The sequence below is a fragment of the Rhizobium sp. GR12 genome (assembly GCF_036596185.1).
Taxonomy (GTDB): Bacteria; Pseudomonadota; Alphaproteobacteria; order Rhizobiales; family Rhizobiaceae; genus Agrobacterium; species Agrobacterium nepotum.
The window spans coordinates 1-44,698 of record NZ_JASXTH010000024.1 but is presented as its reverse complement, the minus strand read 5'-3'; the positions used below and the strand labels follow the sequence as shown (position 1 = coordinate 44,698).

44 protein-coding genes are annotated in these 44,698 nt (G+C 59.7%); 19 read left to right on the top strand and 25 right to left on the bottom strand.

What is annotated here, in order from left to right:
• The first annotated feature begins 246 nt into the window (after positions 1 to 246).
• Positions 247 to 2,115, top strand: coding sequence for an ABC transporter ATP-binding protein (locus tag QSK43_RS26345; RefSeq protein WP_442967890.1), 1,869 nt, complete (start codon positions 247 to 249; stop codon positions 2,113 to 2,115).
• Positions 2,116 to 2,124: 9 nt separating this feature from the next.
• On the opposite strand, the gene QSK43_RS26340 is transcribed toward QSK43_RS26345, so the two are convergent.
• On the bottom strand, positions 2,125 to 3,057 hold the full coding sequence (locus QSK43_RS26340) for an endonuclease/exonuclease/phosphatase family protein (protein ID WP_045019037.1): 933 nt from the start codon (positions 3,055 to 3,057) through the stop codon (positions 2,125 to 2,127).
• 310 nt (positions 3,058 to 3,367) lie between these two features.
• Here QSK43_RS26340 and petA point away from each other — a divergent pair, with 310 nt between their 5' ends.
• The 4 genes from petA (at position 3,368) to QSK43_RS26320 (ending at position 6,910) form a co-directional block, all read left to right on the top strand.
• The gene (petA, locus tag QSK43_RS26335; RefSeq protein WP_045019034.1) at positions 3,368 to 3,946 is read left to right on the top strand and encodes a ubiquinol-cytochrome c reductase iron-sulfur subunit; all 579 of its coding nucleotides are present in this window, start codon (positions 3,368 to 3,370) and stop codon (positions 3,944 to 3,946) included.
• Between the two features lie 14 nt (positions 3,947 to 3,960).
• Entirely contained in the window at positions 3,961 to 5,244 is a 1,284-nt protein-coding gene (locus tag QSK43_RS26330; RefSeq protein WP_045019032.1) for a cytochrome b, read from the top strand.
• 22 nt (positions 5,245 to 5,266) lie between these two features.
• Positions 5,267 to 6,151, top strand: a complete 885-nt coding sequence (locus QSK43_RS26325) for a cytochrome c1 (RefSeq protein ID WP_332305924.1) — start codon at positions 5,267 to 5,269, stop codon at positions 6,149 to 6,151.
• A gap of 216 nt (positions 6,152 to 6,367) precedes the next feature.
• On the top strand, positions 6,368 to 6,910 hold the full coding sequence (locus QSK43_RS26320) for an adenine phosphoribosyltransferase (RefSeq protein ID WP_045019026.1): 543 nt from the start codon (positions 6,368 to 6,370) through the stop codon (positions 6,908 to 6,910).
• Between the two features lie 48 nt (positions 6,911 to 6,958).
• On the opposite strand, the gene QSK43_RS26315 is transcribed toward QSK43_RS26320, so the two are convergent.
• The 4 genes from QSK43_RS26315 to QSK43_RS26300 form a co-directional block, all read right to left on the bottom strand.
• Positions 6,959 to 7,426: a MaoC family dehydratase gene (locus tag QSK43_RS26315; protein ID WP_045019024.1), complete on the bottom strand. Its 468-nt coding sequence runs from the start codon at positions 7,424 to 7,426 to the stop codon at positions 6,959 to 6,961.
• Positions 7,423 to 7,896, bottom strand: coding sequence for a MaoC family dehydratase (locus QSK43_RS26310; protein WP_332305923.1), 474 nt, complete (start codon positions 7,894 to 7,896; stop codon positions 7,423 to 7,425). The genes QSK43_RS26315 and QSK43_RS26310 overlap by 4 nt, the downstream gene beginning before the upstream one ends.
• Before the next feature lie 325 nt (positions 7,897 to 8,221).
• Positions 8,222 to 9,325, bottom strand: coding sequence for a redox-regulated ATPase YchF (gene ychF, locus QSK43_RS26305; protein ID WP_332305922.1), 1,104 nt, complete (start codon positions 9,323 to 9,325; stop codon positions 8,222 to 8,224).
• 65 nt (positions 9,326 to 9,390) lie between these two features.
• On the bottom strand, positions 9,391 to 9,525 hold the full coding sequence (locus tag QSK43_RS26300; RefSeq protein ID WP_332305921.1) for a hypothetical protein: 135 nt from the start codon (positions 9,523 to 9,525) through the stop codon (positions 9,391 to 9,393).
• Positions 9,526 to 9,540: 15 nt separating this feature from the next.
• Between QSK43_RS26300 and clpS the strand changes: the two genes are divergently transcribed.
• On the top strand, positions 9,541 to 9,852 hold the full coding sequence (gene clpS / locus QSK43_RS26295) for an ATP-dependent Clp protease adapter ClpS (RefSeq protein ID WP_332305920.1): 312 nt from the start codon (positions 9,541 to 9,543) through the stop codon (positions 9,850 to 9,852).
• A 5-nt stretch (positions 9,853 to 9,857) separates the two neighbouring features.
• Here clpS and QSK43_RS26290 read toward each other — a convergent pair whose 3' ends face one another.
• The 5 genes from QSK43_RS26290 to QSK43_RS26270 all read right to left on the bottom strand — a co-directional run bounded on the left by QSK43_RS26290 (position 9,858) and on the right by QSK43_RS26270 (position 15,180).
• Positions 9,858 to 10,316: a GNAT family N-acetyltransferase gene (locus QSK43_RS26290; RefSeq protein ID WP_332305919.1), complete on the bottom strand. Its 459-nt coding sequence runs from the start codon at positions 10,314 to 10,316 to the stop codon at positions 9,858 to 9,860.
• Between the two features lie 6 nt (positions 10,317 to 10,322).
• A complete protein-coding gene (gene pth, locus QSK43_RS26285) occupies positions 10,323 to 11,039 on the bottom strand; it encodes an aminoacyl-tRNA hydrolase (protein ID WP_332305918.1) in 717 nt (238 codons plus the stop codon).
• 118 nt (positions 11,040 to 11,157) lie between these two features.
• Entirely contained in the window at positions 11,158 to 11,871 is a 714-nt protein-coding gene (locus tag QSK43_RS26280) for a substrate-binding periplasmic protein (RefSeq protein WP_332305917.1), read from the bottom strand.
• Positions 11,872 to 11,885: 14 nt separating this feature from the next.
• Positions 11,886 to 14,273 (bottom strand): EAL domain-containing protein, encoded by a 2,388-nt coding sequence (locus QSK43_RS26275; protein WP_332305916.1) that lies wholly within the window; start codon positions 14,271 to 14,273, stop codon positions 11,886 to 11,888.
• 301 nt (positions 14,274 to 14,574) lie between these two features.
• Complete coding sequence (locus QSK43_RS26270; RefSeq protein ID WP_045019000.1) at positions 14,575 to 15,180, bottom strand: 50S ribosomal protein L25/general stress protein Ctc; 606 nt, start codon at positions 15,178 to 15,180, stop codon at positions 14,575 to 14,577.
• Between the two features lie 306 nt (positions 15,181 to 15,486).
• On the opposite strand from QSK43_RS26270, the gene QSK43_RS26265 reads away from it, so the two are divergent.
• The 3 genes from QSK43_RS26265 (at position 15,487) to exaC (ending at position 20,327) form a co-directional block, all read left to right on the top strand.
• Positions 15,487 to 17,568 (top strand): putative bifunctional diguanylate cyclase/phosphodiesterase, encoded by a 2,082-nt coding sequence (locus tag QSK43_RS26265; protein WP_045019196.1) that lies wholly within the window; start codon positions 15,487 to 15,489, stop codon positions 17,566 to 17,568.
• Positions 17,569 to 17,676: 108 nt separating this feature from the next.
• Positions 17,677 to 18,636: a helix-turn-helix domain-containing protein gene (locus tag QSK43_RS26260; RefSeq protein ID WP_045019194.1), complete on the top strand. Its 960-nt coding sequence runs from the start codon at positions 17,677 to 17,679 to the stop codon at positions 18,634 to 18,636.
• A gap of 173 nt (positions 18,637 to 18,809) precedes the next feature.
• Positions 18,810 to 20,327, top strand: a complete 1,518-nt coding sequence (exaC, locus tag QSK43_RS26255) for an acetaldehyde dehydrogenase ExaC (protein ID WP_045018999.1) — start codon at positions 18,810 to 18,812, stop codon at positions 20,325 to 20,327.
• 145 nt (positions 20,328 to 20,472) lie between these two features.
• Here exaC and QSK43_RS26250 read toward each other — a convergent pair whose 3' ends face one another.
• Positions 20,473 to 22,734 (bottom strand): methyl-accepting chemotaxis protein, encoded by a 2,262-nt coding sequence (locus QSK43_RS26250; protein ID WP_332305915.1) that lies wholly within the window; start codon positions 22,732 to 22,734, stop codon positions 20,473 to 20,475.
• A 191-nt stretch (positions 22,735 to 22,925) separates the two neighbouring features.
• On the opposite strand from QSK43_RS26250, the gene QSK43_RS26245 reads away from it, so the two are divergent.
• From QSK43_RS26245 to QSK43_RS26230, 4 genes are read left to right on the top strand one after another with little or no spacing between them, the layout of a single operon-like run.
• The gene (locus QSK43_RS26245; RefSeq protein WP_332305929.1) at positions 22,926 to 23,765 is read left to right on the top strand and encodes a glycosyltransferase family 2 protein; all 840 of its coding nucleotides are present in this window, start codon (positions 22,926 to 22,928) and stop codon (positions 23,763 to 23,765) included.
• 20 nt (positions 23,766 to 23,785) lie between these two features.
• The gene (locus tag QSK43_RS26240; protein ID WP_332305928.1) at positions 23,786 to 24,073 is read left to right on the top strand and encodes a lipid-A-disaccharide synthase N-terminal domain-containing protein; all 288 of its coding nucleotides are present in this window, start codon (positions 23,786 to 23,788) and stop codon (positions 24,071 to 24,073) included.
• Positions 24,048 to 25,556, top strand: a complete 1,509-nt coding sequence (locus tag QSK43_RS26235; RefSeq protein WP_332305914.1) for an ArnT family glycosyltransferase — start codon at positions 24,048 to 24,050, stop codon at positions 25,554 to 25,556. Before QSK43_RS26240 ends, QSK43_RS26235 begins: the two co-directional genes overlap by 26 nt.
• Complete coding sequence (locus tag QSK43_RS26230; protein ID WP_045018994.1) at positions 25,546 to 26,394, top strand: phosphatase PAP2 family protein; 849 nt, start codon at positions 25,546 to 25,548, stop codon at positions 26,392 to 26,394. Before QSK43_RS26235 ends, QSK43_RS26230 begins: the two co-directional genes overlap by 11 nt.
• Before the next feature lie 309 nt (positions 26,395 to 26,703).
• On the opposite strand, the gene QSK43_RS26225 is transcribed toward QSK43_RS26230, so the two are convergent.
• The 6 genes from QSK43_RS26225 to lgt form a co-directional block, all read right to left on the bottom strand.
• Positions 26,704 to 27,636 carry a ribose-phosphate pyrophosphokinase gene (locus QSK43_RS26225; RefSeq protein WP_045018991.1) on the bottom strand — a complete coding sequence of 311 codons (933 nt, stop codon included), beginning with the start codon at positions 27,634 to 27,636 and terminating at the stop codon, positions 26,704 to 26,706.
• Between the two features lie 220 nt (positions 27,637 to 27,856).
• Complete coding sequence (locus QSK43_RS26220; protein WP_332305913.1) at positions 27,857 to 28,603, bottom strand: hypothetical protein; 747 nt, start codon at positions 28,601 to 28,603, stop codon at positions 27,857 to 27,859.
• Positions 28,604 to 28,693: 90 nt separating this feature from the next.
• Positions 28,694 to 29,845 (bottom strand): M24 family metallopeptidase, encoded by a 1,152-nt coding sequence (locus tag QSK43_RS26215; RefSeq protein WP_332305912.1) that lies wholly within the window; start codon positions 29,843 to 29,845, stop codon positions 28,694 to 28,696.
• A 1-nt stretch (position 29,846) separates the two neighbouring features.
• Positions 29,847 to 30,641 (bottom strand): peptidoglycan editing factor PgeF, encoded by a 795-nt coding sequence (pgeF, locus tag QSK43_RS26210; RefSeq protein WP_045018986.1) that lies wholly within the window; start codon positions 30,639 to 30,641, stop codon positions 29,847 to 29,849.
• A 150-nt stretch (positions 30,642 to 30,791) separates the two neighbouring features.
• Positions 30,792 to 31,892 carry a class I SAM-dependent methyltransferase gene (locus tag QSK43_RS26205; RefSeq protein ID WP_332305911.1) on the bottom strand — a complete coding sequence of 367 codons (1,101 nt, stop codon included), beginning with the start codon at positions 31,890 to 31,892 and terminating at the stop codon, positions 30,792 to 30,794.
• A gap of 15 nt (positions 31,893 to 31,907) precedes the next feature.
• Complete coding sequence (gene lgt / locus QSK43_RS26200) at positions 31,908 to 32,720, bottom strand: prolipoprotein diacylglyceryl transferase (protein WP_332305927.1); 813 nt, start codon at positions 32,718 to 32,720, stop codon at positions 31,908 to 31,910.
• A gap of 310 nt (positions 32,721 to 33,030) precedes the next feature.
• Here lgt and QSK43_RS26195 point away from each other — a divergent pair, with 310 nt between their 5' ends.
• The 4 genes from QSK43_RS26195 (at position 33,031) to QSK43_RS26180 (ending at position 35,411) form a co-directional block, all read left to right on the top strand.
• The gene (locus tag QSK43_RS26195; RefSeq protein ID WP_045018979.1) at positions 33,031 to 33,294 is read left to right on the top strand and encodes an accessory factor UbiK family protein; all 264 of its coding nucleotides are present in this window, start codon (positions 33,031 to 33,033) and stop codon (positions 33,292 to 33,294) included.
• 431 nt (positions 33,295 to 33,725) lie between these two features.
• The gene (locus tag QSK43_RS26190) at positions 33,726 to 34,226 is read left to right on the top strand and encodes a YbjN domain-containing protein (protein WP_006311131.1); all 501 of its coding nucleotides are present in this window, start codon (positions 33,726 to 33,728) and stop codon (positions 34,224 to 34,226) included.
• Positions 34,227 to 34,228: 2 nt separating this feature from the next.
• A complete protein-coding gene (proC, locus tag QSK43_RS26185; RefSeq protein WP_332305910.1) occupies positions 34,229 to 35,047 on the top strand; it encodes a pyrroline-5-carboxylate reductase in 819 nt (272 codons plus the stop codon).
• A gap of 22 nt (positions 35,048 to 35,069) precedes the next feature.
• On the top strand, positions 35,070 to 35,411 hold the full coding sequence (locus QSK43_RS26180; RefSeq protein WP_332305909.1) for a tRNA-binding protein: 342 nt from the start codon (positions 35,070 to 35,072) through the stop codon (positions 35,409 to 35,411).
• Between the two features lie 80 nt (positions 35,412 to 35,491).
• Here the strand turns inward: QSK43_RS26180 and QSK43_RS26175 are convergent, their stop codons facing one another.
• The 4 genes from QSK43_RS26175 to QSK43_RS26160 all read right to left on the bottom strand — a co-directional run bounded on the left by QSK43_RS26175 (position 35,492) and on the right by QSK43_RS26160 (position 38,988).
• Positions 35,492 to 36,871 (bottom strand): ATP-binding protein, encoded by a 1,380-nt coding sequence (locus tag QSK43_RS26175; protein ID WP_332305908.1) that lies wholly within the window; start codon positions 36,869 to 36,871, stop codon positions 35,492 to 35,494.
• A 31-nt stretch (positions 36,872 to 36,902) separates the two neighbouring features.
• Positions 36,903 to 37,616 carry a response regulator transcription factor gene (locus tag QSK43_RS26170; RefSeq protein WP_332305926.1) on the bottom strand — a complete coding sequence of 238 codons (714 nt, stop codon included), beginning with the start codon at positions 37,614 to 37,616 and terminating at the stop codon, positions 36,903 to 36,905.
• A gap of 2 nt (positions 37,617 to 37,618) precedes the next feature.
• A complete protein-coding gene (locus tag QSK43_RS26165) occupies positions 37,619 to 38,161 on the bottom strand; it encodes a MarR family winged helix-turn-helix transcriptional regulator (protein ID WP_045019191.1) in 543 nt (180 codons plus the stop codon).
• Between the two features lie 221 nt (positions 38,162 to 38,382).
• On the bottom strand, positions 38,383 to 38,988 hold the full coding sequence (locus QSK43_RS26160) for a DUF1236 domain-containing protein (RefSeq protein WP_332305907.1): 606 nt from the start codon (positions 38,986 to 38,988) through the stop codon (positions 38,383 to 38,385).
• A gap of 232 nt (positions 38,989 to 39,220) precedes the next feature.
• On the opposite strand from QSK43_RS26160, the gene QSK43_RS26155 reads away from it, so the two are divergent.
• A complete protein-coding gene (locus QSK43_RS26155) occupies positions 39,221 to 39,865 on the top strand; it encodes an MBL fold metallo-hydrolase (protein ID WP_332305925.1) in 645 nt (214 codons plus the stop codon).
• 101 nt (positions 39,866 to 39,966) lie between these two features.
• On the opposite strand, the gene QSK43_RS26150 is transcribed toward QSK43_RS26155, so the two are convergent.
• The 4 genes from QSK43_RS26150 to QSK43_RS26135 all read right to left on the bottom strand — a co-directional run bounded on the left by QSK43_RS26150 (position 39,967) and on the right by QSK43_RS26135 (position 43,070).
• The gene (locus QSK43_RS26150) at positions 39,967 to 40,182 is read right to left on the bottom strand and encodes a cold-shock protein (protein ID WP_003494703.1); all 216 of its coding nucleotides are present in this window, start codon (positions 40,180 to 40,182) and stop codon (positions 39,967 to 39,969) included.
• 443 nt (positions 40,183 to 40,625) lie between these two features.
• Positions 40,626 to 41,528 (bottom strand): DMT family transporter, encoded by a 903-nt coding sequence (locus QSK43_RS26145; protein WP_332305906.1) that lies wholly within the window; start codon positions 41,526 to 41,528, stop codon positions 40,626 to 40,628.
• Between the two features lie 154 nt (positions 41,529 to 41,682).
• Positions 41,683 to 41,994, bottom strand: a complete 312-nt coding sequence (locus QSK43_RS26140) for a hypothetical protein (RefSeq protein WP_332305905.1) — start codon at positions 41,992 to 41,994, stop codon at positions 41,683 to 41,685.
• Positions 41,995 to 42,140: 146 nt separating this feature from the next.
• On the bottom strand, positions 42,141 to 43,070 hold the full coding sequence (locus QSK43_RS26135) for an EAL domain-containing protein (RefSeq protein WP_332305904.1): 930 nt from the start codon (positions 43,068 to 43,070) through the stop codon (positions 42,141 to 42,143).
• A 209-nt stretch (positions 43,071 to 43,279) separates the two neighbouring features.
• Here QSK43_RS26135 and QSK43_RS26130 point away from each other — a divergent pair, with 209 nt between their 5' ends.
• Positions 43,280 to 44,482: a pyridoxal phosphate-dependent aminotransferase gene (locus tag QSK43_RS26130; RefSeq protein ID WP_045019190.1), complete on the top strand. Its 1,203-nt coding sequence runs from the start codon at positions 43,280 to 43,282 to the stop codon at positions 44,480 to 44,482.
• Positions 44,483 to 44,698: the final 216 nt, after the last annotated feature.

Sequence of the window (44,698 nt, the reverse complement as noted above, 5' to 3'; positions counted from 1 at the left end):
ATCGTCGCCAAACGCTCGAACACAAGTAGAATCAACACCGTGCGCCTTGTCTACAAAATTTAAACCGGACAGTAGTGCCTCAAGGGTGAGGATGACGGCGGAGGGGGTAGCACGTTGTTTGCGATCCGGAGGCGGGGGGAGGAACATTCCCCGCCCTTTTTCATTTCCCGAATGTTACCGAAATATAATCTCTTCCCGAAAGCCTAGCGGCTGTTCCCGCTCCGGGAATCCGCCTATATCCGGATCATGGTCATTACCCGCATCTTCGAGTATTTCGAGAACTGGATAAAGCCCTTCGCCCGCAAGGACGATTTGCGGCCGCCTGAAAGTACGTTCGCCTTCATCTGGTTCTATATCGCGCAGGCCAGGGCGCCGTTCTTCGCCATGCTGGTGCTGGGTGGGCTGACGGCGGCCATCGAGGCGGCGCTGTTCTGGTTCGTCGGGCGGCTGGTGGATATTCTCTCGACCGTGAAGCCGGAAGAGGGCTGGGCGGGGTTGCTGGCCGCCCATGGCGGCGAACTGGTCGGCATGCTGGTATTGATCGGCATCGTGCGTTTCATCGTCACGATGATCACGGCGCTGGTGGACCAGCAGATCATTACGCCCGGTTTCTACAATCTGGTGCGCTGGCAATCCTACATGCATGTGGCGCGGCAATCGCTGAACTTCTTCCAGAACGATTTTTCCGGCCGCATCGTCACCAAGGTCTGGTCGGGCGGGCAGGCGGCGGGCGATCTCGTCACCTCGCTGATGGAAAGCGTCTGGTTCGTCGGCATCTATTCCGTGTCGATGCTGTTTCTGATCGGCGGGCTGGACTGGCGGCTGGCCGTCGTCGTGCTCGTCTGGGTGGCGATCTTTTCGCTGCTGGCGCGTTATTTCGTGCCGCGCATCCGTTCCCATTCGAAAGAGACGGCGGAGGCTGCCTCCATGCTCTCCGGCCGCATGGTGGACGCCTACAGCAATATCCAGACGCTGAGACTGTTCGGGCGCGACGATGCCAATGACCGCTACATGCGGCAGGGTTTCGATATTTTCCAAAACGCGACCATGACGTTCACGCGGTTCATCACCGGCGTGCGTGCCTCCATGGCGCTGCTTTCGGGCGTGATGATCACCTCCATGGCGGCGCTGTGCATCGATTTGTGGCTGTCCGGCAAGATCAGCGCCGGTGCGGTCGCCTTCACGCTGGCGCTGGTTCTGCGCCTCAACTTTCTGCTCGGACGGCTGATGACGCAGTTCAACGGCATCATGCGCAATTTCGGCACGGTGCAGAATGCCGCCGAATTGATTTCGCAGCCGATCGGTCTCGTCGATGCGCCGGATGCGACGGCGCTGGAAGTGAAGAGGCCGAGCATCCGCTTCGAAAATGTCAGTTTCCATTACGGGCGGACGAACGGTGTCATCGATCATCTCAATCTCGACATCAAGGCGGGAGAGAAGGTCGGCATTGTCGGGCGCTCCGGTGCGGGCAAATCCACGCTCGTCAACCTGCTGCTGCGTTTTTACGATGTCGAGCAAGGCCGCATCCTGATCGACGGGCAGGATATCGCCAGGGTGACACAGGAATCGCTGCGCGCCCATATCGGCATGGTGACGCAGGATACGTCGCTGCTGCATCGTTCTATCAGAGACAACATCATGTTCGGGCGAACCGATGCCACCGAAGCGCAATTGCTGGAGGCGACGCGCCGGGCCAAGGCGGATGATTTCATCGCAAGGCTGGAGGACCAGCGCGGCCGCACCGGTTTGGATGCGCATGTCGGCGAACGCGGCGTGAAACTCTCCGGCGGCCAGCGCCAGCGTATCGCCATCGCCCGCGTGATGCTGAAGGATGCGCCGATTCTCGTGCTCGACGAGGCGACCTCTGCGCTAGATTCGGAGGTGGAGGCGGCAATCCAGAGCAATCTGGACGAGTTGATGCAGGGCAAGACGGTGCTGGCCATCGCCCACCGGCTGTCGACCATCGCCGCTCTCGACCGGCTGATCGTGATGGATCAGGGCCGTATCGTCGAACAGGGCGACCATTCCGATCTCGTCTCGCAGGGCGGTCTTTATTCGGAGCTATGGGCGCGTCAGTCGGGCGGCTTCCTCGCCGCCGATGAGGCGGCTCAATAGGGCGGGCGACTATTTCCCGATCATGAAATCCGCCATCAGGCCGTAATGATTGGAGCCGAGGCTGTCGGGCAGGCGGGTAGTCTTCATCAGGCTTGCCGGTTCGCGGGCGAAGATATGGTCGATGGCGATGCCGAAGCGGCCCGCCTTCGTCGGCCATGTGGCGGGCTCCCAAGGCGCTTTTTTAAGGTCGTTGGCGGCGAGGAAGTCGCGCATGTCGGGGGCGATGCTTGCCGAGTTGAAATCGCCCGCCAGAATGAGCGGCCCGGTGACGCGAAAGAGAATTTCGCTGACTTCGTCCAGTTCGTTCCGGTGATAGTCGTCGAAATAGGGTTTGGTGATGTGGCCTGCGGCGAGCGTCAGTTCCGTGCCGTCGAAATCGATGCTGGCGATCGCGAAACGGTCGCGGCGCAGATCGCTGAGGCTGTGGAAACGGCCCTCCAGCAACGGCCGTTTCGAGAGGATCAACAGGTCGCAGGTCGGCGTTCCGGTAAAGCAGCCGAGCCTGTGAGGGTAAGTTTGCTCAAGGCGCGGCAGAGCCGATTGCAGCGCACCCGCCTCGAACAGATAGACCGCATCCGCGCCCGATTCGAGAATGGTATCGGCAATCGCATCCGCATTGGCGGCATTATCCATCAGCACGTTGAAGGACAATAGCCGGAAAGGTCTGGCGCCGGGTGTCGCGGTGGCGGATGTGGAGAATTCCATGAGCATGGCGACGGCATGGATGGCAAGCGCAAGCGACCAGACCACCAGAAAGACGGAAACCGCGTCGCGCGTCAGCCAAAACACCAAGCATGACAGCAGGATGCAGGTGAGGGCAATGTGAAGCTGGAAGCTGGTGACGAAGGCTAAAAGCCAGAAATCCGCCACATAACGCAGGCTGGCAATGAAAAGAACGGCAGCCACCACGGTGGAGACCATGCAAGAGAGCTTCGCCGTCATCCGAATCCCTGCTTTCCAAGCTCTCCCTTTGCGTCTCCTAACATGGCGCAAGGGTGCGCACAATGTTGCTTACCTGCCAAGGCCGGCGAAAAAATCACAAACAAATCCGGCCCTTCCAGCAGAATTACGGCAGCTTTGTGTGCTTTGCTCTTGCCAAGTCAGTCAATATTTTGCGATCAAACAGAATGACGCGGTTTCTCAAACGCCGCGAGGATGACCGAGACGATGGGACGGAGCTTGTCTTGGATCAAATCACAGCGGGAGGACTCATGCGATTTATGGCAAAAACAGCGCAGAGGATGGTGTAGCGGTGAGCGAGCACGTAACCAATCACGACGCCTCGGGTGAACCGACCCGTCGCGATTTTCTATATCTAGTAACCGGAATGACGGGTGCCGTCGGTGCCGCCGCAGTCGCGTGGCCCTTTATCGACCAGATGCGCCCGGACGCATCGACGCTGGCGCTTGCCTCCATCGAGGTGGATGTGGCGGCGGTCGAGCCGGGCATGTCGCTGACGGTGAAGTGGCGCGGCAAGCCGATTTTCATCCGCAACCGCACGGAAAAGGAAATCGGGGAAGCCAATGCGGTCGCTCTCGGCGATCTCAAGGACCCGGTGGCACGCAACGCCAACATTGCCCCCGACGCGCAGGCGACGGACATCGACCGTTCCGCCGGTCAGGGCAAGGAGAACTGGATCGTCATGGTCGGTTCCTGCACCCATCTCGGTTGCGTTCCGCTCGGCCAGGCCGGCGATTTCGGCGGGTGGTTCTGTCCCTGCCATGGCTCGCACTACGATACGGCGGGCCGCATACGTAAGGGTCCGGCGCCGCAGAACCTCGCCATCCCGACATTCGCATTCACATCCGATACCGTGATCAAGATCGGATAAGGGGACAGATATTCATGAGTGGTCATTCCAGTTATCAGCCGTCCACCGGCATCGAGAGGTGGATCGATTCGCGGCTTCCCTTGCCGCGTATGATCTATGACAGCTTCGTCGCTTACCCTGTCCCGCGTAATCTGAACTACGCCTACACCTTCGGCGCGATGCTGGCAGTCATGCTGATCGTGCAGATCCTCACCGGCGTCGTGCTTGCCATGCACTATGCCGCTGAAACGACGGTCGCGTTCAATTCCGTCGAAAAGATCATGCGTGACGTCAACCACGGCTGGCTGCTGCGCTACATGCATGCCAACGGTGCGTCCTTCTTCTTCATCGCGGTTTACCTGCACATCGCCCGTGGCCTTTATTACGGCTCCTACAAGGCGCCGCGCGAAATCCTCTGGATTCTCGGCTGTGTGATCTATCTCCTGATGATGGCGACGGGCTTCATGGGTTACGTGCTTCCCTGGGGCCAGATGTCCTTCTGGGGTGCGACCGTTATCACCGGCTTCTTCTCGGCTTTCCCGGGCATAGGTGAGTGGATTCAGCAGTTCCTGCTCGGCGGTTTTGCGGTGGATAATCCGACGCTCAACCGCTTCTTCGCGCTCCATTACCTGCTGCCCTTCATGATCGCGGGTGTCGTCATCCTGCACATCTGGGCGTTGCATGTGACCGGTCAGACCAACCCGACCGGCGTGGAAGTGAAGAGCAAGACCGATACGGTTCCCTTCACGCCCTATGCGACGCTGAAGGACGCGCTCGGCGTTTCGGTGTTCCTCATCGCTTATGCGTGGTTCATCTTCTACATGCCGAACTTCCTCGGCCACCCCGACAACTACATCATGGCGGACCCGCTGAAGACGCCGGCGCATATCGTGCCGGAGTGGTATTACCTGCCGTTCTACGCCATGCTGCGCGCCATCACCTTCAATGTCGGGCCGATCGATTCCAAGCTCGGTGGCGTTCTCGTCATGTTCGGCGCGATCATCGTGCTGTTCTTCCTGCCCTGGCTCGATACGTCGAAGGTTCGCTCCGCCGTCTATCGCCCCTGGTACAAGATGTTCTTCTGGCTGTTCGTGGTCAACGCCATCCTGCTCGGCTGGCTGGGATCGCGTCCTGCGGAAGGCCTCTATGTCGTCATGTCGCAGATCGGCACGCTTTATTACTTCGGTTTCTTCCTCGTCATCATGCCGGTACTCGGTCTGGTGGAAACGCCGCGGCGTATTCCGAATTCGATTACCGAGGCCGTTCTCGAAAAGAACGCCGCCAAGAAGACTGCCGCGCCAGCGGCCGCCGAAGTCTGAGCGCGAAGGAAGGATGACGACAATGAAGAAGCTTGTAACAAGCATCGCGCTTATCGCCGCCATTAGCTGTTCCGCCGCCGCTTTCGCGGCGGAGGAGAGCCATGATCTCGCCACCAAGGCGGAGCATGCGATCGCCGGCGGTCACTTCCCGGTCATTAAGCCCGAGGAGCAGAGCTGGTCCTTTGCCGGACCTTTCGGCAAATACGACAAGGGCCAGCTGCAGCGCGGCCTGAAGGTCTACAAGGAAGTCTGCTCCGCCTGCCATTCGATGAGCCTCGTTTCCTTCCGCACGCTCGGCGATCTCGGTTATTCCGACGAGCAGGTGAAGGCTTTCGCTGCGGAATACGAAGTGCAGGACGGACCGAATGCCGAAGGCGAAATGTATAATCGCAAGGCCGTGCTTTCCGATCATTTCCCCTCGCCGTTTCCGAACCATGAAGCGGCAGCCGCCGCCAATGGCGGGGCAGCTCCGCCCGACATGTCGCTGCTTGCCAAGGCGCGCGGCGTGGAGCGCGGGTTTCCGCAATTCATCATCGACATGATCCCGATCATCGGCGGTTATCAGGAAGGCGGCCCGGACTACATCCACGCGCTGCTGACCGGATATCAGGATGCGCCGGCTGGCGTTGAAGTGTCGGAAGGCACGCATTTCAACCCGTATTTCGTCAGCGCCGTCTCGCTGAAGATGGCGCCGCCGATCAGCGCCGATCAGGTGACCTATGACGACGGTGCGCCGCAGACGGTGGATCAATATTCCAAGGACGTGTCCGCTTTCCTGATGTGGGCCGCAGAGCCGCATCTGGAAGCACGCAAGCGCACCGGCTTCATGGTCATGGTGTTCCTGTTCATCTTCACGGCACTGATCTATCTCACCAAGAAATCGGTCTACGCCAAAAAGGAACATTAAGCCGGTTTTAAATAGCTGCAATCATTGGCCCCCATGGTCTTCTGTGGGGGCCTTTTCATGTTTCGATGGAGGATGCCGCTGGCCTTGGGCAGGTTCGACGACAGGAATGACGATGCGTTGGAATGAGCGCTGGTCCTTTTTAGTTGGTCCGCAGCCGTCAAGTTGATAGGATAGCCCGAACCTTCTGATCCATTTCCCAATCTAACCGGAAATACCATGACCGTTATCGCTTCGGAGCTTTCCGCTGCCATCCGCTCCATTCCCGACTATCCGAAGCCGGGCATCATCTTCCGGGACATCACGACGCTGCTCGGCAATCCGCGCGCTTTCCGCCGCGCGGTGGATGAGCTTGTGCAGCCTTATGCGGGAACGAAGATCGACAAGATCGCCGGCATGGAAGCGCGCGGCTTCATTCTGGGCGGGGCAGTGGCGCATCAGCTTTCCGCCGGTTTCGTGCCGATCCGCAAGAAGGGCAAGCTGCCGCACACCACCGTGCGCGTTGCCTACAGCCTGGAATACGGCGTGGACGAAATGGAAATGCATGTGGACGCCGTGCAGCCGGGCGAAAAAGTCATTCTGGTCGATGACCTGATCGCCACCGGCGGCACCGCCGAAGGTGCGGTCAAGTTGTTGCGGCAGATGGGCGCGGACATCGTCTCCGCCTGCTTCGTCATCGATCTGCCCGATCTCGGCGGCCGCAAGAAGCTGGAAGACCTTGGCGTCGAAGTACGGACGCTGGTGGAGTTTTCGGGCCATTGAGGCGGTGTCCGAGGCAATCTGCAAAAGTCATTTTGCCCCGGCCAGCAGCTATTCGAACTCCAAAACCCCGCTCCGGAAGGTCAGAACGGTTTCTCCGGACTGGTTCACGCCCTCGTTGAAGGTAGTGTTCAGCCAGACTCCGGCCCTTGATTCCAGCGGGCGGGTGTCGAGCAGGGTGACGAAATAGGTTACGTCGTCTCCGGCGAAGACCGGTTTCTTCCATATGAGTTCGCGAAAGCCGGGAGAGGGTCCCAATCTCGGCGGCTCGAGGCCCTGCTGTTTCAGCCTCTTCACTTCTTTCGCCCAATGGGAGAGGAAGCATTTCATCCAGCCCGCGCCGGTGTGCCAGCCGGAAGCGCAGAGCGCGCCGAAGACGCTGTTCCTGGCGGCTTCGGCATCGAGATGAAAGGGCTGCGGATCGAAATCGCGGGCGAAACGGACGATGTCTTCGGCGGAAAAATGCAGCGTGTCGAGGGTGACGCGTTCGCCGATGGGAGAAAGTTCTGCCAGTCTCATGCTGCAACGCCTCCATCCGCACGCATCAGGAACATCACGGTGTTTTCCCCGTGCGATACCAGAACGCCGCGCTGGTTATAAAGTTCGTGGCGGAATTTCACGAGGCCGATGCCGGGGCGCGAGCCGGAGGTGCGCTGTTCCAGCACGATGGATTTTCCCGAAAGCGTGTCGCCTGCCAGAACGGGTTTTTTCCAGTCGACATAGTCGATGCCGGGGCTGCCCTGCGAGGTTGAATTGCTGATGTAGCTCTCCGCCATCATCCGCATCAGCAGGGCGCAGGTGTGCCAGCCGGAAGCCGCCAGCCCGCCGAGAATGCTCTGGCGGCCAGCCTCTTCGGACAGATGCATGGGCTGGGGGTCGAATTCGCTGGCGAATTCGATGATTTGTTCTGCGGAAATCGATTGCGGTCCGAGGGGGAATTCTCGCCCAACGGAAAAATCCTCATAGGCATATGTCGCGACCGGCGCCATGGTTTCCTCCCTTCGCACAGTCAATATCGCCGGCATCTAAAATGATTTTTCCCTTTACGTAAAGGTCAAATCGGGGGATGCGGGTACGGCGTAGGGAGATGTTATGGAGCGAGCTAGTGCGGCATGTCGCCTTCTCCTGGCGGGGGAGAAGGTCGCGACAGCGGATGAGAGGGCAAGCTCTCAGTCTACGGCTAACCTCGCCCCTCATCCGACCCTTCGGGTCACCTTCTCCCCGGCGGGGAGAAGAAACAAGCCGCAATGTCTGGGGCACTTCGATCAGCGCTTCAAAAGAAGCGGTCGAAGCACCAACCGGCTTCAGTCCCGATCAGGTATTAAAGCGGAAGTGGATGACGTCGCCGTCCTGGACGACATATTCCTTGCCTTCGTCGCGCCCCTTGCCGGCTTCCTTGGCGCCGACTTCGCCCTTGTAGGCGACGTAGTCGTCAAAGCCGATGGTGAAGGCGCGGATGAAGCCGCGTTCGAAATCGGTATGGATGACGCCGGCGGCGGCGGGCGCTTTGGTGCCGCGCACGATCGTCCAGGCGCGCGTTTCCTTCGGGCCGACGGTGAAATAGGTAATGAGGTCGAGCAGGTGATAGCCAGCGCGGATCAGCCGGTCGAGACCGGCTTCGGTAAGCCCCAGCGCCGCGAGGAATTCCTCGGCTTCATCGCCCGGAAGCTGCGCCACTTCGGCCTCGATCGCTGCCGAGATGATCACGCATTCGGCACCCTGTTGCTTTGCCATCTCTGCGACGGCTTCGGTGTGCTCGTTGCCGGACGATGCGTCGGCTTCCGAGACGTTGCAGACATAAAGCACCGGGTGCGACGTCAGGAGATTGAGGCCCTTGAGGATTTCGATTTCCTCGTCGGCCAGCGTCTTCAAAAGCAGACGTGCTGGTTTTCCGTCGTTGAGCAGCGCGATTACGGCTTCCATCACGGGCAGTTGGGCCAAGGACTCCTTGTCCTTGCTGGTGGCGCGCTTGCGCGTCTGCTCGACGCGGCGCTCCAGGCTTTCGAGGTCGGCGAGCATCAGCTCCGTCTCGATCGTGTCGGCATCGCCAACCGGATTGATGCGGCCTTCCACATGGGTGATGTCGTCGTCTTCAAAGCAGCGCAGCACATGCACGACGGCATCGACTTCGCGGATATTGGCCAGGAATTTGTTGCCGAGGCCTTCACCCTTCGATGCGCCGCGCACCAGGCCGGCGATGTCCACGAAGGAAATGCGGGTCGGAATGATTTCCTTCGATCCGGCGATGGCCGCGAGCTGCTGCATGCGCGGGTCCGGCACGGCAACCTCGCCGGTATTCGGCTCGATGGTGCAGAAGGGATAGTTGGCGGCCTGTGCGGCCGCTGTTTTCGTCAGCGCGTTGAAGAGGGTGGACTTGCCGACATTCGGCAGCCCGACGATACCGCATTTGAAGCCCATGGCTTGAAACCTGTCCGTTTGAAAGAATTCGTTGAGGAGCCTTTTGCGGAAAGGGCAGTGCAAGGTCAAGCCCGCAGGCCGATTTGGGCGGGCAAAGCCCCGCGAATGGCGCGGAATTTCACGCGAGTGCCGCGCCCGGGGTTGTCGATAGTGCGGTTGCGGCGCAATATATGCGGGTCAAGCGACCGATCTTTCGTCATCGTGGGGATTTTCCGATGAGTGACAGTCCTGTCGACCTCAAGCCCAAACCGAAAGTCAAACCGAAGCTGGAGCGGCCGAAGCTCTATAAGGTCATCCTGCTGAATGACGATTACACGCCGCGCGACTTCGTGACCCTAGTGCTGAAGTCGGTCTTCCACATGGGCGAGGATACCGGCCGCCGGGTGATGATGACCGCGCACCGCTTCGGCAGCGCTGTCGTGGTTATCTGCGAGCGCGATATTGCCGAGACCAAGGCCAAGGAGGCGACCGATCTCGGAAAGGAGGCGGGATTTCCGCTGATGTTCACCACTGAGCCGGAGGAGTGATGGTTTTATGCCGAACCTAGACGGATCTGGAAACCGGTCTTGTTCTGCACGAAACCGCAGCTTTCGTAAAAGGCATGGACCTCCGGGCGCTGGCACCCGGTCAGCAGCATCACCTTGTAGCAATTCGCAGTAAAGGCGGCCTCGACGGCATGGCGCACCACCGCACGGCCATATCCTCGGCCACGATGGGTTTCCAGCGTCACCACGTTTTCAATGAGTGCATAGGGGCTGGCGGCGCGCGTCAGGTTCGGAACGACCAGAAGCGTGGCAGTCGCGACGGGTTTTCCGCCATCCGTTGCGAGAAACACGGTCAGGCCGGGCTGGTCGAGCATGGCGGTGAAAGCCGAGTTCGCCTCTTCCACCGTCAATTGCGGGTCGGATGGATTGAGCACCCGATAAAGTTCAAGCAGGCTGGGCAGATCGCCGGGACCGGCTTCACGCAGGGCGATGGTCGCTGAAGACATAGCGATCTAATCCTTCTTGCCGAACATCCGCTTCAGCATTTCGGCCATCGGTCCGGTTTCCGGCAGCTTTTTCGGCTGAGCGCTGTTGCGCGCCTGATGGATGTGGGACTGCGCGGCGGGTTTGGCCGCCTTGGCCGGTTTTTCGGCATCCGGTTTGCTGCCCGTGGCAAGCGCCAGCTTGTTCATCAGCTGCGAATCCTCTCCCTTCAGCAGCATGGCGGCGTTGTCGGCGATGGCGTCCAGCAGCGGATCGAGCCAGACCCGGTCGGTCTTGGCGAAATCGCCGAGCACATGGCCGTGCACCCGCTCCTTGTCGCCGGGATGGCCGATGCCGAGGCGCAGGCGGCGATATTCCTTGCCGCAATGGGCATCGAGCGATTTCAGGCCGTTGTGGCCGCCATGGCCGCCGCCCGTCTTGATGCGCGCACGGCCGGCGAGCAAATCGAGTTCGTCATGGATGACGATGATGTCGGCCGGTGCAAGCTTGAAGAAGCGCATGGCCTCGCCGACGGACTCGCCCGACAGGTTCATGTAGGTCAGCGGCTTCATCAGCAGGACCTTTTCGCCATCGATCTCGCCTTCGGAAATCTCCGCCTTGAATTTCCTCGCCCACGGCGAGAAAGAGGGCAGGCGCTGCAGCGCATCGAGCGCCATGAAGCCGATATTGTGACGGTTTCCCGCATATTGCGCGCCGGGATTACCAAGTCCTGCGATGATCTTCATGGGGCATGTCCGAGTTTTTCCTGACGATGCTGTTGTCACCACCCCGAAATCCGTCGACTGTCAATCTATTTATGGACTTTGGGCCTTTTATGGATTTACGGGGAGGTGGAGCGACCGCTCAGGGGCTGACGAGATTGTAGCGGTCGAATATCCGCTGTTGCGTTCCATCGGCGATCAGCCTGTCCAGCCGGGCCTGCAATTTCGCGATGATCTCGTCGGGAACGCTTTTGTTGCAGGCAAGGCCCAGTTGTTGCCGCGACAGTGTCGTCACTTCCTTGAAGGTGTTCGCGGGCAGGCTTTTGAAGGTGCTTTCCGACATGGGCATCAGGTCGATGCGCCCGGCTTTCAGCTTGTGAAGTGTGATCTGGAAGTCCGCGCCGACATCCACATGCGGGAAACCGAGCATTTCCAGAAGGGTTTCGGTATAGTCGCCGCGCTGGGTGCCGACCCGGTATTTCTTCGCGCCCTCCAGACTGGAGACATCGATATCCGCATTGTGGCGCGCCACGAGAATGTTGCGGTCGCTGTGGATCGGTGAGACCCATTTGAAAAGCTTTTCCCGTTCGCGGGTTCTCGCCGTGGCGAAAACGCAGTGCATGGCCTGCGTTGTGGCCAGCGCGATCGCCCGCGCCCAAGGCATGACGGCGACCTCGTATTCGGTGCCGGTTTCCTCGAGCACGATCTTGAGCTGGTCGATATAGACGCCCCCCACACTGCCATCGCTGGCCTGCAGATTGTAAGGGGGGTAGACCTCGGTCGTGAGGAAAAGCTTGGCCGCGCCGGCCGGACTGGCGAGGACAAGAAAGATCAGGCAAAAGCGGATCAATCCCATGGCTGCTCCCCGCCTCATGCTTGTCGCGCCGCGGCGAGGCCCGCGCCGGAAGCCGCGTTCAATGCGGCGATCAGCGCCTCCATGGGCTGCGGCCGTGCGAAATAATAGCCCTGTCCATAATCCGCGCCTATCGCTGCCAGAAGCGCCATCTGTTCTTCCGTCTCGACGCCCTCGGCGATGACGGCGCAATTCATCTTGTGCGAGATCGCGGCGATGCCTTCGACCAGCATGCGGCTGCGTTGCCTTATCTCAACCGTGTCGTCGCAGATCGAGCGGGTGAAGGACTGGTCGATCTTGACGATATCGACCGGAAAACGGCTGAGATAGCTCAGCGACGAATAACCCGTGCCGAAATCGTCCAGCGCGATGCGGCAGCCCAGCTGGTGAATGGCATTGAGGATCGCCCGGATTTGCGGATCGTCCTTCATGATGACGGCCTCGGTGATCTCGATGACCAGCCGTTTGGGAAGAATGCCGTGCCGGTGCAGCACGCCGGCGATCCGTGTCGGCAATCCCGGCTCGAATTGCAGCGGTGAGAAATTCACCGCCACATAGGCTTGTTCCATGCCCGGCAGGCGTGACAGCCTGGCGAGATTGGCGATCGATTGATCGAGGATGAGATTGCCGATGCGATGGATGGTGCCGTTTTCTTCCGCAAGGTTGATGATGGCGGCGGGCGGAAGCAATCCCTTTTTCGGATGGTTGAGACGCAGCAGCGCCTCGAAACCCGCCGTTCGGCCGGTTGCAAGCTCTTGAATCGGCTGGAAATACGGCTCGAACCAGCCATCGGAAAGCCCCTGCGCGATATCCCGCTCCAACTCCGCACGTTCGCGCGCCCGGTCCATGATCGAACTGTCGAAAATCTGCGCGCCGTTCTTGCCCGTTCTTTTGCGGCTATACATGGCCATGTCGGCATTCTGCAAAAGTTCGGCCGCGCTGGAAGCGTGCAGAGGATAGACCGCCATGCCGATGCTGGCGCTGAGGCGGATGCTGTTGCCCTCAAACTCGAAAGGCGTGTCCAGTATCATGCAAATCCGCTCGCAGAACAGCAGGCCGCGTTCCTCGACCTTGTCGCCGGCTAGCAGAATGGCGAATTCGTCGCCGCCGAGCCGCGATGCGCTGTCCAGCGGTGTCAGCAGGGGTTCGAGCTTCAGCGTGAATTCCCGGAGAACCGCGTCACCTGCGGCATGGCCGAGATTGTCGTTGATGGCCTTGAACCGGTCGAGGTCGATGAACAGGCAGGCCAGCTCGCTGCCGTTCCTGTCCGCATCGCGGATTTGCAGGTCGAGAATGGCCTCGAAACCCTGACGATTGAAGAGGCCGGTCAGATGGTCGGAAATGGCCTGCTGGCGGTTACGCTTTTCCGACTGGCGCAGTTCGGTCACATCCGTCATGACGCAAAGACATGTGCTCTGATGCGCCGTATCGCCGGACTCGAGGGCTTTTTCGAGGATGAGGGCGTCCATCACGCTGCCCTGCCCGCAATGAAAACGCACGGTGATGCCGGCATGTGCGGCGTCCGGCGCTTGTGACGCCGCCTTGCGCTGCTGGAACAGCGACCTGTCACCCGGGTGGATGAGATCGGCGAAGTTGAGGCCGAGTATTCTGGCGCGATCGTAGCCGGTCGCCTGTACCCAGTAATCGCTGACCGCCGCAATCCTGTCGTACCTGTCGAGCGAGAACAGCATGGCGGGCGTCCGGTTGTAGATTTCCGTCTTCCGCGCATGGGCGTGCTTGATTTCCAGCTCTTCCTTTTCAAGCTGGGTCTGCATTTCGTTGAAGCTTTTCGCCAGCCTGCCGATCTCATCCTTCGACCGCCAGTCGACGTGGTGGCGCGAACCGAGGCGACGGGTCGCCTCAATCGCTGCCGTGAGCCGCATCAGCGGGCGGATGACCATGAAACGGTTGCCGGCGATGGCCGCAAGAACGGTGGTGAGGATGGCGAGGATGAAAATCGTGATGAATGCCAGTTCGGACCGGCTGAGGGAGGTAAGAAGGCCGATATCGTCGTAATAGACGGTCAGTTGCCCGACGGTGACGACCCCGTTCGTGCTCTTGTAAGTGACCTCCCGCGTCGTGGAGGATGCATCCTGAATGATGTCGCTGCCGGCCGTCTGGACGATATCGAGCTGGCCGGAGGTATCCTTGACCTCGACCATCCGGATCACGGGGTCGGAAACGAGGGTTCCGGTAATCTGGTTTATGGTGTCGTCGTCTAGATCCCACAAGGGACGGGCAAGCGCCTGCGCATTTGTCGACAGCAGAATTTCAAGGTGATTGCGCTGGCTACGAATAGCCTCGTGATAGGAGAGCGTCAGCAAAAGCGTGAATAACGGGGCGACGACTGTAAGAAGCGCACCGGAAACAATCGCGATAAAGCGACTTTCGACGGAATGAGCCATGTTCGATTGCAGCTACCCTCTACCCCAGAATGACCGCGTTCGTTTTTGCCATCCGGAGAGATCGGTGAGGTTTCCGGCAAAAGCCCTGTTCCCCACTATATTTTCTCAACCCGCCCGGTGTTTTCACGACAGCGCAACGAGCATCGTTTCATGGAATTGTTAATCGACGCTGAAGCGGGTCACCCATGATGCACGCAGCGGTCGGTTTCTGTTTTTAAAGTTCATAAAAACTAAAAGGCCCGTTCCGAAAACGGAACGGGCCTCAAAGCTCAAATCTGTCCGGCCTTGCGGCCACAGATCATTATGCAGAAGCTTCGTCGGTTGCTTCTTCAGCAATGCCGCCAGCCGGAGCAACGATCGTTGCGATCGTGAAGTCACGGTCGGCGATCACAGGCGTGATGTTCTTCGGCAGCTTCACATTCGAAATGTGAACGTTATCGCCGATCTTCAGACCGGTGAGATCAACGGTGATGAATTCCGGAATGTCGTTGGCCGGGCAGTGGAATTCCACCGTGTGGCGAACGATGTTCAGAACGCCGCCGATCTTGATGTCCGACTTTTCTTCGTTTTCGAAGTGAACCGGAACTTCGACGTTGACGAGCGTGTTGCCCGTAACGCGCAGGAAGTCGACGTGCATGGTGAAGTCGCGGACCGGATCAAGCTGGTAGTCCTTCGGGAGGACCTTGATCTTCTGGCCGTCGACGTCGATTACCGCAACCGTCGTCATGAAGCCGCCGGCGTGGATACGCTTGGTTACTTCGTTGGTCGACAGAGCGATGGAAATGGGGGCCTGCTTGTCACCATAGATGACAGCGGGAATCAAACCGTTGCGGCGAAGTTCACGAGAGGACCCCTTACCAACTCGTTCGCGCGCCTCGGCCTTGAGCTCATACGATTCTTTGCTCATGGCAATTCCTTTCGAGGTTATATGGAGAGTTCATGCCAAACAAAGAGGCCTGAACTGGAGAGGCGCTTGCGCCATCCCGCCCGCGTTGCCTCCAAGGGTGTCTACACGGGTGCGGGCGCTATAATACAAACGGAAGATAAAGACAAGAGCGGCCCGTTTTTCGAGGGCGCTGCGTTATAATTTCATTAGATTTGCCTAATGCAGCCATGAATTGCAACTTTTAATATGCGCTTATCCATTCATATAAACCTGCTGCAAACCTGGCAAATGATAAGGCTGCCCGGAATTCCAATTGTGTAGATGATAATGTTAAAAGTTCTTCAGTGCCTCACCGTCGATCATGACTTCCGATACACCATAGCAGCGGTCTTCGTCTGCATGCTGGGAAGCTTCGTCACGATGCGTCTTTTTTCGAGAGCGCGTCTGGCGACGGGGTTGCAGAAGGTCAACTGGCTGTTTCTGGCCGGGGTCAATGGCGGCGCGGCGATATGGACAACCCATTTCGTGGCGATGCTGGGTTATGTCGCGGCCGGCGAGGTGGGGTACGATCCCTATCTGACGGGGCTTTCGCTTCTTATCGCCATTATCACGACGACCACCGGCTTTGCCATTTCCGCCTATGGCGGGCGCAGTGCTCTGGTGGAAGCGGGCGGGGCGATACTCGGTCTCGGTATTGCGGCCATGCATTATACTGGGATGGCCGCCTACCAGGTACAGGGCATGATTTTCTGGAACCAGGCCTATGTTATCGCCTCGCTGGTACTGGGAGCCGCGTTTGGCGCGATCGCGGTCAATCGCATTGCGCGGCCGATCAACCGGTTCTGCCAGTTCAGCGCGGTAGCGTTTCTCATCCTGGCCATCGCCTCGATGCATTACACTGGAATGGCCTCGATGTTGTTCGAGTTCGATCCGCGCATCATCATTTCGGAAAATCTGCTGCCGCCGGCCATCATGGGTGGAAGCGCCATCGCGGTGACCCTTCTTCTGCTGGCGCTGGGGCTTTCCACCTATGTCATCGACGCCCAGTCCACCCAGCAGGCGGTTGCCCGTTATCGCCATCTTTCGCTGCACGATCCGCTGACGGGCATTCCCAACCGGGCGGCATTTATCGAGCACCTCAATCGCCGCACGCGTCATGTCTCCATGGGTGCGCATACGGCGCTTCTGTCGATCGATCTCGACCGTTTCAAGGAAATCAACGACGTTCACGGCCACGCGGCGGGCGATGCCGTGCTGCGCGCCATCGCCGACCGGGCGAGTTCCGTTCTGAAAACCGGGGAGTTTCTGGCGCGGATGGGCGGGGATGAGTTCGTGGCGATGACCCATTCCTATTATACCCGCGCCGATGGTGCGGAATTCGCCCAGCGATTGATCGAGCAGATCAGCAAGCCGGTGGAATGGAACGGTCAGACATTTTCAGTGGGCGCGAGTGTGGGTATATCGATCCGCAATACCGGCTCCATCGATGCCGATACGCTGATGGCGCAGGCCGATGTCGCTATGTACCGGGCAAAAAGCGGGACATCGGACACGATCTGTTTCTACGACAAATCCATGGATGAGGCCGCGCGGGAGCGCAATGCGCTTGCCATAACCATGCGCAGCGGCCTCGCCAACAACGAATTCGAGCTATATTACCAGCAACAGAACGATACCAAGAGTGGCAGCATCGTCGGTTTTGAGGCGCTTTTGCGCTGGAAACATCCCGAGCGTGGCATGGTCTCTCCGGTCGAATTCATTCCGATTGCCGAACAGACCGGCTTCATCGTTGAACTGGGCGAGTGGGTTCTGCGGGAAGCCTGTGTGCAGGCCGCTCTCTGGAAGAAATCGCTTTCGATCGCCGTGAATGTCGCGCCGCAGCAGCTTGCGGACAATGATTTCCCTGACAAGGTCGAGAGAGTTCTTCAGGAGACGGGGCTTGCGCCGGAAAGGCTCGAGCTGGAAATCACTGAAGGCAGCATCATCGCGGATCATCGCCATGCGTTGGTCGCGATCCGCAAACTCAAGGCGCTCGGCGTCAAGATCGCCATGGACGATTACGGCACAGGCTATTCCTCGCTGTCTACCCTCCAGAGTTTCCCCTTCGACAAGATCAAGATCGACCGGGCCTTCATCGACGGCCTTTCGACCAACGTGCAGTCGGAGGCGATCGTTCGCTCCACGCTCATTCTGGCGCATAGCCTCAACATTCCGGTGCTCGCGGAAGGTGTAGAGACCAAGGCGCATATCGAGTTCCTGCGCCGCGAAGGCTGCCTGCAGGTGCAGGGCTTCTTCTTCGGTAGGCCCGGCCCTTTGAACTCTATCGCCAATCTCGTGGACGACACGTTTCTCTCGGCCGAAGACGAGCCGGAAGTCACCCTCGGGCAGCGTTATTTCAAGGCGGTATGATATTCAGGCGCAGCCCGAGGTTGCGTTGACGAATGCCGGCCGCGAAGTTTTTAGTTGAAACGTGAACGCTTCCAGCGCACCATCGCCGAAAAGCTTTGGGAGGAGCGAATGCCGACAGACATCGCCCATGCGGACCGCGTGTATGAAACAGCGCGCCAACGTTCCGCAGCCGCAAGTTCTCCGATTGTCGCTTCCTGGCGCCGCTGCATGGTCAAGCACCACCTTGCGCCAGAGGAAAACCGAAAGCCGATCTTTCTCAGCGACTTCGAATTTCGCCGCGCCCGTGAAAGTGCCGCCGGCCTGATCGCTGAAAGCACCGATGAACTCGACCGTATTTTTCACAGCGTCGGCAAGGCCGGCTGCTGCCTGCTTTTGACCGATGCGCAGGGCGTTGCGCTGGAGCGCCGGGGTGCCGCCGGCGACGACCGCGATTTCCGGGCGCTCGGCCTCTGGTCCGGTGCGGTCTGGAGCGAGGCGAGCGTGGGCACCAACGGCATCGGCACGGCGCTGGTCGACGAGCGTTCTGTGGTGGTCTACCGCGACCAGCATTTTTTCACATCGAACACGGAACTCTGCTGCACGACCGCACCCATTCGCGACCACACTGGCCGGGTGACTGGTGCTCTCGATATTTCCACCTGCCGCGACGACATCAACGAGATGACCTTTTCTTTCGTCACGCAGGCGGTGAGGGATGCGGCGCAACGTATCGAGGGCAATCTTTTCCGTCGGGCCTTTCCCGGCGCGCGCATCGTCGTCGTGCCGACCGGTTTCGGCGCCGCCCTTTCGCTGTTGGCCGTTGATCAGGACGATCTCGTTTTGGGGGCGACACGCGCGGCGCGTCTTGCGCTGAAACTGGACGACAATTCCATCGCGCAGGGGCTGCCCGCCGCCGATATTCTGCAGGAACAGCGTCACGATGGCGGCTCCGACCTTGCGGAAGCGGAGCGTTCGGCGTTGCGGCGGGTTCTGTCGCGCACCAACGGCAATGTCACGCAGGCCGCGTCCCTGCTTGGTATCAGCCGCGCCACGCTTCACCGCAAGATGAAGAAACTCGCGGTGCATTGAGGTGACCTGAAACGAGATCCGGGCAAGATGGCCGGATCGGCGTGGGTTTGTCGCAGATGTGAGACAATGTGCGATGCGGAACCACGCCGTGCCACTACCCCCCACTGTCATCTAGGCCCACCTTCCTCCCATGCGGTCCGTCGCGGATCGTTTTCATCAGGGAGGATGAAATCATGAATATTCAGGTTCAGCAGAAAGCGGGCGAAGCGCCCTTCAAGCTGAAATACGGCAATTTCATCGGCGGCAAATGGGTGGAACCGAAATCCGGTCGCTACATGGACAATCTGTCGCCGGTGACGGGCCACAAGATTTGTGAAGTTCCGCGCTCGGATGCGGCCGATATCGAACTCGCACTGGATGCCGCCCACAAGGCGAGGGAGAAGTGGGGCAAGACGAGCGTTACCGAGCGCTCCAACATCCTGCTCAAGATCGCCCAGCGCATCGAGGACAATCTCGATCTCATCGCGCGGGCCGAAACCTGGGATAACGGCAAGCCGCTGCGCGAGACGACAAATGCGGATATTCCGCTGACGGTCGACCATTTCCGCTATTTCGCAGGCTGCATCCGCGCACAGGAAGGCACGATCGGCGAAATCGACAACGATACGGTCGCCTATCATTTCCATGAACCGCTCGGCGTTGTCGGCCAGATCATCCCGTGGAACTTCCCGATCCTGATGGCCGCGTGGAAGCTTGCGCCGGCACTCGCCGCCGGCAATTGCGTGGTGCTGAAGCCTGCGGAACAGACACCGGCGTCCATTCTGGTGGTGATGGAGCTTATCGAAGACCTGCTGCCGCCGGGCGTTCTCAACATCGTCAACGGCACTGGCATTGAAGCGGGCAAGCCGCTGGCGCAAAGCAAGCGCATCGCCAAGATCGCCTTCACCGGCTCCACCCCGGTCGGCAAGGAAATCATGCGTTATGCGGCCGACAACGTCACCAACATCTCGCTGGAACTGGGCGGCAAGTCGCCGAACATATTCTTTGCCGATGTGATGAACGAGGATGACGCATTCCTCGACAAGGCGCTCGAAGGTTTCGCCTTCTTCGCGCTCAATCAGGGCGAGGTCTGCACATGCCCGTCGCGTGCGCTGGTTCATGAATCGATCTATGACCGTTTCATGGAAAAGGCGATCAAGCGCGTTCAGTCCATCAGCCAGGACGATCCGCTCAATCCGTCGACCATGCTGGGCGCACAGGCCTCGCAGGAACAGTTCGACAAGATCATGCGCTATCTGGAGATCGGCAAGAAGGAAGGCGCCAAGGTGCTGACCGGCGGCGACCGCAAGACACTCACGGGCGACCTGAAGGACGGCTACTACATTCAGCCGACGGTCTTCGAAGGCAACAACAAGATGCGGGTTTTCCAGGAGGAAATCTTCGGTCCGGTCGTTTCCGTCACCACCTTCAAGACGGTTGAGGAAGCGCTCGAAATCGCCAATGACACGGTTTACGGTCTGGGTGCAGGTGTGTGGAGCCGCGATACCAATGTCGCCTATCGGGCGGGCCGGGGTATCGAAGCGGGTCGTGTGTGGACGAATTGCTACCACGTCTATCCGGCGGGCGCCGCCTTTGGCGGTTACAAGCAATCCGGCATCGGTCGCGAGACCCACAAGATGATGCTCGATCATTACCAGCAGACCAAGAACCTGCTCGTATCCTACAGCCCGAACAAGGTTGGCTTCTTCTGAGGTCCTCCCCGGAAGCCGGCGGCGGATCGCCATGATCGCAAGCCGCCGGTGTGCTCCCAGGGGCTTCGGCTCCTGGGAGCCCGGATCGAGTTTTCAAGCAAAATAAAAAGCCGGAGGTTCTGCCTCCGGCCTTTGTCGTTGCGGATTATGCCGCGTAGCGCTGGTCCCGCTGCCCGATAGCACTGAGCGAGAATTGGCCCACCTGTTCGGTGAGGCCATCCGCCTCGCTTGCCAGCGAGAAGGCAGCGGCCGTCGTTTCCTCCACCATCGCCGCGTTCTGCTGCGTCACATGGTCGAGTTCGTTGACGGATGCGTTGATTTCGCCAAGGCGGCCGGATTGTTCGCGCGATGCGGTGGCGATCGCGCCGATCTGGTCGTTGACCGACTGGATGCGTTTCTGGATCTGCTCCAGGCTTTCGCCGGTCTTCAGCACCAGCGCCACGCCGCTTTCAACATCGCCCGCGGAGGTGGCGATTAGCGTCGTGATGTCCCGTGCGGCGGCCGCCGATTTCTGGGCGAGTTCCCGCACTTCCTGCGCCACGACCGCAAAGCCTTTTCCAGCTTCGCCGGCACGGGCCGCCTCGACGCCGGCATTCAGCGCGAGGAGATTGGTCTGGAAGGCGATCTGGTCGATGACATCGATGATCTGGCGGATCTTGGACGACGAGGTCTCGATGCGTTCCATGGCGACGATGGCTTCCTTGACAACGGCCGTGGATTTGTGGGCGTCCTGCATGGTTTCCGCCGTTGCCTCGACGGCGACGTTGCAGCGCGAGAGCGAGACGTTGACGGCCTGCGTCATGTCCCCAAGGGCTGCGGCGGCTTCCTCAAGGGCTGCCGCCTGACGTTCGGTGCGCCGCGACAGATCTTCCGATGCGCTTTTCAGCTCGCCGGAGCCAGAGCGGATGGCATTGGCGCTTTCGCCGATGTTGGAAATCGTCGCTTCCAGCCCAGCGATGGAGTTGTTGAAGTCGATCCGCAGATGGTCGAGCGACGGCACGAAGGATTTTTCGATGCGAAGATCGAGCCTGCCGGTCGCAAGATTGGCAAGACCGGTCGCAAGCGCGTCGACTGCTTCTTCCAGTTCCTTGGCGCTTCTTGCCTTTTCCATCTCGCGCTGGGCGCGTTCCTCGTCCAGTTCCTCGCTCTTGCGATGAGACTCGGTCTCCATGCGTTGCTTGTCCAGAATGCCCTGGCGGAAGGATTCCAGCGCACGCGCCATGGTGCCGATCTCGTCGCCACGGGAAACGGCCTTGATCTCGATATTATTGTCACCGCCGTTCAGGCGTTCCATCAACGCGGCAAGGCCGGTCAGCGGCTTGGTCAGGCTGGCGGAAACGAAAATGCCGACCAGCGTCATGACGGCGAGAACCGCAAGTGTCGCAAGCGTTGCCCAGAAGGCGAGATCATTGGCTGCCGCCAGAACCTTGCTCTCCTGCTGGCCGATTGCCAGAAGATGTTTCTGCCCGAAGACGGAGACCGGGCGATAGGCGTAAAAGATGTTGCCCGCAGGTGTCTGCGCCATTACCGTTCCGGCTTCGCTTGCACTGGTAAGGGCCGCGAGGCTTTCGGAAACGGCGGCATCCGCCCCGGCCGAGAGTACGCCCGCCCGGCGTTTGCCTTCGGCGTTCAGAAGAACGGCATCGTCGATGGACTTGCCGGTTTCCTCTGGCGTTACCACTGCGCCGATGCGATCGGGTGAAATGCGCATGATGACGGCGCCCTTGCGCTGGAGCTGGCCCCAGTTCGAGACCGCGAGCGGCATGCCGATCATGGCTGCATCATCGGCACTGCTGAACCCGGTGGTGCTGACGACACCGTCCTTGCCGGCTTCGATGCGGTCGAACAATTCCTTGATCGCGTTGTTTTGCGGTTCCGCCACGTTGGTCAGGAAGTTCTTGCCCTTGGTCACGGAATAGATAATGAGACCCGCCTTGTCGACGACGTAGATGTCGCTGACCCGGGTATTGCGCCAGACGCTGGCAATGGCCGCGTTGATCGTGGCGTGGCGGATGGCGTAAAGCAGCCGCAATCCTTCGCCGTTGAAGGAGGCGCGCTCCTCCTCGGATACGCCCTCGCGGCGGAAAGCCTCGATGATCGCATCCTTTTCCGTCGGCACGACGGTGGTCATTGTTTCCAGCGCCTGTGCGATCGCAGCGTTCTGCGACAGCTCGGAAATGCTCTGTTCGACGCGCAGCGTATAGGCATCAAGCTGTTTGGACTGGTTTCCCGCAACCGTCTCGAGCCTGATCTTGCTGGCGTCGATCAGGCCGGACTTGCCCATTTCGTAGGACAATAACCCAACGGCCAGGCACGAAACCAGCGTCGCGCCCGTGACGAGCGTTGCGAATTTGGCCTTGATCGACAATGATTTAGCTTTGACAGCAGTCGGATTTACACCCGGCATCCTGTTTCCTCCCCCCCCAAAAAAACGTGGCCGTAACGTCGCAACAATTGTTTACGGTCACGTTAAAGGGCGAGGAATTGTATGATTATTTCCCGCATACCGTGAAAAAATCTCCGGCCTTCGCCGACGCGTTTTCCGTAATAAAACTGCAACAGAACAAGCGCATACCGAGCGAAGTTCAACGGCTGTTCATATTCATGCAAGCTTTCCGCGCTCCTGCTCTCGCCACTATCGATGATGTTTGCGGAACATCCGCAGACGGATATGACGGAGCGCCTTTGAGATCGACCCCGGATTTCGCCGTTGTCGTGCCCATGCACGATGAGGAAGCGAGCGTTGAGACGCTCGTGGCGGAGATTGTTGCTGCCTGCAAGCCAGTCGGCCCGTTCGAGATCATCGTCGTGGACGATGCTTCCTCCGACCGCACGGCGGATGTGGCGCTTTCGCTCGCCGGGCGTTTTCCCATGCTGCGGCTGGTGCGGCACGACCGTCAGGGCGGGCAGTCGGCGGCGATCCACAGCGGCGTGCAGGCGGCGCGCGCGGCCATCATCTGCATGCTTGACGGAGACGGGCAAAACCCGCCGGACAATCTGCCGGCACTTCTCGCACCGCTTCTTGCCGCCAATGCTGAGAGCCGGCTTGCGCTTGTGGCCGGCCAGCGTGTCGGCCGGCGCGATACGCTTGGAAAACGTCTTTCGTCGCGCTTCGCCAACGGCTTGAGGGCGCGGATATTGAAGGACGGCACGCGGGACACCGGCTGCGGCCTCAAGGCTTTCCGCCGCGATGCCTATCTCGCCTTGCCCTATTTCGATCACCACCACCGCTATTTTCCGGCGCTGTTCAATCGCGACGGCTGGCAGGTCACCCATGTCGACGTCACGCACCGGGCGCGCCTGCATGGCAATTCCCATTACACCAATATCGGCCGTGCGCTTGTCGGCATCCACGATCTGATTGGCGTTGCCTGGCTGCTGCGCCGGCGCAAGCGTGCCAGCTGGGCTGAAACCTTCAAAACGGAGACATCGCCGTGAATGTACCGGCCTTATGGTCCATGCTGCATGTGAGCAGCTGGAAGGAATTTCTGTGGGTCTGCACCGGCTTCATGGGCCAGATGCTGTTCACCATGCGTTTTCTGGTTCAGTGGATTTCGTCGGAACGGGCGAACCGTTCGGTCATTCCCGTGGCCTTCTGGTATTTCTCCATCGGCGGCGGTCTGGTGCTGCTGTTATACGCGATCTGGCGTCGCGATCCGGTTTTCATTATGGGGCAGGCGTCCGGCCTCTTCATTTATGCCCGGAATCTCTGGCTGATCCATGCAGAACGCCGCCAGCATGCATGAGGGCGCGGTCCTGCCCCATGCGCAGGCGAGCGAGCAGCGCCAATGGATGACGCTTGCGCTTGCGGCAATCGTGCTCGTCACGGTGCTGCGCGTCCTCGGGCTTGCCTTCAACCGCACCGATCTTTTCGTCGATGAGGCGCAATATTGGCTGTGGGGCCGCGAGATGGCGTTCGGCGCCTATTCCAAACCGCCGCTGATCGGCTGGATCATTCGCGCGGCCAGCATTCTGAGCGGCGGCGAGAGCACCTTCGATGTGCGGCTGGCCGCACCGATAATCCATGGTGTGGCGGCAGCGGGGATTCTTGCGCTTGGGCGCATGATATACGATGCAAAACTCGCTTCGCTGGCCGCTGTCGTCTATCTGACGCTGCCCGCCGTGACGCTCGGCAGCCTGTTGATCTCGACCGATACGCCGATGATGCTGTTCATCGTGCTGTCGATGATCTGTGTGCGCAAACTGGCGCAGGCGCGCGCCGCCGGCACATCTGCGACGCTCTGGAGTATCGCGCTCGGTCTCTGTTTCGGCCTCGGGCTGATGTCGAAATATGCGATGATCTATTTTCTGCCCTGCTTCATCGCCGCTGGATGGCTTTGCGTGGGCTGGCGCATCCGTTGGCGTGATGCCGGTATCGCGGCTCTTGTCTGCGCCGCCGTCATCGCTCCCAATCTGTGGTGGAACGCCGCGCATGATTTCATGACCGCGCGCCACACGGCGGATAATGCGAACTGGCATGGCATTCAGCTGAAAATCGGTCCCGCGCTCGAGTTTTTCTTCTCGCAGGCGGGCGTTGTCGGGCCGTTCGTCTTCGTCGGCATGATCATTGCGACGTTCCGGGCGAAAAACGCGGAAACCCGGGCGCTGGTCGTCCTTTCGGTGCCGATCGTGCTTCTGATTACCACACAGGGGTTGATATCGCGGGCACTCGCCAACTGGGCGGTGGGGGCTTATGCGGCGGGTGTGCTTCTGGCGGTGCCGGTCCTGGCATCCCGGCGCTGGCTCACCGTTTCCACCCTTGTGCTCGGCTGTATCGTCGCCATCGGGCTGCCGCTGATGACGATCGCCGGAACGGAATTGCGGCTGCCGAGCGGCGAACTGGCGATGAAGCGTTATCTTGGCCGCTCGGAGCTGGTATCGACCGGCTTCGCACGGGCACGAGAGGTTGGAGCGGACGCTATCGTCGCTTCCGATCGCTCCATTCTGGCCGAGCTTTTCTACCAGCTGCGGGACGAGAAGCGGATCATGCTGCGCGCGCTGCCCGAAACCGGCGTCCCTTCCAGCCACTATGCACTGCTCTACCCGCTAGAATCCGGCGAGGCGACAAATCCCGTGTTTCTGGCAACTGCTGATGGCCTGCCGTCTTGCCTTGCCGGCGAGACGCCGCTTTCGCGCTGGGTCGCCGGGCCGGGCTTTCTGGAAGGCAAGGAAATCGGGATCTGGCGGCTGCCGTCGCAATGCATTCCAGGGGCGGCCAATGGACAATGATCTTTCGCATATGCGGATCACGATCTGGGTGACATTGGCCACATTGGCGCTGGTCATCCTGTTCGCGACCTTCCCGTCCATCGATCTTGGCTTTTCCGCGTTGTTCTTTTCTCCTGATGGGAACCTGTGGTCCGGCCGCGAGCCGCTTCCCGAGTGGTTGCGGGATACGTTGCGCGAGGGAACGGAACTGGCAACTCTTCTGGCCTTCATCCTCCTGATCGGCAACCTCCGGCTCGGCTCCTTGCAACGCACCGGCTGGCGTGTCTGGGCCTTCCTCTGTGGACCTGTGGTTTTGTGTGCCGGACTTCTGGTGAACGGGGTGCTGAAGGCCAATGTCGGGCGCGCCCGGCCATTCAGCGTCAGCGATTTCGGCGGGCATCAGCTTTTCACGCCGCCTTTCCAGTTCAGCACGCAATGTTATTCGAACTGTTCGTTTTCCTCCGGGGAAACGGCGCTCATAGCCAGTTTTTTCCTGCCGCTTTGCGCGCTTGTCTGGCACCGCCTGCAATGGGGCGGGCGTCTTGTCATCGGCGGCACCACCGCCGGAGCCATCATCCTCATGTCGGGCCTGCGTATTGCCGCCGGCGGGCATTTCCTGAGCGATGTGGTGATGTCGGTACTATTTTCCGCGCTGACGACGCTGTTTCTTTATCGGGTGCTGGCGATTGCCCGTCACCGTCAGCTCTTCACCGGCGATGCCGTTACGGCCGATGCGACCAGCCTGTGGCGCAATGGCAGCCATGCTGTCCGCGCCCGTGTTCGGCGCTGGTGGCCGAAAATCAAGGCTGCGGCCACACGCCTGCAACGGCCTCCGGATGCGGGCGCGGCATCTTCCTGAGTGGGGGGAAGCGCCTTGCGGCTGATGCGGCCCCATATGGTTAGAAGTTGATGGCGAACGTTGCGACTTATCTCGACGTCATCCTTCGGCTTGTCCCTAGGATTTAAACACGCCGATAAAATCAAGACGTTGCAGATCCTCGGGACAGGCCCGAGGATGACGGAGGAGTGGTTTTCGGATTTTGCCGCTATCCGGCACCTGCGTTCAGCAGACTCAGTTTGAAAACGCGCCTCCGTTTACCCGGCCACGCATTTCTCCCGTCCATAATCGATCCCGGTTCCCGGTTGGATAAACGGGACCGAGGGCGTATCAGTCGAACAGGCCGGAAACCGACTGTTCCTGCGCGGTGCGGTTGATCGCCTCGCCCAGAAGGCCGGCCGTGCTGATCACGCGGATATTGTGCGCGGACTGGACGCCGGTGGTGGGCTGGATGCTGTCGGTGATGACGAGTTCGCGCAGCTTCGAGGAGGCCACGCGGGCAACCGCGCCGCCGGAAAGCACACCATGCGTGATATAGGCGGTGACGCTGGTCGCGCCCTTTTTCAGCAGTGCTTCCGCCGCATTGCAGAGCGTGCCGCCGGAATCGATGATATCGTCGATGAGGATGCAATCCTTGCCGGACACGTCGCCGATGACGTTCATGACTTCGGATTCGCCCGGACGATCGCGGCGTTTGTCGACGATTGCCAGCAGACAGTCCAGACGCTTCGACAGGGCGCGGGCGCGAACCACGCCGCCGACATCAGGTGAAACGACCATGACGTTGTTGGTGTCGTAGTGGTCCTTGATATCGCGGGCCAGAATGGGGGCTGCGAAGAGGTTGTCTGTCGGAATATCGAAAAAGCCCTGGATCTGACCGGCATGAAGATCGAGCGTCAATACGCGGTCAGCACCGGCTTCGGTGATCAGATTGGCGACGAGTTTGGCGGAAATCGGTGTGCGGGGGCCTGCCTTGCGGTCCTGACGGGCGTAACCGAAATAGGGTAGCACCGCCGTGATGCGCTTTGCCGAGGAGCGGCGCATGGCATCGATCATGATGAGAAGTTCCATCAGATGATCGTTTGCCGGAAACGATGTGGACTGGACGAGAAAAACGTCCTCGCCGCGCACGTTTTCACTGATTTCTACGAAAATTTCCTGGTCAGCAAACCGCTTTACGGTGGCATTTCCGAGAGGTACGTTGAGATACTTGCAGATCGCTTCGGCAAGGTGCCGGTTCGAATTGCCTGCGAAAACCTTCATTGCGGCCGCCTGTTTCCATGCAATCGCCTTGCGCCACGGGAAAGTGTTGCCGTAACCAAGCGTCGTTCAAGGGGAGGAACGTCCGGCTGCAAAAACCTTTGCCGGACACACCTTGTTGCCATGCGCGCCTTAATAGCGTTGTTGCTTCCGATTGCAAGAGGACTCAGTGCTTTCGCAATGATTTTCATGAAATCTCTGTGACTTCTCCCGTCGTTTCATCTCATCCCCTGTGAGACTGCTTCCATGACGAATACTCGTTGAGTGTTTTTGCGGCGATATCCTGCATGACCCTGTCGGTCACGGCGGCCCATGGATCGCTGCCTTTGGCGGCCACGGCCTCCTGTCCCTGCAGGCGGTGAAGCCTGGTGCCATTGGCATCCAGAATGTCCCAGACGTAAACGACATTGACCTTGCCGCCATCGGCGAAGGCGGAGAAATATCCTTTCAGGATGTTGTCGGCCGAATTGTCGTTGGAGGCGCGGATAGTCAGACCCTTTGCCCGCGCCTCGGCACCCAATTGCCGCGAAAGCGGCGTGACGGCCTGAACGGGCGCGCCGATGATCGGCAGGAAGCGGATGGAGTTGCCGGAAGCGGCAGGCGCAAGTGCAGCCGTCTGCTGCGAGGGCGGCGGCTGACTGTTGCCGGGGGAACGGTCCGTGGATTGGCCGGGAGACTGGTTCTGGCCAAGCGGCTCGCCATACTGGCTGCCGTTGGAAAGCGCCTGTGCCTGCGCCTGCAAGGAGTTCTGCGGCGCATAGGCGGGCACGGAAGAGGCGGTTGCCGGCGCGCCCGCAGGCGCGCGGTCGGCTGCGGCCGCCATCTGGTCGAGATCGCCCTGCGTCACCGGTGTCGATTGCGAGCCATTGTGACCGACATTCACCTGCGGCGTCAGCGCCTCCGTGGTGTTGCAGGCCGACAAGGCCAGCACCAGCGCCGGAATGACGAGGAAAAACCCCGTCCGGCTCATGCGATGTTCCCTCTCATGTCCCGCTCCTTCTTGCCCAAGGTGGCGGCAATGTAGGGCTGGTTTTCCCGCTCTGTCAAACCCGGCGGCGATTTAAGCTGTGAGAAGATCGAGGCTGTGACGGGAGAGAGGCTCCGGTGCGCCATCCGTGGTCAGATAGGTCTGGCCGAGCGTCATGGCGGTACCGGAATCGGAATCCATCACGATCATATGCACGAACAGTGTCATGTCGCGTGTGATCTCCTGCGGATTGCCGGCGTGGAACATCTGATGCTCCATCCATGACGGGGAGAAACGCGCGCCCAGCGAATAACCACAGGAGTTCAGCCGGTGGCGGGTCAAGCCGCGTTCGTCCATGACGCGGGCATGCACGTCGAAGACATCGCCGAAGGTCTTGCCGGGCTGCAAAACGTCCTCGATGGCGGTGAGGTTTTGCAGGCAGGCGCTGTAAAGCTCCTTCTGGCGAAAATCCTGTTCGCCGATCACCACCGTGCGCATCATTGCGGCATGGTAGTGGGCGCTCACACCGGCCCATTCCAGCGTCAGCTGATCCTTGGTGTCGAGCCTGCGGCGACCGGCCTTGTAACGGCACAGCAGCGCATCTGCGCCGGAGCCGATGATGAATTCATTGGCGGGATAATCGCCGCCGCCGGCCAGGACCGCGCCCTGCATTGCCGAGAGGATCGCGGCTTCGTCCGCGCCCGGCTTGATGAGTTCCAAAGCCGCGTCCAGAGCATCGTCGGCGAGCCTGCCCGCATTCTTCGCATAAGCGATCTCGGCGGGGCTTTTGGTGAGCCGCAGGGTGCTGACCAGATAGGAGGCGTCGATCATCTGGCAGAAGCTGGCAAGCTGGTTGTCCAGCAGGCGGGCGACACGTCCGGTCATGCCGTGGGTGTCGTATTCCACGCCGATCTTGGCGCCAAGGAGATCGAGATCGCTGAGGAGGTTTTTAAGATCGAGCGTCGGGTCGGCATTGGGCCTGTCGACCCAGATGAGAATATTGTCGATCGTCGAGGTGTTGCGGGCCTGCCGCATGTCCGCCGAGCGGGTCAGAAGCGTCATTGAGCCGTCCGATTTGACCACCAGCGTCTGGAAGAAGCAGTAGCCGAACGTGTCGTAACCGGTCAGCCAGTACATGCTCTCCTGGGCGAAAAGCAGAATGGCGTCCAGCTTCTCCTCGGTCATTTTGGCAATCAGCCGTTCGCGGCGGGCATCGAATTCCGAAAGCTCGAAATGCAGGGCCATGTCAGTCCTCCAGAATTGCGATTGCGGAAATCTGCCGCCCATAATCGGGTTCGGCCCGGTGGGTCGTGCGGCGGTAGGAGTAGAAGCGGTCTTCGTCGGGATAGGTGCAGAGGCCGAGGTTTTCCGCCCTCACGCCCGCGTTGACCAGACGATCCACCGTAAATTGCTTGAGGTCGAACAGCGCATGTCCGCCTTTGTCAGAGGCGGTGAAATAGGCCGCATAGGCGGGATCGAAATCGGTGAAGCGCGCCACATATTCCGGCCCGACTTCATAATTGGCCTGGCTGATGGAGGGGCCGAGCGAGGCGGTGATGCGTTCGCGATTGGCGCCCAGTTTCCTCATGGTCTCGATTGTGTTTTCGAGTACGCCGAACAATGCGCCCTTCCAGCCGGCATGGGCGGCACCAACAACGCCCGCTTCGGCGTCAGCAAAAAGAATCGGGCCGCAATCGGCGCTCAACACGCCGAGCACGAAACCCGGCGTCGCCGTCACCATCGCATCGGCCTGTGGGCGGCTGCCGTCATAGCTTTCATCGACCACAAGCACGTCAGGGGAATGGATCTGGTGCACGGTGGCAAGGCGCTCTGCCGAAACACCGAACCATTGCGTGACGCGCCGGCGGTTTTCATGTACCAGCTCCGGTTCGTCTTTCGAGCCGAGGCCGACATTTAGGCCCTCGTAAAGGCCCTGCGAGACACCGCCCTGCCGGGTGAAAAAACCGTGGCGGACGCGGTTTTCACTCAAGGCGGCGAGCAGGGGGCTCTGGATCGGGAGCGGCAGCGTTTCGTTCTGCATGGTGCGGGAGTTCCTTGGAGAATGTCGCTGTTGCCAGTGGGATGCGTTGAGCGAGATGTTTCCTGGTGCCGCGGCGTTGCGCGACGTTTGTCTGATGCAGTGCGTCTGCTTCGTTCTGGGGCCGATGTTGGCCCAGAGGTGATTGCACTGTCAATCCACCGTGCGAAACGGCAGGAGATGGAGTGCGGGACTTGAAACGGCGATGACCTTGAAAAGTTCCCCCATCCTGCCGGCTCCTTCGCCGGCGAGGCGGTTGACTGCTTCGGCGATTTCAAGCGTCTGGTCGGGTGTCGCCTTGGCGGCAAGAGCGGCTGCCCGCTCCTTGAGGCCGAGACCATAGAGAAAGTCGCCTTGCCGCAGGGTGCCATTGACGTGTACGCCGGTTGCCTCGGCTGTCCTGACGAGGCTTTCGAAATCGACATGACTGGTCAGATCGGCTTCGCCGGGATGTAAAAGCGGCGGGTCGAAGGCGTGGTCGCGCATGGCCTGCAATGTGTCGCCAAATCCGGCGACCAGATGGCCGTAATCGATGGCGAGCGCCGTGCCACCATATGCGGACAGGCGCTGGCAGATAGCCGTCATCACGGCCTCACGGGCGGGTGAAATCTCGAATATGGTGCCGAGCGGCTGCTGCTCGGGCAGGGGCGGAAGCAGTGTCGGATCGATGCTGGCAAGCCCCGTCGAGAAGACGAGTTCGTCATTTGCATCGAGGCTGACGACGCGTTCGCGAAAACCCTGCGGCGTCCTGACGAATTGCCGGATGGGGATGGCGTCGAAAAGCTCGTTGGCGACGACAAGCAGGAAGCCCTCCGGCACATCGTCGAAACTTTCGTGCCATGCCAGCCGGTCGCCATGCGGGGCGAGCGTTTCTTTCTGGATGGTCGACAGGCGAGGGCTGGTCTCCACCAGATGCACCCGCATCGTCTCGTAAAGCGGCGGTGCGATGCGGCGGATGACGCGCAGCATGTCGGACATCATGGTGCCGCGGCCGGGACCGATTTCCACCAGCCGGGTCTCTGTGGGCGCGCCGTGCCGCTGCCAGGCATGAACCACGAAAACGCCGAGCATTTCGCCGAAAAGCTGGCTGACCTCCGGCGCGGTGATGAAATCGCCCGAACGACCGAAGGGTTCTCTGCTCCGGTAATAACCGTGTTCAGGATCGGCGAGGCAAAGCGAGAAGAAATCGGTGACGCTGAGCGGACCGTTGAGCCGGATAAGGGATTTGATACGTTGCGCAAGCGGTGTCGTCATGGCAGGCCATACCGCTTAGGCGCTTTGTTTCGTGCGGCGTGCACGCAGGACCGCCCAGAGGCCCAGAAGGAACATCGGCGTCGAGAGCACCATGCCCATAGTCAGCCAGTTGCCGGCGAGATAACCGATCTGGGCATCCGGCTCGCGGAAGAATTCCACGAAGATACGCGACAGCGCATAACCGCAGACGAAGATGCCGGTGACGATGCCGGGTGTTTTCAGCGCCTTGAAGGCGTAGATGGCCACCGCCAGAATGGCGACGAGCACGACGCCTTCGAGGCCTGCTTCGTAAAGCTGGCTCGGGTGCCGCGCAAACGGACCGCCGGTCGGGAATACGACCGCCCAGGGAACGTCGGCGATACGGCCCCACAATTCGCCGTTGATGAAATTGGCGATACGCCCGAACAGCAGACCGATGGGCGCGACGGCTGCGACGACGTCGAACATGCTCCAGACCGGGATGCCGTTCTTGCGGGCAAAGAGGATCATGGCGACGGTCGTGCCGATCAGGCCGCCATGGAACGACATGCCGCCGTTCCATATTTCGAGCGCCCTTATGGGATTGGCGGCGACGGCGCCAAGATCGTAAAACAGGATGTAGCCGATACGCCCGCCAAGCACGATGCCGCCGGCCGCCCACAGGATGAAATCGTCAAGATGCTGTGCCGAGATCGGGGAGGTGTCGTTCGGCCAAAGGCGAGCCGTCAGGGTAAGGCGGCGGGCATAAAACCAGCCGAGCATGATGCCGGCGACATAGGCGATGCCATACCAGTGGATCGCCAAGGGCCCGATGGACAGGGCAATCGGATCGATGTTCGGAAATGGCATGATGGCAAGTTGGGTGGGAGCGGCTAACAATCCGTATATTCCGTCATCGTTGCTGGGCGGACAACGGAATGATCCATTGCCTCAAAGGGGCCGGGCGATGATGCTCACCGGTCTCCCTGACGCCAAGGAAAATGGCGATTGCCGCAGCGGCGGTCAAGGTGATTCTTTGGGAGGGGCTTCGAGACGCGGAAGGCCATCGCCACGGCTTGCGATTTTTCGATTTCGCTTGCAAGGCGGCTGTCGAGTGCCTACCTGAAAGGCATCAACAGCAGGGAAGGAATGCTCCCTGAACCGACGAAGGAACAGCGCCATGAGCACGACAGGCACCAATCGTATTCTGGATGAATTCGCCAAGCTGATGACCGATGCGGCGGGCGCGGCGCAGGGCGTGCGCAAGGAAGCGGAAGCCGCCTTTCATGCGCAGACGGACCGCTGGCTGAACAGCCTGGACGTGGTACGGCGCGAGGAATTCGAGGCCGTGCGCGAAATGGCCATCAAGGCGCGCGATGAAAACGATGCGCTGCGCGCCCGCATCGAGGCTCTGGAAGCGAAGCTTTCGGCCGCCAAGGACTGATTCTGTAGCGCTTTTTCCTGACAGGTCCCGGATCGCCTGCGATTCCGGGACTTTTTGTTTGTGGGTCATGTGGCCCGAAATTATTCCCGGTCGATCCGGATCGGCCTCTATCGTTAATTTTTTGAGGCCTGTGGACACTGCCAAAAAACGCAATTGCCAGAGTCGGTTATGTATCTCGCCTGAGGTGATGGGGGAGAAGATATCCACTGCTCAAAAAGCAAAAATGGCGCCTGAGGGGTGGCAGCAGGACTCGGCCATTATACACTGATTTTAAATGATGATTCGAAACGAACCTGGTAAGCTCCACACAGGGTGAATGTGTTAACTCTGTTGGTGTCGGGCAATCGTCTCAAGTATTGAATCCGGTTTGTGTGTGCGTTTTGTGCCCGGCGTTCAAAACAGAACATCCATACCGGATGAGAAGGTGCCGCATGAGCCTGATAGAATTTGAAATTGAGCGCCAGTCCAATCCCGTGGACATGATCGAGATTGTCGCCGCCTCGAACGACTGGTCGTTCGAGCGTTCCGGCGAAGACGAGATCGCCATGACGGTGGCTGGCCATTGGGCCGATTATCACGTTTCCTTTTCGTGGATGGAAGACTTCGAGGCGCTGCATCTGGCCTGCGCCTTCGACATCAAGGTGCCCGACCAGCGCGTCAATGAAGTCATTCGCCTGCTGTCGCAGGTCAACGGCCAGGTGCTGATGGGTCACTTCGATCTGTGGCGGCAGGAAGACGTGGTGATTTTCCGCCAGTCCCTGCTTCTGGCCGGTGGCGCCGAACCGAACAACCAGCAGGTGGAAGTGCTGCTTTCCAGCGCGCTTGAGGCTTGCGAACAATATTATCAGGCATTCCAGTTCGTCGTCTGGTCGGGACTGGATGCGAAAAGTGCAATTGAAGCGGTCATGTTCGAGACCGTCGGAGAAGCTTGAGCATGGTCTACAAGGCTTCCGGTCCGCTCGTCCTCGTGGGAGCGGGCAATATGGGCGGCGCTCTGCTTTCGGGCTGGCTGAAAAAAGGCGTGGCGGGATCGCAGGTGGTCGTTATCGATCCGCGTCCCTCCGACGCCATGCGCGCGACGATTGCGGAGGCCGGCGCCACGCATAGCGAAAGCGTTCCTGCTGGCGTTAAGGCTGGCATTCTTTTCGTGGCGGTAAAGCCGCAGATGATGGAGGCCGTGCTGCCTTCCCTCAAGTCCTTGCTGGGTTCAGATACCGTCGTCGTTTCGATCGCGGCCGGTACCACTATCGGGACTTTCCTCTCGCATTTCGGTGCGGTTGCCGCCGTACGGGCGATGCCGAACACACCCGCCATGGTGGGTCGCGGTGTGACGGGGGCCTATGCCAATGAGTTGGTGACGCCGGCGCTCAAAGCCGTGGTGGACGGGTTGCTGAAGGTCAGCGGTCCGGTCGAATGGGTGGAAACCGAAAGCGATATCGACGCGGTGACAGCGGTTTCGGGAAGTGGCCCGGCCTATGTTTTCTATCTGGTGGAATGCATGGCGGAAGCTGGCCGCAAGGCGGGTCTTCCGGCTGACATAGCTATGCGCCTGGCGCGCGAAACCGTGGCCGGTGCGGGCGAGCTGCTGCATCAATCCCCAGACGAGGCGGCGCGCCTGCGCCAGAACGTGACTTCACCGGGCGGCACGACGGCCGCCGCACTTTCAGTGCTGATGGCCGAAGACGGCATGCAGCCCCTGTTCGACAAGGCGATCGCTGCGGCGAAAAAACGCGCCGAAGAACTGGCTGGTTGAAGCGGGCTGGCGGGAGCGGGACATGAGCGGTGAAATTTCCTATGCCGATTTCGAGAAAGTCGATATTCGCGTCGGCACCATTGTCGAAGCGGAGCCTTTTCTGGAAGCGCGCAAGCCCGCAATCAAGGTGAAGATCGATTTCGGACCGGAGATCGGCATCAAGAAATCTTCGGCGCAAATCACGGTGCATTATACGCCGGAAAGCCTTGTCGGTCGGCAAGTGCTGGGCGTGGTGAATTTTCCGCCGCGTCAGATCGGCCCGTTCCGTTCCGAGGTTCTGACGCTGGGTTTTGCCGATGGCAACGGCGACATCGTGCTTGCCGCCGTCGAGCGGCCGGTGCCGAACGGCGAGAAGATGTGCTGAGAGAGCACCTCTTTCCGCTCGACCTTTTGGTTTGAATACCGGATTTTCCGAAGACTGCGCTACGTTTCCGGTCCGGTGTTCTACGCCGGTATTTTCACGATCACCCGCAATCCGCCCATCGGGCTGTCGTGCAGCGACACGTCGCCGCCATGGCTGCGGGCGATGTCGCGGACGATGGAGAGGCCGAGCCCCGTGCCCGAGGCGTTGAGGTTGCGCGCCTCGTCCAGCCGGAAGAACGGCTTGAAGACATCCTCCCGTGCCGTTTCCGGAATGCCTGGCCCGTCATCATCGAAGGTCATGACGATGGAGCGCGGCGCCTTGCGGATGTCGACATGGAGTTTGCCGGCGTAGCGCCGTGCATTCTCCGCCAGATTGGCGACGAGGCGGGAGAGGGCGTTGGGACGCGCGATGATCCGTTCGATATTATAAAGCTCGTAGCTGAATTTCTTGCCGTGCAACTCAAAATCATGGTCGATTTTTTCCAGAAGCTCCGGAAGCTCCAGTGTGCCGACATCCTCCTCGACATCGGTGCGGGCAAAGGTGAGATAGGCCTCCAGCATCGACTGCATGTCCTCGACATCCTTGTCCAGGCCCTCGATGTCCGGATTGTCACCCGCCAGGGCAAGTTGCAGCTTGAAGCGGGTGAGGATGGTGCGCAGGTCATGGCTGACGCCATTCAGCATGGCGGTGCGCTGTTCCATCTGCCGCTCGATGCGTTCGCGCATCAATATGAAGGCGAGGCCGGCCCGCCGCACCTCGTCCGCGCCGCGTGGGGAATAGGCGCTGATCCTCTGGCCCTTGCCGAAATCCTCGGCTGCCTTGGCGAGCGCTTCGATGGGCTTGATCTGCCCGCGCAGGAACAGGATGGAAATGGCGATCAGAACCAGCGATGCGCCGACCATCCAGACAAGGAAGATATGGGTGTTGGAGGCATAGGCCGCGCTGCGGCTGGTGAAGACGCGCAGCGTCTTGTCCTCAAGCTGGACGCGGATTTCGACCAGCGAACCATTGCCATAGGTATCGATCCAGAACGGCCGGCCGATTTGCTGGGTCAACTGACTGGCGAGGATCGTGTCCAGAATGGAAAATAATGGCTCGGGCCTTGGGGCCGGTAGATCCGCCTTTGGTTCGATATAGACGCTGAGACCCAGCTTCTCGCGGGCGATGCGGATAACGCGCTGATAGTCGTCTTCTTCCTCATCGGTTTGCAGAAGCTCGATGATCGCGGCGATATCGCGCGTCACGGCGGAGGAGAGGCGCTCCGTCACCAGCTGCCAGTGGCGCTCCATGAAGACGGCGGCGACGATGCCCTGAAGCAGGATCATCGGCAGGATGATGATAAGCAGTGAACGTGTGTAAAGCCCGGTGGGCAGCCAGTGGCGAAGCGATCTGCCGAACATGCGCCAGGCCTTCGCTATGCCGCTTCTTTTAACCGTGCTCAGAAAATCGAGGCTCGCCATGCCGTCAGCCCGCCTTTCGTTGGTGCTTGTGTCAGTCCACGCTCAGCCGGTAGCCGATGCCGCGTACCGTTTGCAGATAGACCGGGTTGGCAGGGTCGTCCTCGATCTTGCGGCGAAGGCGGTTGATCTGCACGTCGATGGTTCTTTCGCCCACTTCCGATTCCGCTTCGACCAGTTCGTGCCGTGGAATGGTGTCGCCGGCGCGCAACGCAAAAAGCAGCATGATCTCCTGTTCGCGATCCGTCAGGCGGATCGTTTCAGGCCCGCGCCGCAATTCCTTTTTGGGAATGGAGAAGCTGTAGGGGCCGAACATGATCTGCTCGATCTTGGGCGTATCGGGCGAGGTGTTGCGCCGCAGGATATTGTTGATGCGCAGGACAAGCTCGCGCGGATCGAACGGCTTGGCGAGATAATCATCCGCGCCGGCCTCCAGCCCCTCGATCCGGGAATCCGCTTCCGAGCGGGCGGTCAGGAGAATGACCGGCACGGATTTGTTCTCGTTCAGCGAGCGGGTGAGCGAAAGCCCGTTTTCCCCGGGCATCATGACGTCGAGAATAAGGAGGTCGAAACGGATGCCGACCATCTTGCGTCGGGCTTCGGCCGCATCTGCGGCGACGGTAATGCGGTATCCCTTGTCGCTCAGAAAGCGTTGCAGAAGATTGCGAATGCGGGCGTCGTCATCGACGATCAGCAGGTGGGCAGCATCGTCATCCGTCGGTGGAAGCTTTGTCGTCGCTGTGGCCATCGTCATTCACCTTCCGCCGGCGCCGGGCTGCGCATCTGTGCCAGAAATTGGCGGATGCAGGCGCGGGCGTCGGGTCCAAGCCCTTCCAGCGCGCGGTCGATCCGCCGCGATTGCGGCTCGCTCAGCGCCAGCGCCAGTTCGCGCCCCGTCAGCGTCGGATAGAGCCTGCGCTGGCGGCGGTCTTCGGGGCCTGCCATCTGGCGGATATAACCATCGTCGATCAACTGCTTGAGCACGCGGGCAAGGCTCTGTTTGGTAATCTGCAGGGTGTCGAGCAGATCCGCCACCGTCATGCCGGGCTGCCTGCTGACGAAATAGACCACTCGATGGTGCGCCCGTCCATATTCCAGTTTCGACAGAATGACATCGGGATCGGAGACGAAATCGCGATAGGCGAAAAACAGCGCCTCTATCGTGTCGAAGTCGATCTTGCCGTCGTCAACCTTCGGGAGTGCTGGCTTCGGAAGTGCCGGTGTCTGCCTGGTGGCTGCGGTTTTGAGCGATTGCGGTGGCACTGCGGTTCCTTCATATTCTGCGGCTGACATACGTCGATGCGCCAATATTCTGTAAACATAGCCGAAAATGCGTCCGCTCGGGAGAATGCCGCTGATCATTTTCTGTTGCGGTGGATAATATGCTGCGGGTGCCGGTGCAACTGGAAACCTGAGCGGCCTTTACCGCAAATAGAAAAGAGCGCGGCAAGCCCGCGCTCTTCATTGGTTTGATGCCGTCGTCATCGATCCGACGGTGAGAATACCGGTTGCCTCTACTGATAGACGTAGACGATCCGGCGCGTCGATGGTTCGACCAGAACCGGCACGTCGTTCACCCGGACATAACGATACTGGTAGTCCGGAATTTCGACGAGCCGTGTATCGGAGGGCAGGGTGCTGCCGACGACCACATCGCCATCGAAGGTGACGGTGTCCGCAGGGTGCTCATCCATGTAAGTTATCACCGATTCCGGTGGAGTAATGTCCACATCGCCGACACGACCGAGGTTCGGGTCGCCGGGATTGGGTTCGGCCTGCACGCTCGACGTTTTCTCGTATGTCACAACCGGCACGCTGAGTTCCGTGCGGCGCTCCTCGAGAATGACCGGAGAGCCTTCATACAGAACGTTCAGGTACTCGGCATGCGCCCAGCCACGCAGACCGTTGACCTGGATGCGGCACCAGCTGCTGCCTTCCATGCAACCGTCCAGAACCGCATTGCTGCCACGGGTGGCAAGCCCGACTTCGGGGTAGTCTTCACCGGGGCCTGAGCGAACGGAAACATCCGATGCGGTGGTGGCGACCATGGCGGCGTTTGCAAAGCCGGCCATCAAGGCGAAAGCGCCGCCAGCCATGAGCATTTTTAGCGTCTTGTCCATGTGTCTCACTCCTTTCAAGACTGGAACTAAAACGTGATAGCCACCCGGGCGTTCCACATTTTTCGGGAAAACTCACGATCCCGGCCGAAATGTTTCCATTATGCCATTGAATTTTATCGATTTTTTCAAGGTGGCCGAGGCTCCTGAAAAGCAACACCTTTTCCGTCGCCATTGTGCCGGAACCGGTCGCAGGCTATAGGAGGCCAGATTGTCAGACAGGGAGACGCGGGATATGGGAAAATTGCAGGCGGGCATTATTCCGGTCACGCCGTTCGAGCAGAACTGTACCATTCTCTTCGATGAGGACACGAAGGAAGGCGTCGTCGTCGATCCCGGTGGGGATGTGGATGTCATTCTTCAGGTGGTTTCCGAAAACGGTATCACGCTCAAGGAAATCTGGCTGACGCACGGCCATCTCGACCATGCCGGCGGCGCCAAGGAATTGCGCGAAAAGCTCTCGCTGCCAGTGATCGGCCCGCATGAGGACGACCGGCCGCTGCTCGAGAGGATCGAGACGCAGGCCGAAAAATACGGCATCAGCGGTCTTCAGAACGTTTTGCCGGACAAATGGCTGAATGAGGGCGACAGGGTTTCCTTCGGGGAGCATGTGTTTGAGGTCTACCATTGCCCGGGCCATGCCCCCGGCCACGTCATCTATTATAATCGCGACCAGCAATTCGCCCATGTCGGCGACGTCCTGTTTGCAGGTTCGGTGGGGCGCACGGACCTTCCGGGCGGAAACCATGAGCAATTGATGGCATCCATTCGCGACAAGCTGCTGCCGCTCGGCGATGAGGTCGGTTTTATTTGCGGCCATGGCCCCGGAGGTCGGCTGGGCGAAGAGCGGCGGACCAACCTCTATCTCAAGGGGATCTGAGTTTCCGGCGCATATCCGGCGCATATGATGCGGATCGACCAGACACAAAAAAACCCGGCATTCCTGCCGGGCTTCAACTAGAAAAGAAAGTCGTTATAGGGTTAGCCAGCAATCTGCAGATTGACTGCCTTCGGGCCCTTGCCGCGACGATCCGGTTCCGTGTCGAAGCTCACTTTCTGATTTTCTGAAAGTCCGGACAGGCCGGAAGCCTGTACAGCAGAGATGTGAACAAAGATATCAGCGCCACCATTGTCTGGCTTGATGAAGCCGAAGCCTTTGTCTGTGTTAAAGAATTTTACGGTGCCAGTTTCGGCCATGCATCAGGTCCTTTTCGCTCCGCCCGCGTTCAGCTACAGGCAGCATTACAGTTTTGCCCCGCAAGGGCGTTGGCAGGCAGTTCTTGACTATTGAGAAAAAGGACCTTCACAGCGGGAAGTAATGGCGTTCTCATCCAACGTTTTTCGTCCCACCGCCCGAGGTTTATAGCGTCCCCGGTGCGCAAAATTATAGGCCTTCCCATGCTCGCAAATTGCCCGAACGGCGGTAGATTGCTGCGTTTATAGAAAATTGGCAAGCAAAAGTTTTCGCGGGCTTTTTGTCAGATAAAAACCTGCGGTAGAATTAACGTGCGTAGTCGCACATTTTTTCTGCATATTTGATAATTGATGAAATAATTGCCGGTCGCGTTCGGTTTTCACGGTAAAATTTTGAATGCGGGGGCGAGATTTTTCCTGAAAAGAGAAAAATTGGTTCTTTCGCCTCAGGCCGTTCCAGCGATGGTTTTTTGCCGCTTGCGCGCCAGTTCCGGCACCAGTTCCACGATCAATATGGCGACGAAAATGATCACGCAGCCGATATAACCGGCGCTGGAAATGGTTTCTTTCAGGAACACCGAGGCCAGCAAAGCGCCGAAAAGCGCCTCTGACGAGAGAAATATCGCGGCCTGTGGCGCCGTTGTGTAACGCTGGGCAACGACCTGCAGGACGAAGGCGAGGCCTGAAGATACGAGGCCGACATAGAGAATTTCCGCCAGCGATCCCTCTATGGACGCCATGCTGATGGGTTCGACCGCAAGGCCGATCATGCAACTCAGGAGAGAGCAAATTGCGAACTGGGTGCAGGAAAGCGCGAGAGGCCGCCCGCTCTCGGAGACGAAACGTCCGGCGAGCGTGATCTGGATCGCCCAGAAGAAGGCGCAGATGATGCTGAGAATATCGCCCCGTGTCAGCGTCTCGAATGCACCGCCGGAAAGCAGGAATATGCCGCCCAGCATCATCAGGGCGCAGGGCCAGATGATCCAGTGGGGATGGCGCCGGTAAAGGACGACGGCGATAACGGGCACGAAGATGACGTAAAGCCCGGTCAGGAAGCTGGAATTGGTGACGGTCGTGGTCAAAAGCCCGACCTGCTGGGTGGTGGCGCCGCCGAACAGCGCGAGGCCCACGAGGATGAAGCCGCCGATTTCCTTGCGGCGCGGCGCAGACTTTTTCGAACGGGTTTCCATCACGGCGAATGGCGCCACGGCGATTGCGGCAATGGCGAAACGCAGGCCGACGAACCAGAACGGGCCGATCGAGGTCATGGCGGAGGATTGTGCGACGAAGCCGCCTCCCCAAATTGCTGCGGCGAGCAGAAGCAGCATATTGGCCTGAATACGCGTCATGATTGGCACCAGCACAGCGGGGCCGGGGGATCACTCCGTCGCGGCCCTGGCAATTCGGGGAATTTTTGAAATGTCGAACCATGATTTTCGGACGACGGTTTCCCGGGTGCTTTAGCAGCAACATGCCGACGCTGCAAGTCGAGGACAGCGCCGCTTATTTGTAGCGGCGGGCCTCGTCCTTCAGGCTTCTCCGGGTGAGTGTCAGGCCGCCGATGCCGAGGCCGATGAAGGCCGCGGCCGAAAAGACGATGAGCAGCAGGTGCCCGCCTGCCTGCGAGGTTGCCGCCACCTGCGGAATGGCGGATGTGTGCAGGGTGTCGACCGCCTGAACGGCGGCATCGGCCGAGGTCGCGATCCCGGCGGCCATGGTAATGACGACAAGAAAGGCTGCAATTGCCATCCAGAGGGAAAACAGCGTTCTTTGCGCCCTTAACCTTTCAACCGAAGTCCTGTCGTTGGTAAACATGGCGATCGCCTCTTGTCGCTGTTGTCGAAGGACAAAAGAGGCTTCGAAATGGACGGCTTGGAGACCGAATTCAGGCGTTCCGCAGCATTTATTGCGGCGATATTGTGGCGGAGCCGGTTGCGGGCCTGTTTCGCTCTAAAATGGCGTCAAAGGCCGCGTTTTCCAAAGGTTCTAATCTGGCGCGGGGTATGCGGCTCTGCGGATCGTTCTTCCCGCACAAATGCCGGTGACGCTGCGCTCCTGTCTGACCTTGGCAGAGGGGAGAAATAGCCGCTGCCGAGTTCCGGAAAACGTGTGTCGAAACTTGTCGGCGCGAGTTCGGGTTTTGCCAGCGCGTAACCCTGCATCAACAGGACGCCGACTTCCTCGCAGATATCCACCTGCCAGCCGGTTTCCAGCCCTTCGAACACCGGCTCTATTCCATCGTCACGGAACTGGCTGACGATGACGCGCAGAAGGGCGGCGCCCGCCGAATTCTGCATGAAATCACGTACCCAGCCCGCTTCGAATTTCACGTAGTCGGGCTTGATGAGCTTCACCCGGTCAATGTCGGAATCGCCGGCGCCATAGTCATCCAGCGCCACGCGAAAGCCGATGTCGTGCATATGGTAGGCAAAGTCGGCCACCATCTGCGTGTCGGACGCTTTTTTCTCCGAGATTTCGCAGACGATGCGGTCCGCCGTCATGCCGGCCTCGTGGGCGGTAAGGCGCATGCGCTCTACCTCCTGGCGCATCTTGGCCGGGGTCTGGAACAGGCCCGGATGGAAGTTGACGAAGATGCGGGCGCGGGACCGATTGAGCCTGCCGGTATTGAGAATGTGGATCGTGCGCAGGATGCTGTCGATATTCTCGATATCGTCCGGCTCCACCAGCGAGAAAAATTCACCCGGCGTCACCGGCTCGCCGTTGCGGTGGGGACGCACCAGACCCTCGAAGGAATCGATGTCGAGCGTGCCGTTCATCGTTCGGCGAAAGATGGGCTGCAGGGCAGATTTCAGGTTGAAGGTGCTGTAGGCGGTGGACCATGTGCCATCGACCTCACGGACAAGACTGGAAAAGATGCTTTTAGGCGCCATTTTTCCACCAGCTATAGAGAGACGACCTCTAGCTGATGATTTTAGCGCATCAAGCGTTACTTCCGGGTTAAGGAAGGTTTAAATTCTTCTCCATGCCACATATGCTGCTTTTGACCTTGAAAGACCGCCTGTCTTTCGACATAGAAAATGCCGCAGATGACAAGTTTTCCCGCCTCTGCCGATGTCAACCACAACAGGACCGATTAAAAATGGCCTTCCTTGCCGACATTCTCTCCCGCGTAAAGCCATCCGCCACCATCGCTGTTACCCAGAAAGCCCGCGAGCTTAAAGCGAAGGGCCGCGATGTGATCAGCCTTGGCGCCGGCGAGCCGGATTTCGATACGCCTGAAAACATCAAGGAAGCCGCCATCGACGCCATCAAGCGCGGCGAGACGAAGTACACGCCCGTTTCCGGCATTCCGGAACTGCGCAAGGCCATCGCCGACAAGTTCAAGCGCGAAAACGGCCTGGACTACAAGCCGGAGCAGACGATCGTTGGCACCGGCGGCAAGCAGATCCTTTTCAACGCCTTCATGGCCACCCTCAACCCGGGTGATGAAGTCGTCATTCCGGCGCCTTACTGGGTCAGCTATCCGGAAATGGTGGCGATTTGCGGCGGTACGCCGGTTTTCGTCGACACCACGCTTGAAGACAATTTCAAGCTGAAGCCGGAAGCGCTTGAAAAGGCGATCACGCCGAAGACCAAGTGGTTCGTTTTCAACTCGCCTTCCAACCCGTCCGGCGCTGCCTATTCGCATGACGAGCTGAAGGCGCTGACGGACGTTCTCGTCAAGCATCCGCATGTCTGGGTGCTGACGGACGACATGTACGAGCACCTGACCTATGGCGATTTCAAATTCGTCACGCCGGTCGAGGTTGAGCCTTCGCTCTACGACCGCACGCTGACGATGAATGGCGTCTCCAAGGCCTATGCCATGACCGGCTGGCGTATCGGCTATGCGGCCGGCCCGCTGCCGCTCATCAAGGCCATGGACATGATCCAGGGCCAGCAGACCTCGGGCGCCAGCTCGATTGCGCAATGGGCGGCTGTCGAAGCGCTGAACGGCACGCAGGATTTCATTCCGGCCAACAAGAAGATTTTCGAAGGCCGTCGTGATCTCGTCGTCTCCATGCTCAACCAGGCCAAGGGCATCAATTGCCCGGCACCGGAAGGCGCATTCTACGTCTATCCGTCCTGCGCCGGCATGATCGGCAAGACCGCGCCGTCGGGCAAGGTCATCGAAACGGATGTGGATTTCGTCTCCGAGCTTCTGGAAGCCGAAGGCGTCGCCGTCGTGCAGGGATCGGCTTTCGGCCTCGGCCCGAACTTCCGCATTTCCTACGCCACGTCGGAAGAGCTGCTTGAAGAAGCCTGCAAGCGCATCCAGCGCTTCTGCGCCGATTGCCGCTGATCGGTTGATACGATCTTGAAGGAAGCCCGGCAGCGATGCCGGGCTTTTTTGTTTCAAAGTCCCGTAAGCTCTCTGCCGTCATGCTCGGGCCTGTCCCGAGCATCTGCAACGCCAGATTTATTTGGATGTGATTAGATCCTTGGGACAAGCCCACTACTGTCCGGTTTAAATCCGCTCCCAGTTGAACTGCATCTGGCGGAGGTCTTTTGTTGTTTC

What these genes read in the sequence shown, in the direction of transcription:
- QSK43_RS26345 (WP_442967890.1), top strand. Translation starts at nt 247, where the DNA reads ATGGTCATTACCCGCATCTTCGAGTATTTCGAGAACTGGATAAAGCCC.
- QSK43_RS26340 (WP_045019037.1), bottom strand. Translation starts at nt 3,057, where the DNA reads ATGACGGCGAAGCTCTCTTGCATGGTCTCCACCGTGGTGGCTGCCGTT.
- QSK43_RS26330 (WP_045019032.1), top strand. Translation starts at nt 3,961, where the DNA reads ATGAGTGGTCATTCCAGTTATCAGCCGTCCACCGGCATCGAGAGGTGG.
- QSK43_RS26325 (WP_332305924.1), top strand. Translation starts at nt 5,267, where the DNA reads ATGAAGAAGCTTGTAACAAGCATCGCGCTTATCGCCGCCATTAGCTGT.
- QSK43_RS26320 (WP_045019026.1), top strand. Translation starts at nt 6,368, where the DNA reads ATGACCGTTATCGCTTCGGAGCTTTCCGCTGCCATCCGCTCCATTCCC.
- QSK43_RS26315 (WP_045019024.1), bottom strand. Translation starts at nt 7,426, where the DNA reads ATGAGACTGGCAGAACTTTCTCCCATCGGCGAACGCGTCACCCTCGAC.
- QSK43_RS26310 (WP_332305923.1), bottom strand. Translation starts at nt 7,896, where the DNA reads ATGGCGCCGGTCGCGACATATGCCTATGAGGATTTTTCCGTTGGGCGA.
- ychF (WP_332305922.1), bottom strand. Translation starts at nt 9,325, where the DNA reads ATGGGCTTCAAATGCGGTATCGTCGGGCTGCCGAATGTCGGCAAGTCC.
- QSK43_RS26300 (WP_332305921.1), bottom strand. Translation starts at nt 9,525, where the DNA reads ATGACGAAAGATCGGTCGCTTGACCCGCATATATTGCGCCGCAACCGC.
- clpS (WP_332305920.1), top strand. Translation starts at nt 9,541, where the DNA reads ATGAGTGACAGTCCTGTCGACCTCAAGCCCAAACCGAAAGTCAAACCG.
- QSK43_RS26290 (WP_332305919.1), bottom strand. Translation starts at nt 10,316, where the DNA reads ATGTCTTCAGCGACCATCGCCCTGCGTGAAGCCGGTCCCGGCGATCTG.
- pth (WP_332305918.1), bottom strand. Translation starts at nt 11,039, where the DNA reads ATGAAGATCATCGCAGGACTTGGTAATCCCGGCGCGCAATATGCGGGA.
- QSK43_RS26280 (WP_332305917.1), bottom strand. Translation starts at nt 11,871, where the DNA reads ATGGGATTGATCCGCTTTTGCCTGATCTTTCTTGTCCTCGCCAGTCCG.
- QSK43_RS26275 (WP_332305916.1), bottom strand. Translation starts at nt 14,273, where the DNA reads ATGGCTCATTCCGTCGAAAGTCGCTTTATCGCGATTGTTTCCGGTGCG.
- QSK43_RS26270 (WP_045019000.1), bottom strand. Translation starts at nt 15,180, where the DNA reads ATGAGCAAAGAATCGTATGAGCTCAAGGCCGAGGCGCGCGAACGAGTT.
- QSK43_RS26265 (WP_045019196.1), top strand. Translation starts at nt 15,487, where the DNA reads ATGTTAAAAGTTCTTCAGTGCCTCACCGTCGATCATGACTTCCGATAC.
- QSK43_RS26260 (WP_045019194.1), top strand. Translation starts at nt 17,677, where the DNA reads ATGCCGACAGACATCGCCCATGCGGACCGCGTGTATGAAACAGCGCGC.
- exaC (WP_045018999.1), top strand. Translation starts at nt 18,810, where the DNA reads ATGAATATTCAGGTTCAGCAGAAAGCGGGCGAAGCGCCCTTCAAGCTG.
- QSK43_RS26250 (WP_332305915.1), bottom strand. Translation starts at nt 22,734, where the DNA reads ATGCCGGGTGTAAATCCGACTGCTGTCAAAGCTAAATCATTGTCGATC.
- QSK43_RS26240 (WP_332305928.1), top strand. Translation starts at nt 23,786, where the DNA reads ATGCTGCATGTGAGCAGCTGGAAGGAATTTCTGTGGGTCTGCACCGGC.
- QSK43_RS26235 (WP_332305914.1), top strand. Translation starts at nt 24,048, where the DNA reads ATGCAGAACGCCGCCAGCATGCATGAGGGCGCGGTCCTGCCCCATGCG.
- QSK43_RS26230 (WP_045018994.1), top strand. Translation starts at nt 25,546, where the DNA reads ATGGACAATGATCTTTCGCATATGCGGATCACGATCTGGGTGACATTG.
- QSK43_RS26225 (WP_045018991.1), bottom strand. Translation starts at nt 27,636, where the DNA reads ATGAAGGTTTTCGCAGGCAATTCGAACCGGCACCTTGCCGAAGCGATC.
- QSK43_RS26220 (WP_332305913.1), bottom strand. Translation starts at nt 28,603, where the DNA reads ATGAGCCGGACGGGGTTTTTCCTCGTCATTCCGGCGCTGGTGCTGGCC.
- QSK43_RS26215 (WP_332305912.1), bottom strand. Translation starts at nt 29,845, where the DNA reads ATGGCCCTGCATTTCGAGCTTTCGGAATTCGATGCCCGCCGCGAACGG.
- pgeF (WP_045018986.1), bottom strand. Translation starts at nt 30,641, where the DNA reads ATGCAGAACGAAACGCTGCCGCTCCCGATCCAGAGCCCCCTGCTCGCC.
- QSK43_RS26205 (WP_332305911.1), bottom strand. Translation starts at nt 31,892, where the DNA reads ATGACGACACCGCTTGCGCAACGTATCAAATCCCTTATCCGGCTCAAC.
- lgt (WP_332305927.1), bottom strand. Translation starts at nt 32,720, where the DNA reads ATGCCATTTCCGAACATCGATCCGATTGCCCTGTCCATCGGGCCCTTG.
- QSK43_RS26195 (WP_045018979.1), top strand. Translation starts at nt 33,031, where the DNA reads ATGAGCACGACAGGCACCAATCGTATTCTGGATGAATTCGCCAAGCTG.
- QSK43_RS26190 (WP_006311131.1), top strand. Translation starts at nt 33,726, where the DNA reads ATGAGCCTGATAGAATTTGAAATTGAGCGCCAGTCCAATCCCGTGGAC.
- proC (WP_332305910.1), top strand. Translation starts at nt 34,229, where the DNA reads ATGGTCTACAAGGCTTCCGGTCCGCTCGTCCTCGTGGGAGCGGGCAAT.
- QSK43_RS26180 (WP_332305909.1), top strand. Translation starts at nt 35,070, where the DNA reads ATGAGCGGTGAAATTTCCTATGCCGATTTCGAGAAAGTCGATATTCGC.
- QSK43_RS26175 (WP_332305908.1), bottom strand. Translation starts at nt 36,871, where the DNA reads ATGGCGAGCCTCGATTTTCTGAGCACGGTTAAAAGAAGCGGCATAGCG.
- QSK43_RS26170 (WP_332305926.1), bottom strand. Translation starts at nt 37,616, where the DNA reads ATGGCCACAGCGACGACAAAGCTTCCACCGACGGATGACGATGCTGCC.
- QSK43_RS26165 (WP_045019191.1), bottom strand. Translation starts at nt 38,161, where the DNA reads ATGTCAGCCGCAGAATATGAAGGAACCGCAGTGCCACCGCAATCGCTC.
- QSK43_RS26160 (WP_332305907.1), bottom strand. Translation starts at nt 38,988, where the DNA reads ATGGACAAGACGCTAAAAATGCTCATGGCTGGCGGCGCTTTCGCCTTG.
- QSK43_RS26155 (WP_332305925.1), top strand. Translation starts at nt 39,221, where the DNA reads ATGGGAAAATTGCAGGCGGGCATTATTCCGGTCACGCCGTTCGAGCAG.
- QSK43_RS26150 (WP_003494703.1), bottom strand. Translation starts at nt 40,182, where the DNA reads ATGGCCGAAACTGGCACCGTAAAATTCTTTAACACAGACAAAGGCTTC.
- QSK43_RS26145 (WP_332305906.1), bottom strand. Translation starts at nt 41,528, where the DNA reads ATGACGCGTATTCAGGCCAATATGCTGCTTCTGCTCGCCGCAGCAATT.
- QSK43_RS26140 (WP_332305905.1), bottom strand. Translation starts at nt 41,994, where the DNA reads ATGTTTACCAACGACAGGACTTCGGTTGAAAGGTTAAGGGCGCAAAGA.
- QSK43_RS26135 (WP_332305904.1), bottom strand. Translation starts at nt 43,070, where the DNA reads ATGGCGCCTAAAAGCATCTTTTCCAGTCTTGTCCGTGAGGTCGATGGC.
- QSK43_RS26130 (WP_045019190.1), top strand. Translation starts at nt 43,280, where the DNA reads ATGGCCTTCCTTGCCGACATTCTCTCCCGCGTAAAGCCATCCGCCACC.